Below are 56158 nucleotides of genomic sequence, written 5' to 3'. Positions count from 1 at the left end.
GGACGAGGTGTTCCTGGCACTGACCGGCCACCCCGCGGAGTCCGAGTCCGAGTCCGGCCCCGCATCCGAGAACGACCCCACCGCACTGAAGGAGACCGCATCATGACCTCGACGACGGTGGCGAGCCCCACGGCGGCCGCGGTGGGCGACGTCCTGCAGCTGACCGGTCCACGACCGGCCCGGCCCAGCGCGTTGTCGGCATCGCTGTCCTTCGGCTGGCGGGCGCTGCTCAAGATCAAGCACGTGCCCGAGCAACTGTTCGACGTGACCATGTTCCCGATCATGTTCACGCTGATGTTCACCTACCTGTTCGGCGGCGCCCTGGCCGGTTCCACCGCCGACTACCTGCAGTTCCTGCTGCCCGGGATCCTGGTGCAGACGGTCGTGATGATCACCATGTACACCGGGCTGACCCTGAACAAGGACATCTCGGCGGGTGTCTTCGACCGGTTCCGGTCGCTGCCGATCTGGCGTCCGGCCCCACTGGTCGGCGCGCTCTTCGGGGACGTCGTCCGGTACACGATCGCGTCGACGATCGTGCTGCTGCTCGGCCTCGTCCTCGGCTTCCGGCCCGGGGGCGGCGTGGTCGGGGTGCTCGCGGCCGTGCTCCTGCTGCTGCTGTTCTCGTTCAGCATGTCCTGGATCTGGACGATGATCGCGATGGTGATGCGCAGCGAGCAGTCCGTGATCGGCGTGTCGATGATGATCCTGTTCCCGCTGACCTTCGCCAGCAACATCTTCGTGGACCCGGCGACCATGCCGGGCTGGCTGCAGGCCTTCGTCAACGCCAACCCGATCACCCACCTGGTGTCTGCCATCCGGGGCCTGATGGCGGGCAGCGTCGAGATCGCCGAGATCGCGGTGGTGTTCGGCTGGTGCGCCGGCTTCATGCTGATCTTCGGACCGCTCACCATGCGGCTGTACAACCGGAAGTCGTGACCGTGGAGACGCCGTCGGTGACCGTGCTCGGTCAGGGATCCGCGTCGGCCACGCCGGACCTGATGCGGGTGACCGTCACGGTGGAGGTGCGGCGGCCGGACGTGGCGGGCGCCTTCGCGCGGGCCGGGGTCGCGGCCCGCGCGGTGTCGGCGGCGCTGCGGGACGCGGGCGTCGCGGACGCGGACCTGTCGACCACCGGCCTGGGGGTGCAGGCCGACACCGTCTGGCAGGAGAACCACGGCCAGAAGGTGGTCGGCTACCTCGCGAGCAGCACCCTGTCGGTCACGCTCCGGGACCTGTCGGATCCGGGGCGGGTGATCGCGGACTGCGTCGCCGCAGGCGGGGACGACGTCCGGCTCGGCGGGCTCGACCTGGGCTTCGCCGACCAGTCCGACCTGCTCGCCCGGGCCCGCGAGGCCGCCTACGCGGACGCACGCGCGAAGGCCGAGCAGTACGCGCGGCTGTCCGGGCGCGCCCTCGGCGCGGTGCTCGAGGTGACCGAGACACCCGACGCGCCGGGGCCGCGGCCGATGCTGCGGGCGATGGCCGCCCCCGCCGCCGACGCCTCGATGCCCGTCGAGCGCGGCGAGAGCACGGTCGCCGCCTCGGTCCGGGTGTGCTGGGCGCTGGCCTGACGCCGCAGACCTCTCCGACACGCGGAAGGCCCCGACGCGCCGGCGTCGGGGCCTTCCGTCGGATCTGAGGGGATCTAGACCTTCGCGTACTCCTCGTCCAGCTCGGACGGCTCGAGGTCGATGGTGGTACGCAGCGGCTTGTTCGGCAGGAAGACCACCGCGACCACCGTGATCACCGAGACCGCCGCCGAGACCAGGAAGATCAGCCCGGTGGCGTCGCCGTAGGACATCCGGACGACCTCCTGCACCGGCTCGGGGAGCACCGCCAGGTTCAGGTTGCCGCCGCCCTGACCGTGGGTGTCGATGCCTAGCGTCGCGAGGCCCGTCGCGGTCAGTTCGGAGACGCGGGTGGCCAGGACCGATCCGAGAACCGAGACGCCGATCGCGCCGCCGAAGGTCCGGAAGAACGCCACCACACTGCTGGCCGCGCCGATGTCCTGCACGCTGACGGTGTTCTGCACCGCGAGCACGACGTTCTGCATCAGCATGCCGGTACCCAGACCCAGCACCGCAATCATCGCCCCGATCACCCACATGTGCGTCTCGTGGTCGACGGTGCCCAGCATCAGGAAGCCGACGAGCTGCAGCACCGCGCCGGCCACGACGAAGCTCTTCCACTTGCCGAACTTGGTGATCAGCTGGCCGGAGCCGACGGTGCCCAGGAGCATGCCGAGGACCATCGGGATGGTGAGCAGGCCGGCCTCGGTGGGCGAGTACCCGCGGGCGGTCTGGAAGTACTGACCGAGGAACGTGGTGGCGCCGAAGAGCCCGACGCCGACGGCGACCGAGGAGATGATCGCCAGCGCGGTGGTGCGCTCCATGACGATCTTCAGCGGGATGATCGGCGACTTGGCGCGGCTCTCGACGAGGACCGTCAGCACGAGCAGCACCACGCCGGCGCCGACCATCAGGACCGACTCGGTGGAGATCCAGTCGTAGTAGGCGGCCTTGCCGGCGAAGGAGACCCACACCAGCAGCACGGAAACGCCGGCGGTGAGCAGGGTGGCGCCGAGCCAGTCGATGGACACGCCGTCCTTGCGCACCGTCTCGATGTGCAGGGTCTTGTGCAGCAGGAACAGCGCGATCACGGCGAGCGGGACGCACACGAAGAAGCACCAGCGCCAGCCGAGGCCGTCGGCGATGACGCCGCCCGCGACCGGTCCGCCGGCCATGGCGACGGCCATGACGGCGCCCATGTAGCCGGAGTACCGGCCACGCTCACGCGGCGGGATGATGGTGCCGATGATCGCGACGACGAGCGCGGTCAGGCCACCCATGCCGATTCCCTGGATCACCCGGGCGCCGAGCAGGACCGGCACATTGTGGGACAGGCCCGCGATCACGGAACCGACCACGAAGATCACGATCGCGCTCTGGACCAGCAACTTCTTGTTGTACAGGTCGGCGAGCTTGCCCCAGATCGGAGTCGAGGCGGCGGTCGCCAGCAGCGAGGTGGTGATGACCCAGGCGTACTGGGTCTGGCTGCCGTTGAGGTCGCCGATGATCGTCGGCAGGGCCGTCGAGACGATGGTCGAACTGATCAACGCGGTGAACAGCGCGGCGAGCAGGCCGGCGAGGACCTCGAGGATCTGACGGTGAGTCATCAGCGGCGCGGCGCCCGGCGACGCCGACCGCGCCGCGGTGTTGTCTGTGACTGTCATGGGCGTGTGTCCCCCCGGAAATCGGTTTCGGTGGCGGCCACGGTCTGCCGTGCCGTCGGGTTGACGAAGGTGTCCTTGAGCCGACGCAGCGACGCGAGCGCGGTGTCCGCCTCGTCCTCGCTCCACGAGTCGAGCAGTGCGGTCAGCCGCCGTGTGCGGTCCGCCCGGTTTTCCTCGAGCAGTCGCAGGCCCGACTCCGACGCCTGCACCAGGCAGGCCCGGCCGTCGTCGGGATCGGGACGGCGCTCGACGAAGCCGGCGTCGAAGAGGTCGGCGATCTGCCTGCTCAGCGACGACTGGCTCACGCACAGGCCGGCGGCAAGGTCGCCCTGCCGGCGCGGTCCCCCGGTGGCCAACGAGTGCAGAACCCCCAGCAACGCCGGGGGCAGTCCGGTCTCGTCGTCCGCGAGCAGGACGTTGCGCAGCACCCGGCCGAAGAGGAACACCTCCTCGACGAGGTTCTCCGCGGTGGCGGGGTGTACCGACATTTCAATCCTCAAGGTAAAGAGCCATTAATGATGCTTGCAGTAAGCAACTATATATTGGTTGCATTACCCACACAATTGACTGTGACGGACCAGACACGGCCCCACCGCGCGCGGGACGGGCGGCGAAACGGTGTCGTCGCCGATCGGACGCCGGCAATCGCGCACTAGGCAACGAACCGAGCAGTTGCTAGGTTCGATGACCCGTACAACATTCGGAGGCTCTGTGTTACGTACGTCACGTGCTGTCGTCCTTGCGCTGTCCCTGGTCGCGTTGGTGTTGCCGTTCGGGGCAGCTGGCGCTCAGGCCCAGCCGCTGCCCGAGAACTACAACTTCTTCGCGGGCATCCCGGACGAGCTGACCAACCCCGGCGGGTCGCTGCCCGGATCGAACGACTTCTCGTGCAAGCCGTCGGCGGAGCATCCACGGCCGGTGGTACTGGTGCACGGCACCGGAGGTTCGCAGCAGACCAACTGGGGCGCATACGTCCCGATGCTCAAGAACGCCGGCTTCTGCGTGTTCGCCCTGACCTACGGCGCCATTCCCGGTGCGCCGTGGCCGATCTCGGCGATCGGCGGGATGGGTCCGATCGGTGAGAGCGCCGCCCAGTTCAAGACCTTCGTCGACCGGATCCGCTCGTCGACCGGTGCACAGACGGTGGATGTCGTCGGCCACTCGCAGGGCACGATCATCCCGACCTACTACCTCAAGCAACTGGGCGGCGAGGGGACCATCACCAACTACGTCTCCATCGCTCCCCCGTGGCGCGGCCTCACCACCCTCGGTGCGGACGGACTCCCCGCGCTCGCGAAGCGACTGGGCGTGCCGGAGTCCTCGGTACCCGTGTGCCAGGCGTGCGGCGAGATGACGGCCGAATCCGAGGTGGTCAAGAAGGTCAACGCCGGCGGCACCCCCTACGTCGAGGGCGTGAACTACACCAACATCTCCACCCGCTACGACGAGGCCATCCGGCTCGAACAGGGCCAGGTCCCGGGCCCGCCCGGGTACAACGTGACAAACATCGTGGTGCAGGACACGTGCTCGCAGGACTACTCCGAGCACGCGGCGATCGCGGGATCCAGGCGCGCGGCCTACATGACGCTCAATGCCCTGGACCCGGCGCACCCACGCGAGGTGCCGTGCATGTTCGTGCCCCCGTTCAGCGGCTGACCACAGCGTCCCTCTGAGGAGACGGTGCCGGCCCGCGCCTCCCGGGCCGGCCGGCACCGTACCCGCAACCGGTGCCCTACCTCGTCAACAGCGCCAAGCACTCCACATGATGGGTGAGCGGGAAGGCGTCGAACGCCCGCACCCGCTCGAGCCGGTAGCCCTGCGCCAGGTACAACCCCACGTCGCGGCCGAACGCTGCCGAGTCGCAGCCGATGTGTACCACCCGCTCCGCGCCCGCCGCGGCGACCGCCTCGACCACCTCGCGGCCCGCACCCGCCCGCGGCGGGTCCAGCACCACCGTCCGGACCGGACCGGGCAACTCGCCGACCACGGTTTCGACCCGATCCGCCCGCAACTGCACCTGGCCCAGGTCGCCGAGCGCGCGCCTGCCGTCCTCGACCGCGCCGCGGCCGGACTCCACCGACATCACCAGGCCCCGCTCGCCGACCCGGCTCGCCAGTTCCGCGGCGAACACACCGACCCCGCCGTAAAGGTCCCAGGCGGTGTCCCCGGGGGTCAGACCCGACCACTGCCCCACCGCGTCCGAGTAGGCGGCGGCGGCGCCGCGGTGCGCCTGCCAGAACCCGGTCGCGGACAGCTCCCAGGTCCTCTCCCCCMCCCGCTCCACCGCGCGGCCGGTGCCGAAGGCCACCCGCTCGCGGCGGGGCCGCGCCGAGGCCGCCCGCCGCGCCATGGCGCCGCGGCGGCCGGGACTGCGCCTGCCGGTCTGCGAGATCCGGGCCGGCTCGATCTCCACCACGTGCCGCGTGCCGTCCGCGTCGACGGTGACCTGCAGTTCGCCGCCGGGGCGCCAGCTCTGCTCCGCGAGCCCGTCGAACGCCCCCGCCACCGCCTGCGGGCACGCCAGTTCGGTGACAACCGCGCTGCTGCGGTACCCGTGGAAACCGGCCGCCCCCTGTCCGTCGACGGCCAGCCGGACCCGGGTGCGCCAGCCGGTGCCGTCGCCCGTGCCGGGCAGCTCCTCGACCTCGACGTCCCACTCCAGGCCCGCCAACCGGCGTAGCTGCTCGGCGACCACCGCGGCCTTCATCGACCGACCGGCGGCCGGCGTCGCGTGCGAGTAGTCGCAGCAGCCCGCGCCGCCCGGCCCGGAGATCGGGCACAGCGGCGCCACCCGGTCCGCGGAGGCCTCGAGCACCTCGACGGCGTCGGCCCGGCAGAACGAACCGCCGCGGTCCTCGGTGACCCGGGCCCGGACCAGTTCGCCCGGCAGCCCGTGCCGGACGAACACCACCCGTCCCTCGTGACGGGCGACGCAGAACCCGCCGTGCCCCGGATTGCCCAGGCGCAGATCGAATTCCAGCCCGAACCAGTTCTCGCTCATCTACCTACTTGCCTTCCGGTGCGTCGAAACCCCGACGCGTCGCGCCCGGCGCCGCCGACGGTTCGATCCGTCGGGCGCGTTCGCGGGCCTTCTCCGACGAACTGAGCTGCCAGGGCACGCTGGTGACCATCACGCCGGGCTGGAACAGCAGCCGGCTCTTGAGCCGCAGCGCGCTCTGGTTGTGCAGGATCTGCTCCCACCAGTGTCCGACCACGTACTCGGGGATGAAGACCGTCACCACGTCCCGCGGCGAGTCCCGACGGACCCGCCGGACGTAGTCGAGGATCGGCTTGGTGATCTCCCGGTACGGGGACTCGATCACCTTGAGCGGCACCGTGACGTCGCTGCGCTCCCACTCGCGCACCAGGGCGCGGGTGTCCGGCTCGTCGACGTTGACCGTCACCGCCTCGAGGGTGTCCGGCCGGGTGGCACGGGCGTAGGCCAGCGCGCGCATCGTCGGCATGTGCAGCTTGGAGACCAGGACGATCGAGTGGGTCCGACTGGGCAGCACGCCGTCCCACTCCTGCTCGTCCAGCTCGGCGGCGACGTTGTCGTAGTGCCGCCGGATCGACTTCATCACCAGGAAGATCGCGATCATCGCGACGATCGCGATCCAGGCGCCGGCGGCGAACTTGGTGATCAGCACGATGATCAGCACCGCGCCGGTCATGGCCAGGCCGATCGAGTTGATCACCCGGGAACGATGCATGCGCCGGCGCTGCGCCGGATCGGTCTCGGACTTCAGGTGCCGGGTCCAGTGCCGGATCATGCCGGTCTGGCTGAGCACGAACGAGACGAAGACGCCGACGATGTAGAGCTGGATCAGCTTGGTGACCTCGGCCCCGAACACCACCACGAACGCGATCGCCGCGCCGGAGAGGAACAGGATGCCGTTGCTGAACGCGAGCCGGTCGCCGCGGGTGTGCAGCTGGCGGGGCAGGTAGCGGTCCTGGGCCAGGATGGAGCCGAGCACCGGGAAGCCGTTGAAGGCCGTGTTGGCGGCCAGCACCAGGATCAGCGCGGTGACGATCGCGATGAAGTAGAAGCCGATCGGGAAGCCGGCGAACACCGCCTCCGCCAGCTGCGCGATGAGCGTCTTCTGCTGGTAGCCCTCGGGCGCGCCGGACAGCTGCTCGGCCGGGTTGTGGGCGTACACGATCCCGATCTTCTGGGCCAGGATGATGATGCCCATCAGCAGCACGATCGCGAAGGTGCCGAGCAGCAGCAGGGTGGTCGCGGCGTTGCGGGACTTGGGCTTCTGGAACGCGGGGACGCCGTTGCTGATCGCCTCGACGCCAGTCAGCGCGGCGCAGCCGGAGGAGAAGGCGCGGGCGATCAGGAAGGCGAATGCGATCCCGTACAGGTGCTGGTCCTCCGCGTTCAACGTGAAGCCGGACGAGACCGCGCGCACGTCGTCACCGAGCACGTAGATCCGGAACAGCCCCCACCCGAGCATCACGAACATGCCGACGATGAAGGCGTAGGTCGGGAGCGCGAAGGCGGTGCCGGACTCCCGGATGCCGCGCAGGTTGATCGCGGTGAGCAGCACGATGGCCACGACGGCGAACAGCACCTTGTGGGTCGCGACGAACGGCACCGCCGAACCGATGTTGGACGCCGCCGAGGAGATCGAGACCGCCACGGTGAGCACGTAGTCGACCATCAGGGCGCTGCCGACGGTCAGCCCCGCATTCGGACCGAGGTTGGTCGTCGCCACCTCGTAGTCGCCGCCGCCGGACGGGTACGCGTGCACGTTCTGGCGGTAGCTGGCCACCACCACCGCCATCACGACGCAGACGGCGAGGCCGATCCACGGGGTGTACGCATATGCCGAGATGCCGGCCACCGACAGCACCAGGAAAATTTCCTCGGGTGCGTAGGCGACCGACGACATCGCATCGGATGCGAACACGGGCAGCGCAATCCGCTTCGGCAAGAGGGTGTGCCCCAGCTTGTCGCTTCGGAACGGTCTACCCACCAACAGCCGCTTCGTGGCGGTCGAGAGCTTTGACACTGGCAAAGCGTAAGCCGTCGGAACCGATCCAGTGCCATCGCACGCCAACTCGCGGTCCAATACGGACAACGGCACGGGCCGGCGACGCCGAATACCGACGGCGCGCGGCACCGCCGCGGCGGGGGCGGTAGCGTTCCACCGACCGGTCGCCGCCACCGCGGCGACCCCAACCAGAGCGTCGGGAGCCCGACGAGCGGAGGCCAGCGGTGTATGTAGTCGTGATGGGGTGCGGCCGAGTCGGATCTGCCCTCGCGGCGGGTCTGAGCCGGATCGGCCACGAGGTCGCGATCATCGACCGGGACCCCGAGTCGTTCCGGCGGCTCGACCCCGAGTTCACCGGCAAGCGGGTGGTCGGCATGGGATTCGACCGCGACGTGCTGATCAAGGCCGGCATCGAGCGGGCAGAGGCGTTCGCGGCGGTGTCTTCCGGCGACAACTCGAACATCATCTCCGCCCGGGTGGCCCGGGAGACCTTCGGCGTCAGCCGGGTCGTCGCGCGGATCTACGACGCCAAGCGCGCCGCCGTGTACGAACGCCTGGGCATCCCGACCGTCGCGACCGTGCCGTGGACGACCGACCGGTTCCTGCACCACCTCACCCGGGAGTCCGACACCACCAAGTGGCGCGATCCCACCGGCACCGTGGAGGTGGCCGAACTCGCGTTGCACGAGGACTGGGTGGGGCACTCGGTCGCGGAGCTCGAGGAATTCACCGCCTCGCGGGTGGCCTTCCTGATCCGGTTCGGCACCGGCGTGTTGCCGGACCGCAAGACCGTCATCCAGGCCGACGACCAGGTGTACGTCGCCGCGGTGTCGGGGCGGGCCGCCGAGGCCCTCGCCCTGGCCACGACCCCGCCGCCGGCGGACGCGTGAGCGCCCCCGCCGCGGCAGCGGCAGTGGCATCAGCCGCGGCAGCAGCAGTGGCAGCAGCCGCGTCGGCGGCCGTGACCTGTCCGTCCACCAACCTGATCGGAGGGACCCGATGAGGGTCGCAATCGCTGGAGCCGGTGCCGTCGGGCGGTCGATCGCCCGCGAGCTGATCCGCAGCGAGCACCACGTCATGTTGCTCGAACGCAAGCTCGAGCACGTCGAGCCCGACGTCCTGCCCGAGGCGCTGTGGGTGCACGCCGACGCCTGCGAGCTCGCGCTGCTCGAGGCCGCGAAGCTCGAGTCCTACGACGTGATGATCGCGGCGACCGGCGACGACAAGGCGAACATCGTGGTCAGCCTGCTCGCCAAGACCGAGTTCGCGGTCCGGCGCGTCGTGGCGCGGGTCAACGACCCCCGCAACGAGTGGCTCTTCGACGAGTCCTGGGGCGTCGACGTCGCGGTGTCGACGCCGCGGATGCTGGCCTCGCTGGTCGAGGAGGCCGTCTCCGTGGGTGACCTCGTCCGCCTGATGACCTTCCGGCAGGGCCAGGCGAACCTGGTGGAGATCACCCTGTCCGACGACACCCCGCTGGCCGGCAAGCCGGTGCGAAAGATCCAGCTGCCCCGCGACGCCGCCCTGGTGACCATCCTGCGCGGCGGCCGGGTGATCGTGCCGCAGCCCGACGACCCGATCGAGGGCGGAGACGAGCTGCTGTTCGTGGCGTCCCACGAGGTGGAGGACGAACTGCGCGAGGCGGTCGGTGTCCGGCGCCTGAGCTGACGGCCCCTTTCCGTTCGGCGCAGTCCCCGCCGACCAGTCCCCGCCGACCAGTCCCCAATGTCACATTCGGTGTCCCCTGGATACCGAATGTGACATTGGGGAGCGCGCAGGAGCGGAGCCTGCGGAGCGACCGGCGGCGGTCAGCGGGTGCGGCCGCCCGGCTTCAACGCTCCCGGCGGCAGTGCCGGCGCGGGCAGCTGCGGTCCGTCGTAGGCGTTGACCACCCCGAATCCGGTGCCGTTCGAGTACTCGGTGCGGGCGGCGACGATCTCCTCGTGGCTGCGGGCCACGAAGTTCCACCACATCACGATCTGCTCCTCGAACGGTTCGCCGCCGAGCAGCATGACCCGCGAGTCCACCTCGCCGTGCACGGCGACCTCGGTGCGTCCGCAGCCGAGGTAGAGCATCGACCCGGGCCCGACCTGGACCCCGTCGACGACGACGATGCCCGACATCACGAGCACCGCATGCTCGAAGTCACGCTCGAGGGGCAACCGGGCGGTCACCCCGCTGCCGACGGTGAGGTCGGCGCCGACCAGCGGGCTGAAGGTGGTACCCGGCGAGCGGGCCCCGTCCACCTCGCCCAGGATCACCGTGGTGTGGTGGCCCCGCCCGGAGAGCGCCGGCAGCTCGGCGTGGTGCTCCCAGGACGGCGCGGTGAAGCGGTCCTGGTCCGGCAGTGCCACCCACAGCTGGACGCCGTGCAGGAGCGGGCTGTGCCCTGCGGGGCTGTGCTCGGCGTGGGAGATGGCCCGACCCGACGTCATCAACCCCAGCTCGCCGGGACGGAACCGCTGGTCGCTGCCGATGCTGTCGCGGTGCCGGATCTCCCCCTCCAGCAGCCAACTGACGGTCTGCAGGCCGGTGTGCGGGTGCGGCGGCACCGCCATGCCGGGCTCGGACTCGATGTCGTCGGGACCGTAGTGGTCGACGAAGCACCACGCGCCGACCAGACGTCGGCCCAGGTTCGGCAGTATCCGGCGGACCGGCGTGTTGCCCAACATCACGTCGCGGCCCGCGTACGTCTCCAGAACCGGGGTCGCTGCCGTGTCACCGAGCCCGCCGCAGACGGTCTCGCGGGGCGCGGTTTCCAGGTTGCTCATGCCTCGACGGTACGGGCGTCGTCAAGGTCTGCGAGGGGTGCACCGGGCGAATGGAAATGGACGTTTGTTTCATTAATCGGCGGACCGATTGGAACGTGTAGCAGAAATTGCCGACGATATACCGGGACATCCGACTTTCAATTCACCACGACACGCAATTGTGATGTCGGTCTACCTGTCGCGGGAATTCCCGGTCTCGGTCCCGTCGACGTCGGAGACATCACTTTCGGCCTCCGTAACTGCCGTGTCGGCACTCGCCGCGTCGTCGGCATCGAGGCCGGCCGCGTCCACCACCCGGTCGGCCCGCCGGACCGCCCACACCGTGACGACCATGACCAGGGCCGTCAACGGCCAGCCCATCGCGATCCGGGAGAAGGCCAGCCAGCCGGTGTGGTCGGTGTCGTAGAGCTGCGACTGCACCAGGTACCGGGCGCCGAAGACCAGCGCCCACGCCGCGGTCGCGATGTCGTAGGCCCGCACCGCCGGTCGGGCGCGTCGCCAGCTGTTGCCGTGGCCGTTGAGGAAGCCCCACAGCACACCGACCAGGGGCCAGCGCGCGAGGATCGACACCAGGAACACCCCGGCGTACAGCAGGCTGGTGTAGATCCCGAACAGGAAGTAGCCCTTGGCGTCACCGGTCCGGTGCGCGATGAACGCGCACACACCGACACCGATGAAGCCGGAGATCGCCGGCTGGACGGTCCCCTTCACCGCCAGGCGCCACACGAGGACGACAGCCGCCGCGCCGAGCGCGGCCCAGATCGCGGCGGTCAGCCCCCAGATGCTGTTGACCGGCACGAACAGCAGGATGGGCAGGGTCGAGTAGACCAACCCGCTGATCCCGCCGAGTTGCTCGAGGATGGTCTGCTGATCCCGCTGCGCGTCTGCCACCACACGAGGGTGCCACAGACGGGCGACTGGGTTACGAGTCGCCTTGCAGCTCGTAGTAGGGGTTGTAGATGACCTTCAGTCCGTTGCGGTCGCCGAGGCGCCCTCGGACCAGGATCTTCTTCCCCGATTCGATGCCCGCGATGCGGCGGCGACCGAACCACACCAGGGTCACCGCGTCGGTGCCGTCGAAGAACTCGGCCTCCACGCTGGCGGCCGACGCCTTGGGACAGGCCGCGACCGCGCGCAGCCGCCCGTACATGGTGACCTCTTCACCACAAGCACAGTCACGGGCGCGTTGAGCGCCCGACGCATGTGCCGACTCGGCCATCATCTCCTCGGCATCGAGCTGATCGATGTCCTCGGTGAGTCGATGGGTGAGCCGACGAAAGTAGCCGGTGGCCGCGAGTGCCATAACGCGCTCCTGGAGCATGTGCGGGGCGACGGTCGCTCCGCGTGAAAGGGCTGTATATCCGCAACTGTAGCCCCGATCGCAGACGTCAACCCACACCGCCCGAGTGACCCGCCTCACGCACGAGGCAGTATCGACGTATGCCACACCAGAAGTTGCCGCCCGTCGCGGTGGTCCTGCCCGGAACCGGATCCGACGCCGCCTTCGCCACGAGGGCGTTCACCGACGCGTTGTCGCAGGTGGGAGTGCGGGTGATCGCGGTCGAACCGAATCCGCGGCGGGTGGTCGGCAGCTACCTCGACGCCCTCGACGAGGTGGCCGCGGAGCACGGCACGATCCTCGCCGGCGGCGTCTCCATCGGCGCCGCCGTGGCCCTCGCCTGGGCCGCTGAACACCCGTCCCGCGCGGCGGGCGTGCTGGCGGCGCTGCCGGCCTGGACCGGGTCCCCGGAAGGCGCACCCGCGGCCATGAGCGCCGCCTACACGGCCGGCCGACTCCGGGCCGAAGGCCTCGACGCCGTCACCTCGGCGATGATCGAGACCAGCCCGGCCTGGCTGGGCGGTGAACTCGAACGGTCGTGGCGCTCGCAGTGGCCGCACCTGCCGTCGGCGCTGGACGAGGCGTCCGGCTACCGGGGGCTGACCGAGGCGGAGATGGCACGGATGACGGTTCCCGTCGGCATCTGTGCGGCGACCGACGACCCGGTTCACCCGCACGAGGTGGCCGCGGAGTGGGCGGCGGCGCTGCCTGTCGCCGCCGTCGCGACGACCACCCTGGACGCGATCGGCGCCGATGCCGGGGTGCTGGGACGGGCCTGCCTGACGGCCCTGAGCGACGCCCTGTCCCGGCGGCCCGTGGGCTGACCGGCCCCCGCCCCTACCTGCTGACTCGGCGCCTAATGGCCGAGCTGCTGCATGGCCGATCCCCCGCCGCCCGGACGCTGTTCGGGCGGCTGGACGGCCGGTTCCTCGGGCAGCACGGCGGCCTGCTCGGGTACCGGCGGCTGCTGTTGCGGCTGTTGCGGCTGTTGCTGCTGGACCTGCTGTTGTTGCTGCTGCGCGAGCTCCTGCTCCTGCTGTGCCTGCAACTGCTGCTGCTGCGCCGCGATCAACTGCTCCGCGAGCATCTGCGGCAGCACCACGGGCAACGGGGTGCGCACCGGGTGCGGCTCGTCGCCGCGCTGGACGACGGTGTCGCGCAGCACCTCCCGCGCCGACTCGGCGAGCGGCGAGTCCAGGCCCACGGACCCGGCCGGACCGGCCACGACGCACCGGATCATCCACCGGTAACCGTCCACGCCGATGAAGCGCAGGTCCGCACCGGGGGTGACGGCGTGCAGCTCACGGCCCCAGGGACCGGACTCCACGCTGACCGCGGCGTTGTCGTTGCGCAGCGAGTCGGCCAGGTCCGCGGCGACCTCGCGCCACTGACCGGCGGACTTCGGCGCGGCGTACGCCGCCACCGTGATCCGACCCAGCACGGTCACCAGGTGGACGGCCTGGGGCGTGCCGTCCGGCGCCATCTCCACCTGGATCTGGCCGCCCTCGGGCATCGGCACCAGCACCGACCCGAGGTCGAGCCGGGGGCCGTTCTCGCCCTCGGTCGGCTCCGCGCCGTCGAGGTCCGCCAGGTCGTAGGGACCGCGGTCCTCGACACCCGTCGGCGCGTCCACGTCGACCTCCGCCGCGGCATCGTCGCGCAGGTCCGCGAAACGGTCCGCTGCCGCGTCCTGCGCAGCGTCCTTCTTCTTACGTCCGAACATCAATGCGCCTCTTCCTGGGGCAGTGCCGACACCGCATGCAGGATCGCATGACCGCCGGTGGAGCCGTGACCTGCCACACCGCGACTGGTCTCGTCGAGCGAGTCGACCTCGACGAAGGTGACCAACTCGACGCGCTGGACCAGCAGCTGGGCGATACGGTCGCCGCGCCGGATCTCGACCGCGGTGCGAGTGTCGTGGTTGATCAGGCAGACCTTGATCTCCCCGCGGTAGCCGGCATCGACCGTGCCGGGCGTGTTGACCACCGACAATCCGGACTTTGCGGCCAGGCCGGAACGGGGATGGATCAGCCCGACCGTGCCGACCGGCAGCGCAATGGCGATGCCGGTGCCGACCAGCACGCGTTCGCCTGGCTCGATGGTCACATCGACGGTCGAGCACAGGTCGACGCCGGCGTCCCCCTCGTGCGCCCGTGTCGGGACCGGCATCTGGGGATCGAGGCGCAGCAGCTCGATGGCAGGAAGATCGTTCACGTGCACCGAGACTACTCTGGATGCGTGCCCGAGAACCCGCAACATGCCCCTGCCGCCACCCACGACCCGGCCGCCGCGCCGCGGTACTCCGAACGCCTGTGGGTTCCGATCTGGTGGTGGCTCGCCGGCCTCGGCGTGGCCGGCCTGCTGGCCGCCGAGATCCACATGGGCGCGCCCGGACTGTTCGCCTGGCTGCCCTACGTGCTGCTGTTCCCGTTCCCGGTGTGGGGACTGCTGTGGCTCAGCCGCCTCCGCGTCGAGGTCGTCGACGGGGCGCCCGGCAGCCCGGGTGAACTCCGCGTCGGCCGCGCCAGGCTGCCGCTCGACGTCATCTCCCGGGTCGCGGTGGTTCCCGGCACCGCGAAGTCCGCGGCCCTGGGGCGTCAGCTCGACCCGACCGCCTTCGTCCAGCACCGCACCTGGGTCGCCATGGAGGCCGGGCACCGCTCTCGTGGTTCGGGGCACGCGCGTCGCACCTGGGCTGGATGCGGCCGCACTACGCCACGGCCGGACCGTTCACGGTCCGGCCACGGCACACGGCGCCACTCGCGCCGCGGCACGTCTGCATCGTCGTCAGGCGGCGCAGTCCATGCAGATCAGCACGCCGTCGGCGTCGCTGGCGAGCCTGCTCCGGTGATGCACCAGGAAGCAGCTCGAGCAGGTGAACTCGTCGGCCTGCTTCGGTACGACCCGGACGGACAGTTCTTCGCCGGACAGATCCGCGCCCGGCAGCTCGAAGGACTCCGCCGTATCCGACTCGTCGACGTCGACCACCGCGGACTGTGCCTCGTTGCGCCGAGCCTTCAACTCCTCGAGTGAATCCTCCGATACCTCGTCGGATTCCGAACGCCTCGGTGCGTCGTAGTCGGTTGCCATCTCGTCTTCCCCTCGTCCTCTCTGATGATTCGATCCCGTTCACCGTGTCCCGTGGGACACGTGGCTGCATAACGCGTTGGTTCTCGAAATGGTGCCCAGAAGTTAACGTCAGCAAATATGACTTGTGCCACATTCACAGTCGACTCCCAACTATCGACACCCACGTTCTGTCAGCATGGGGCCGCCAGACAATAGCCGAACTCGGCGCAAATGTCGCAGTCCTATTCGTCGAGGCCCGAAAACCGTCCGACAATCGAGATAAACGCCGACGGGAAGCGAGACATTCCGGGCATCGTGACGGCCTTCACCGCCGCCCGCCGCGACGCGCCGACCCGCGCCGGACGCCAGGCTCACGGCTCTCTAAGCTGTCCTTCTCTACAGTGGGTCGAGCTTTGCGCTGGGACTCGTTCCCGAGCACCATCCAGCGAGTTGCACCCAGCGAGTCGGTCGCCGCCCGCGGTAACCGGCACCCGAACACCGAGAGGTCAGGACGAATCGTGGTTTCACTGATCGCCGATGGGCACAGCAGCGACGAGAACGGCCGGCCGTTCCGACGCCGTCGCGCCCTGCCCGTCGTCGCCCTGCTCGGCGTTCTCGCGGTGCTCGGCTCCGTCCTGTGGTTCCGGATCCTCACCAAGGACGAGGTGCTCTCCGCCACGGTCACCTGCAACCTGCCGCAGACACCCGCGACACTGGACCCGGACGCGCCCGCCCCGCAGCCGCTCGGCGCGAAGGTCAATCCCGACACCATGCTCGACGTCGAACCGGCCGCGCTGTCGGCGACCCGGGTCCGGGTGTTCAACGCGAACGGCGAGCGCGGTCAGGCCGCCCACGTCGCCTCGCAGCTGAGCGACTACGGATTCGCCAGCGCCCCCGACGTGCAGGTCGGCAACGACCCCGTCTACGTCGACCAGAACATGCAGTGCCAGGGCCAGATCCGGTTCGGCCCGAACGGAATGGCGGCGGCCAGCACGCTGTGGCTGATCGAGCCCTGCGCCGAGCTCATCCAGGACGAGCGCGCCGACGACAGCGTGGACCTGGCACTGGGAACCTACTTCCGGGAACTGCAGCCGAACACCGACGCCGAGGAGGTGCTCGCCTCGCTGAAGAACCCCGCGCCCGGCGGAAGCGCCACGGCACCGGTGGACATCGACCTGCTCAAGGCCGCCCGCACCACGCGCTGCTGAGCCGCCCCGGGCGGCGTCGGCCCGGCGAACCTCACGCCGGGATCGGCGCGAACACCCCCAGCTCGTCGAACATCGCGTCCAACTCGACCGCGATGCCGGGTGCGGCGGCGACCGTCACCAGGCCGTCGTCGCTGGTCGAGTCCGGCGCGGGCAGTCGCACCTCCGCTCCCGCCTCCGACGCGATCAGCGCGCCCGCCGCCCAGTCCCAGGGGCTCAGGCCGTGCTCGAAGTGCGCGTCCACCCGGCCGGTCGCGACCATGCACAGGTCCAGCGCCGCGGACCCGATCCGGCGGATGTCACGCACCCGCGGCAGCACCGACGCGATCAACTCGCCCTGCCGGACGCGACGGCTCCGCGCGTACCCGAACCCGGTGGCCAGCAACGCCATTGACACGTCGGTGACCGGGTTGCAGCGCAGCGCGTGCACCTCGCCGGACGCCTCGTGCAGGCTGGCACCGCCACCCCGGGCGGCGGAGTAGACCGCGCCCGCCGCGACGTCGACCACGGCACCGGCCACGGAGACGCCGTCGACCTGCGCCGCGACCGACACCGCGAAAGCCGGGATCCCGTAGAGGAAGTTCACGGTGCCGTCGATGGGGTCGACGATCCACTGCACCCCGTCGACCCGGCCCGCGGCTCCGCCGCCCTCCTCGCCGAGGATCGCGTCCGCCGGGCGCCATCGGGCCAGCAGAGCGCGGACCAGCTCCTCCGTCTCGGTGTCGACGACGGTGACCGGGTCGGTCGGTGTGGACTTCGTCGCCACCGCGTCGTCGGCCTCGGCGGCGCCTCCGCCGACCGCGCCGAACACCTCGGGACGACGGACCCGCACGTGCTGGGCGGCCTCGACGGCGATCCGGACCGCCACGCCGCGCAACACCTCCGGGTCGTCGGATCCGGCCGACAGGTCGGGCGCCGGGAGAGCTCGGACAGCGGGATGGTTCTCGAAAAGTGGCACGCCCCATGGTGCCTCACCTCGATCCGGCCGCGCGAGTTCTTCCCTGGCCGTGCCGGCCGCAGAGTGCGACCACTAGGGTGGCCCCCATGGCTGAATCGGTGAACGACCTGTCCCCCGCCGTCGCGGCGGCCTCGGCGGGCGACGTCTCGGGGCGACGCGGGTTCGGCGTCGACGTCGGCGGCAGCGGCGTCAAGGGGGGCCTGGTCGACCTCGAGACCGGCGAGTTGATCGGTGACCGGATCAAGATCGAGACGCCGCAGCCCGCCACCCCCGACGCCATCGCCGCCACCGTCCGCGAGATCGTCACGCAGGCCGGCTGGGACGGCGAGGTCGGGCTCACGCTGCCCTCGGTCGTCACCGACGGCGTCGCACGGACCGCGGCGAACATCGACAAGTCCTGGATCGGCACCGACGCACGCGCCCTGTTCTCCGCGGCCCTCGGCGGTCGCCCCGTGACCGTCCTCAACGACGCCGACGCGGCGGGCATCGCGGAGGACCGCTACGGCGCCGGCAAGGACGTCGACGGCGTCGTCGTGCTGCTGACCTTCGGCACCGGCATCGGCTCGGCGATCCTGCACCGCGGCGTCCTGCTGCCGAACACCGAGCTCGGACACATGGAGGTGGACGGCAAGGAGGCCGAGCACCGGGCCGCGTCCTCGGTCAAGGAGCAGCAGGACCTGTCCTACAAGGACTGGTCGAAGGAGGTCACGCGGGTGCTGACCCGGTTCGAGGACCTGCTGTGGCCGGACCTGTTCATCGCAGGTGGCGGCATCAGCCGCAAGGGCGAGAAGTGGATTCCGCACCTGACGAACCGGACCCCGGTGGTGGCCGCCACGCTGCGCAACACCGCCGGCATCGTGGGCGCCGCGCTAGCCGCCCACTCCACCCCGGCCCGCTGACCGGGCTGCGCCGCGCCGGCCTCCCGCCCCCGCGGCGCGGCCTCTCGACCCCGGCGGCGTAGCGTCTCGACCCCGGAGCACACGCCCCGATCACCGCGTCGACCAGCATCTGGACATCAACGCCCGAATCGATAGTTACAATGGTGGGGCCCGGCTCGATGCCGGCGAAACTCAACTGACCTCTCCGCCGGAAAATCACTCTGGCGTGACGCCGCACGACACCGTCACGAAAGGGCGTACGTGGCCGCCACCGATACAAGTCAGACCGCCGAACCGAGCACCGAATCGGCGTCCGCCGAGGCGGCCACGGGCACCGCACCTGCGAAGAAGGCTGCAGCGAAGAAGGCCCCCGCGAAGAAGGCGCCGGCCAAGAAGGCCCCCGCCAAGAAGGCCGCCGCGAAGAAGGCCCCCGCCAAGAAGACGGCCGCGAAGAAGGCCCCCGCCAAGAAGGCCGCCGCGAAGGGCGACCCCGAGGGCCACGAGGACAACATCGACATGGCCGACCTCGAGGTCCCCGAGGGTGACCTCACCGACGAGGTGGTGGAGGTCGTCGCCGTCGAGGAGGACGAGGAAGAGACCGCCGAGCCGACCGAGAAGGACAAGGCCTCCGGAGACTTCGTCTGGGACGAGGAAGAGTCCGAGGCACTGCGCCAGGCGCGCAAGGACGCCGAGCTCACCGCGTCGGCCGACTCGGTCCGCGCGTACCTGAAGCAGATCGGCAAGGTCGCCCTCCTCAACGCCGAGGAGGAGGTCGAGCTCGCCAAGCGCATCGAGGCCGGTCTGTTCGCGACGCACAAGATGGGCAAGATGGCGGAGGCCGGCGAGAAGCCGACCCCCACCGATCGTCGCAACCTGAACTGGATCACCCGCGACGGCAACCGCGCCAAGAACCACCTGCTCGAGGCGAACCTTCGCCTGGTCGTCTCACTGGCCAAGCGCTACACCGGTCGCGGCATGGCGTTCCTGGACCTGATCCAGGAAGGCAACCTCGGCCTGATCCGCGCGGTCGAGAAGTTCGACTACACCAAGGGTTACAAGTTCTCCACGTACGCCACGTGGTGGATTCGCCAGGCGATCACCCGCGCGATGGCCGACCAGGCCCGCACCATCCGTATCCCGGTGCACATGGTCGAGGTCATCAACAAGCTCGGCCGCATCCAGCGTGAGCTGCTCCAGGACCTGGGCCGCGAGCCCACGCCCGAGGAGCTCGCCAAGGAAATGGACATCACGCCCGAGAAGGTGCTGGAGATCCAGCAGTACGCGCGTGAGCCCATCTCGCTCGACCAGACGATCGGCGACGAGGGCGACAGCCAGCTCGGCGACTTCATCGAGGACTCCGAGGCCGTGGTCGCGGTGGACGCGGTCTCGTTCACCCTGCTACAGGACCAGCTGGCATCGGTGCTCGAGACGCTCTCCGAGCGCGAGGCCGGCGTCGTGCGCCTGCGCTTCGGTCTCACCGACGGCCAGCCGCGCACTTTAGACGAAATCGGTCAGGTCTACGGCGTCACGCGTGAGCGGATCCGTCAGATCGAGTCGAAGACTATGTCGAAGCTGCGCCACCCGTCGCGGTCGCAGGTGCTCCGGGACTACCTGGACTAGTCGGTCCCGACCAGACGACGAATGCCCCGTCACCGCGAAGGTGGCGGGGCATTCGCGTGTCCGATCGACGCCGGCGCCAGTTCAGTCGCCCGGCGGGCACCGCGGGCCGTGATCCCGAGGGCCACGCTCTCCCGCCACCGACAGTTCACCCGGCGCACGTCGGGCCGTCATCGCATCCCCACTGCGCACGCCCCGCGGTGGTCGACACTTGCCGCCATGAGTGAGCAGCCCCCTCGCGCCCCGATCTCCCCGCGCGGCCCCTCCCGCCGCACGTTCTTGCGCGGCTCCGCCCTCGCCGGCGGCCTCGCGGTCGCCGGTCTCCGGCACGCTTCGTCCGCGACCGCCGCCACGCCGTCCGCCGATCCCGCCCGCCCCGTCGACTACCCCACGTGCTGCCCCGGACCGTTCGCCAACGGCGTCGCCAGCGGCGACCCGTTGCCCGACCGCGTCATCCTCTGGACCCGTCTCATGCCCGAGCGCGTGGCCGACGCCCCCGGCCCCGTGCGGTGGGAGGTGGCCACCGACCCCGGTATGACGGCCCTCGTCCGCTCCGGTGCGCAGACCCCGGTGGCGGAGCACGACTTCACGGTGAAGGTCGACGTCACCGGCCTGGCCCCGGCCGCAACGTACTACTACCGTTTCACGCACTCCGGCGCCCACTCGATCACCGGGCGAACGCGCACCGCGCCGGCCCCGGGTGCCGCCGTCGACCGGGTGCGCATCGCCGCGATGTCGTGCAGCTCGTACTGGTCCTCGTTCTGGAGCGGGTTCGAGCACATCGCCGCCCGGGACGACCTCGATCTCGTGCTGCATGTGGGCGACTACATCTACGACTTCCCCGACAAGGACGAGCTGGTGCGCTCGCGCGTCGGCTTCGCCGACATGGACCACCCGGACAACCGGGACTGGCTCGACCTCGCCGAGGTGCGCCGGCGGTACGCGCTGTGGCGCTCGGACCCCCAGTTCGTCCGGGCCCACCAGCAGCACCCGTGGATGATCGTGTGGGACAACCACGACATCGACGTCGCCTACGGCAACGAGGTGGACGCGCCCGGGATCGACCCGGCGTCGGCGACCACGACCCTCGCCGACACGGTGCGCGCGTTCCACGAGTGGACACCGACCCGGCCCGTGCGCGCCGACGGCAGCGGCGAGTTCGTGCTCCTCGACGACGGCTCCTACCCCGTGCCGGAGGACCCGTTGCTCGTCTACCGGGCGCTGCGTTACGGCGACCTCGTCGACGTTGTCGGGATCGACGCCGAGTTGCACGACGTGCACGGGGTCACCGCCGACTCCTCGCATCTGCCGCCCGGGCAGCCGAGCCTCCTCGGTCGGCGGCAGTACGAGTGGCTCACGGCTACGCTTACCGACTCGTCGCACCGGGGGACCCGGTGGCGGGTCATCGGCAACCAGGCGTGGTTCGCTCCGACCGACATCCCGGAGGTCGTGCAGGGGGTGGAGATGCCGAAGCTCGGCATCGGACGCTGGGGCCGGTACGCCGCCGAGCGCGAGGCGATCGTCGACCACCTCCGGGGCGCACGCGGCGAGCGGATCTGGCGGAACGTCATGGTGACCGGCGACGCGCACGGGAATCTCGCGTCCGACGTCATCTCCACGGCGTACCTCGGCGACGGGTATCTCTCGGGGATCCCCGGCCGCAACACCCGTGACGGTGCCGAACCGCAGAACCGCGGGGCCGGGGCGCTGCGGGTGAGCACCGGCAACGGCGGCCCGGTGCTCGCCGGCGCCGACAACCCCGACGACGTCCGAGGCCTGTCCGTCGGTGTCGAGTTCGCCCCCACATCGATGGGGCGCGGTGGCGCCGACGACATGATCCGCGGCGCCACCGGCCTCGGGCGGGCGGAGTCCACCGAGATCGCGCGCGCCGCCGAGGCTGCGATCCTCACGCTCAACCACAACGCCCAGTTCGTCGAGTGGGTCGACCACGGCTACGGGATCATCGACCTCGACCGCGACCGCGCCGTGTTCGAGTTCTGGTGGCAGGACAAGAACGTGCCGCGCTCGCCGGACGTCCTCGGCCACCAGATGGTGGCGTTCGCCGAGGAGGACCGATCGGCGGTGCCGCCGCGGTTCCGGGATCAGATCGATGCCGTCGAGCTGCACGGGCTGCCAGGCGGGCCGACCTCCGGGGCGCCGCACGGCCCGCTGGCGCCGTGGTTCCCGCCGGAGGCCTGGTCCGACGCCGACCAGACGACGAATGCCCCGTCACCGCGAAGGTGACGGGGCTTCCGTGTGTCCGGACAGACGCGGGTGCGGACTCAGTCGCCGGCGGGCACCGGCGTGACGCCGGGACCGCCGSTCGAGCCCGGCACCAGGCGCAGCACCGCGCGGGCCGTCGGTTCGACCACCCGGGCCGCCACGGGACCGAGCACGGCCATCAGCAGCACGTAGGCGGTCGCGAGGGCCGCCAACTCCCCCTCGACCGCGCCGGCGGAGACCGCGAGCCCGGCGATGACGATCGAGAACTCGCCGCGGGCCACCAGCGCGGCGCCGGCCCGGGCCTGGCCCATCCTGGCGATCCCCTGCCGCCGCGCGGCCCACACCCCCGTCGCCACCTTGGTGACGGTGGTGACCACCGCCAGCACCACCGCCCACCCCAGCACGGGTGGGATGGTGCCGGGATCGGTGTTCAGGCCGAACACCACGAAGAACATCGCCGCGAACAGGTCCCGCAACGGCTCGAGCACCTTGGTGGCGTTGCGCGCGGTCGACCCCGAGATCGCGATGCCGAGCAGGAACGCCCCGACCGCCGCCGACACCTGCATCGCCGACGCGAGGCCCGCGACCAGCAACGCCGCGCCGAGCAGCTTGAGGAGGAAGACCTCCTTGTCCTTGCTGTCGACGATCGCGGACACGACGTGGCCGTACTTGAGCGCGATGACGAGCACCAGCGTGACCACGCACAGCGAGATGCCGACCGCCTTGAGGCCGCCGAGCAGGCTCACCCCGGCCAGCAGGGCGGTGAGGATGGGGAGGTAGACGGCCATCGCCAGGTCCTCGAACACCAGGATGGACAGCACCACCGGCGTCTCCCTGTTGCCGAGGCGGCCCAGGTCCCCGAGCACCTTGGCCACGATCCCCGACGACGAGATGTAGGTGACGCCCGCCATCACCATGGCCCCGACGGGACCCCAGCCGAGCATCAACGCGACCAGTGCTCCGGGTGTCGCATTCAGCACCAGGTCCAGGACGCCGCCCATCCAGGACTTGCGCAGCCCGGTCATCAGCTCCGATGCCGTGTACTCGAGACCGAGCAGCAACAGCAGCAGCACCACACCGATCTCGCTGGCCAGGTGGGAGAACGAGCCGATGTCACCGAGTTCGAGGAAGCCGCCCTCACCGAAGCAGAGCCCGCCGACCAGGTACAGCGGAATCGGCGAGAGCCCGATCCGGCCGGCCAGCCGGCCGAGCACACCCAGGGCGAAGAACACCGCGCCGAGTTGGATCAGGGCCAGCGCGGTGCTGGTCACCGTCCACCCCGCGCAGGACTACCGGTGCGGAAGACCGACCTCATCCGTGATGCAGGATCTTCGTCGCACTGTCGAGGCCGTCGGCGGTGCCGACTGCCACCAGCAGGTCGCCCGCGGTGAGGTTGAAGTCCGGGGTCGGCGACGGGTACGCGTGCCCGGCGCGCATCACCGCGACCACGGACACCCCGGTCCGGGTCCGCAGTGCCGTCTCGCCCAGCGTCCGGCCGTCGAACGGGGAGTCGTCGACGATCGGCAGCTGCCGGGTGTTGATGCCGGCCAGCTCGCGGTGCTCCTCGCGCAGCTGCGCGACCAGCTGCGGGGCGCCCAGCAGATTCGCCAGCACCCCCGCCTCGTCACTGCTCAGCGGGATCGACGCCATGCACGCGTCGGGGTCGTCCCGCTTGGAGATGATGAGGTCGGTCCCGCCGTCGCGATGACTGACGACACCGATGCGCCGCCCGGTGGTGGTCTCGAAGTCCTTGCGGATACCGATACCGGGAAGAGGGGTCACTTCCACGTTCATGCCACCACGGTAACCGTGTGCCGCCACCCGAGGGGAGGGAACCTCCCCGGCCGCCCGCCGGCGCCGCCCGCGACGCCCGGCGACGTCGTGCGGAGGCGCTACGCCGGCGGTCCGAATGCCCCGTCGGCGCCGGGCAGGTACTCGCGCACCTCGGTCACCGCGGCCACCGGGAGGGTCCCGTACAGGTGCGGGAACAGCATGGCGTCCGGGTCCCCGGGCACCCCCGGCTCCCAGCGGACCTCGGCGCCGAACCGGTCCGGGTCCAGGTGGAGCAGGACCAGGTCGGTGCGGCCGGCGAACAACCGGTTCGCGGGCAGGTGCACCTGCCCGGTGGTGGACAGGTGCACGAACCCGTCCGCGGCGTAGGTCTCGGGGACCCGCTGCCCCGCCCGCTGGGCCTGCCGCCACTGCTCGACCGTGCAGATGTGTACCAGGGTGTCCGTCCGATCCGTCACCTGCGAAGGCTATCGCCGAGCGCGATATGACCTGCGTCACCGCGGCCGCGTGTTCCCTGTTAGAGAAACCACAAAGAAACGCTGCCGGGAACAACGACGGCACGCCAAACGTCTGACAGAGTGGATCCACCGCGCCAACCCGACGCGGCGGACCAGGCCCCAGGCGGCCGGCTAGGACCGGAAGCCAGTACGGAGGAGTCATGCCCGGAACACTGACCAGCCCCCCGTTGACCGCAGCCGACCGGTGCGACCGGTGCGGTGCAGGAGCCCGCGTCCGCGCGGTGTTGTCCTCTGGTGGTGAGCTTCTCTTCTGCCAGCACCACGCCAACGAGCCTCTCTGCTGTGTGTCTCCCCGGCGCCGCCCACTTACCCGGCGCGGCGCCGCTACCACTTACGCAGCGTGGCGATCCTCTCGGTCAGCTGCTCGACGGTCGCGATCGCGGTCGGCGGGCCGCCGCAGACCCGGCGCAGCTCCCCGTGGATCCAGCCGTGCGGCTTGCCGGTGCGGTGGTGCTGCATGGCGACCAGCCCGTTGAGTTCCTTGCGGAGCTCCGCCAGCTTCCCCGCCGATGCCACCCGGTCCGCGACCGCGGTCGGCGCGGCGACGGCGGGCGCGGCCTGGCGGGCGGCGACCTTGTCGAGCTGACTGGCCTGGCGTTCGCGCAGCAGCGCCCGCATCTGGTCGGCGTCGAGCAGGCCGGGCAGGCCGAGGTAGTCGGCCTCCTCGTCGCTGCCCGCGAAGGTGGCCGTCCCGAACGAGGAGCCGTCGTAGATCACCTGGTCCAGTTCGGCGTCGGCGCCGAGCGAGGTGAACGCCTTCTCCTCCTCGCCCGGCTCGTCCTTCTGCTTGTTGGCGTCGGCGAGCAGCTCGTCCTCGAGGCCGTCCTTCTCGCGGTGCGGCTTGCCGAGCACGTGGTCGCGCTGCACCTCGAGCTGGCTGGCCAGGTCGAGCAGGACCGGCACCGAGGGGACGAAGACGCTCGCCGTCTCGCCCTTGCGGCGCATCCGCACGAATCGGCCGATGGCCTGGGCGAAGTACAGCGGCGTCGAGGCGCTGGTGGCGTACACACCGACCGCGAGGCGGGGCACGTCGACGCCCTCGGACACCATCCGCACCGCGACCATCCAGGCGTCGGTGCTCGCACTGAACTCGGCGATGCGCTTGGACGCCGTCGGGTCGTCGGAGAGCACCAGGGTCGGCGTCGTCCCGGTGATGGTCTCGAGGATCTTCGCGTAGGCCCGGGCCACGGTCTGGTCGGTCGCGATCACGAGGCCGCCCGCGTCCGGTATACCGCCGGCCCGCAGCTGTCCGAGCCGGGTGTTGGCCGCGGTCAGCACCGCCGGGATCCAGTCACCGGTCGGGTCCAGCGCGGTACGCCAGGCCCGTGCGGTCTGCTCGGCATTGAGGGGCTCGCCGAGCCGGGCGGTGAACTCCTCGCCCGCACTGGTGCGCCAGCGCGCCTCGCCCGAGTACGCCAGGAACACGACGGGCCGCACGACGCCGTCGGCGAGCGCGTCGGAGTATCCGTAGGCGTGGTCCGCCTTGGACCGCAGCAGCCCCTCACGGTCCGGCTCGTACTGGATGAACGGGATGGCGCTGTCGTCGCTGCGGAACGGGGTACCGGTGAGGGCAAGCCGCCGGGTCGCCGGGTCGTAGGCCTCCCGGATCGCCTCACCCCAGCTCTTGGCGTCGCCGCCGTGGTGGATCTCGTCGAGGATCACCAGGGTGCGGCGGTTCTCGGTGCGGACCCGGTGCCGGGTGGGGTGCGCGGCCACCTGCGCATAGGTCACCACCACACCGTGGTAGTCCGATGACGTCTGCCCGGTCGAGTTGGAGAAGTTCGAGTCCAGTGCGATGCCCATGCGCGCCGCCGACTCGGCCCACTGGTGCTTGAGGTGCTCGGTCGGCGCGACCACCGTGACCTCGTCCACTGTGCGGTCGCCGAGCAGTTCGGCCGCCACGCGGAGCGCGAAGGTGGTCTTGCCCGCGCCGGGGGTGGCTACGGCGAGGAAGTCGCGAGGTTTGGTCGCCAGGTACTTCGTGAGGGCACGGCGCTGCCACGCTCGAAGGGTGGCGACGGGTGCGGGTGGCGGAGATTCGGCGTTACCCGTGAGCACTGTCGCTTTCGCTCCTTCTGGTCTGCTGTCGGTCGCGATGGAGCCTAACCCTGACGACCGACCTTCTCCGCATCCCCGACACGCCGCCCGCGGGTCCGCCGCGTGTCGCGGTGGCAGAATTTTCCCGACACGGCCACCGCAATCGGCGGCCCCGACCGGCAGTCAGGAATGCTGGACTCACCATGAGTGAACCGATCCCGGGAGAGCGCGCCGGCACACCGCCGGCCGCGCGGGTCGGCGCACCCGCGGCGACGGAGCCGCCCGAGGGCAGCGCACTGCGCCTGATGTGGATGGTCGTCGCCCGTACCGCCGTCAAGGCGTGGGGGGACTCGATCTTCGGCAAGGCCGCGACCGCCGCGTTCTGGCAGACGCTGTCCCTTCCGCCGCTGCTCCTGGGCCTGCTGGGCACCCTCGGCTACGTCGGCGGCTGGTTCGGCCCGGACACCGTCGACATCATCGAGTCCAAGATCATCACCTTCAGCCACACCGTGTTCAGCGAGAACGTCGTCGACCAGATCATCCGGCCGACCGTCACCGATGTCCTGGGCCGCGGGCGGCCCGAGGTCGTCTCGGCCGGCTTCCTCCTGTCGCTGTGGGCGGGCTCGTCGGCGATCTCCACGTTCGTCGACTCGATCGTGGAGGCGCACGGGCAGAAGGACGCCCGCAACCCGGTGTGGCAGCGGATCTTCGCGCTGCTGCTCTACGTGATGTTTCTCATCGTGTCGATGTTCGTGCTGCCGTTGGTGGCGCTGGGGCCGACGCTCATCGGCCAGGCACTGCCCGAGGCCTGGTACGAGGTCGGCTCACAGACCATCGACACCTTCTACTACCCGGCGGTGGGCCTGCTGCTGATCGCCGGCCTGACCACGCTCTACAAGGTCGCGCTGCCCAAGTCCCTGCCCTGGCACCGGCTGCTCGGCGGGTCGCTGCTGGCCGGGGTGTTCTTCATGGCGGCGAGCGCGTTGCTGCGCCGGTACCTGACCTGGATCACCGGGACGGGTTACACCTACGGCGCGTTGGCCGCGCCGATCGCCTTCCTGCTGTTCACGTTCTTCCTGGGGTTCGCCGTCGTGCTCGGCGCACAGTTCAACGCCACCATCCAGGAGTTCTGGCCCGCACGCGCCACCCGGATCGAGCAGATGCGCGAATGGTTGGCCGCCCAGGCGGCCGCGGCCGCGAGCACGCCGCCCGGCAACTCCACGGGCGCGGTCACCGGCGCGGTGACCAACCTCACCTGGCGGCTGGCGACCGGCCCGATCCGTACCACCGGGACCGACCGCACCACCGGGACCGGTTCGGCGGCCGTCGAACCGGAAGACCCGGTGCCACCGCCGCCTCCGGCCGCGGTGGCGGCGCAGTCGGCTCAGTCGCCCGCGCGCAACCCCTCGTAGATCTCCTTGCAGGCCGGGCACACCGGTGAACCCGGCTTCGCGGACTTGGTCACGGGAAACACCTCGCCGCACAGCGCGACGACATGGGTGCCCATGACCGCGCTCTCCGCGATCTTGTTCTTCTTCACGTAGTGGAAGAACTTGGGCGCGTCGTCGTCGGTCGACTCGTCGGTGGTGGTGTCGGGACGTTCCTTGGTCTGGGTGCTCACCCCACCATGATGACGCATTCGCCCCCTGGTCGGCGAGACCCGGTAGTGCATCGGGGCCGCCGGAGTGGGAGGCTGGAGTAATGGCAGCCAGTTCGGGATTCTTCCGGCCCACCGACAACGGCGACGGTGGCGGCGACGACGCGGCCCGCAATCCGGTCCTCATCACCGACGCGGCCCAGTCCTTCCAGGACCAGCAGCACGCCCGGGTGCGCAAGTACACGATCCTGATGGCCTTCCGCATCCCCGCGCTGGTACTCGCCGCGATCGCCTACGGCGAGTGGCACAACGGCTGGATCAGCCTGCTGATCATCGGCGCCTCGATCCCCCTGCCGTGGATCGCCGTGCTGATCGCCAACGACCGTCCGCCCCGCCGCTCGGACGAGCCGCGCCGCTACGACCACCGCCCCCCGACGTCGCCACAGATCGAGCCCGGAAACCGTCACACCATCGAGGGCTGAGCGCTCCTCCGGTCCGCGCGGGCAGAGGCCGGCCCGGGCCCTGCGAGACTGTGCGGGTGAACCGCGAACTGCTCTCCCTCTGCGGCCCGCTGCGCGAGGCCCTCCGCCGTACCGAGTACACCGCCGACGCGCTGCTCGACGCGCTGGGCCCGCAGGCCCACGACGCACTCGGACGCAACGAACCGGTGCCGGTGCGGCGGGCCACCCGGGACGCCGGCGGCCTCGGCGTCCTGACCAGGCTTTTCCTCCTCGGCGACGACTGCCCGGCCACCGAGGTCGCGGCGGCGCTGGCCCCCGTCGACCTCGGCCACGCGGTCGCGGCAGGACTGCTCGAGCGCGACGGCGACGAGGTCCGCGCGGCGCTCGACCTGCGCCCCCTCGACCTCGGCGCCGGCAACCGCTGGGTGCTCTCCGATCTCGACGGCGCGCTCCGGCCCCGGCAGACCGCCCCGGACCACGTGCTCGGCGTCGGGCACGCGTCGCTCTCGCTGCTGCGCGGCACTCCCACGGCCCCGGCCGGCTCGGTGCTCGACATCGGCACGGGCTGCGGCATCCAGGCGCTGCACGCCACCGGCTACGGCACGTCGGTGACCGCGACGGACGTGAACCTGCGGGCCCTCGACCTCTCGGCGGCGACGTTCGCGCTCAACGAGGTGGACGTCGACCTGCTCGCCGGATCCTGGTACGAGCCGGTGGCGGGACGTCGGTTCGACCGCATCGTCGCCAACCCGCCGTTCGTCGTCGGCCGGGCCCGCGTCGAGCACACCTACCGCGACTCCGGGCTCGACCTGGACGGCGCCAGCGAGCTGATGATCTCGCGGACCCTCGACCACCTCGAGCCGGGCGGCACCGCGTCCATGCTGGCCTCGTGGGTGCACGTCGCCGGCGAGGACTGGCGCTCCCGCGTGGCGTCGTGGCTGCCCGCGCACGGCGTGGACGCGTGGGTGGTGCAACGCGACGTCGCGGATCCCGCCCTCTACGTCGGCACCTGGATGCGCGACGCCGGACTCGACCCGCGCGACCCGGCCACCGCCGCCCAGGCCGACGCCTGGCTGACGCACTTCGAGGAGAACGACGTCGAGGGCATCGGTTTCGGGTTCGTCTACCTGCGCCGCACCGACGAGGTCAGCGACGTGATGGCCGAGGACCTGCGGCACGGCTACACCGACCCGCTCGGCGACGAGGCCTTCGGCTACTTCGACCGGGTGCGGTGGCTGCGGGATCGGGACGTGCTCGAGCACCGGTTCCTGGTCGCCGACTCGACCGCGCTCGAGCGGGTGTACCTGCCCGGCGAGGAGGGCTGGCGTCAGGTGGTCGCGCGGGTGCACCGCGGCGACGGCCCGAACTGGCAGCACGAGGTGGACGACCTGACGGCGGCGTTGCTCGGCGGAATGCAGCCCGGCGGTCTGGCGTTGGAGGAACTGGTCGAGTTGCTCGCGGCCGCGCACGGCGAGGACGCAACCGACCTTGCGGCGGCCGCGGCGCCACTCGTCCACTCCCTGGTGCGGCACGGGCTGGTGCTGCCCGACGGCACCGGCTCCGACCGGTTCCCGGCGAACTAGCGGATCGTCGCCTTCTCAGCAAGTTCTCAGGACTGCCCCCACGTAACACCAGGTCAGAGACATTGTGACGCAGGTCTCGCGGGAACTTTGGGTGGCAAATCGGCGTTGAGCCATATGAGAGACGCCGATGAGGAGGCAGGCCATGACGAGCCCCACCACCACCGAACGAGCGCGGCCCACCGCCGAGGATCTGGACGCCCAGAGCCCGGCCGCAGACCTGGTCCGGGTGTACCTGAACGGAATCGGGCGCACCGCGCTGCTGACCGCGGCGGAAGAGGTCGAGTTGGCCAAGCGCATCGAGGCGGGGTTGTACGCTGCCCACGTCCTCGACACCCGCAAACGACTCACCCCCGCCAAGAAGCGGGACCTTGCCACCGTTGTCCGTCAGGGACAGTCGGCACGAAGCCACCTGCTCGAGGCCAACCTGCGCCTGGTGGTCTCCCTCGCCAAGCGCTACACCGGACGAGGCATGCCGCTGCTGGACCTGATCCAGGAGGGCAACCTGGGACTGATCCGTGCGATGGAGAAGTTCGACTACGCCAAGGGCTTCAAGTTCTCGACCTACGCCACCTGGTGGATCCGGCAGGCCATCACCCGCGGCATGGCCGACCAGTCCCGCACCATCCGGCTCCCCGTGCACCTGGTCGAGCAGGTCAACAAGTTGGCCCGGATCAAGCGGGAACTGCACCAGCAGCTCGGCCGCGAGGCCACCGACGACGAGTTGTCGAGCGAGTCCGGCATCCCGGTCGCGAAGATCGCGGACCTGCTCGACCACAGCCGTGACCCGGTCAGCCTGGACATGCCGGTCGGCAGCGACGAGGAGGCGCCGCTCGGCGACTTCATCGAGGACTCCGAGGCGACGTCCGCGGAGAACGCCGTCATCGCGGGCCTGCTGCACAGCGACATCCGCAGCGTCCTGGGCACCCTCGACGAGCGCGAGCAGCAGGTCATCCGGCTGCGCTACGGGCTCGACGACGGGCAGCCGCGCACCCTCGACCAGATCGGCAAGATCTTCGGCATCCCCTCACGTCGCCGGCCCGCTTTCTGCTCTGTGCCCCCGGGCGGTCTCCGGAGCATGATGGTGGTGCTGGACCGCCGAGCACCGGAGGTGCGCAATGACCGCCAGCCACCGGCACCGTCGACCCACCGGGGTCCCGTCGACCCCGGCCGCGCCGGTCCCCGTGCGGGACTGGCGGGACCGCACCCGCGTCGAGCACCCGCTCGGCCACGGCCCGGTCACCCAGCACCTGGTGGTCGGGCTGGACGACCACGGCCCCAGCCACCGCGCGCTCGCCTACGCGATCGAACTCGCCACGTCGCTGAACGCCCACCTCGACGTGGTGCACGTCGTCGACATCGAGGACATCCCCGTCGACCCCGAGTTGCCGGACTTCGACGAACAGGTCCTGGGGCACCTCGAGCGGGCCCGGGCCGAGACCGAGCGGCTGATGGCCGCGTGCACGCAGCGGTGGACCTACCACTGCGCCCGCGGCGACCCGGCGAACCTGCTGCGCACCGTCGCCCGGGAGAACGACGCAACGATGATCCTCGTCGGCAGTCCCCGCCACCGCATGCTGTCCTGGGTCGAACGGCTTCTCGGCACCTCGGTGTCCGGCAGCCTGGTCCGTCACGGCCACCGGACCGTCGTCGTGGTGCCCGACGCGGCCTGACCCCGCCCGCGACCGGGGGGCGTCTGAGCTATCGGAGCCGGCGCGGCCCCAGGTCCACCCGGCCGCTCGGCTCCGGGCCGATCCGCACCCGCGCGTCGGTGACCACGGCCCCGGACGCGCTGGCCAGCACCGGTTCGCACACCAGCTCGCGCACCTCGGGCAGGTCGTCGCCGAGCGCCGAGATCCGCTGCACCAGTTCCACCAGAGCCGCCTTGTCCACCGTCGGCGCGCTGCGATAACCGGAGAGCAGCGGCGCGGCCTTGGGCGCGTCGATCAGCTCGGCGGCCTCGTCCTCGGTGACCGGGAGCACCCGGTAGGCCCGGTCCCCCAGCAGGTCCGAGATCACCCCGGCCAGCCCGAAGGAGATCAGCGAGCCGAACGACGGGTCGTCCTGGACCGCGACCACGCAGCCGATGCCCTTGGCCGCCATCTTCTGCACGTGCAGCAGCGGCTCCCCCGACGCGGCGGCCAGGTCCCGGTACGCGACGCGGACGGAGTCCGCGGTGGTCAGGTCCAGCCGCACGCCCCCCAGGTCGGGTCGGTGCCGCCACTGCTCGCCGGTGGCCTTGACGGCTACCGGGAAGCCGAGCGCCTCGGCCGCCGCCACCGCCTCGTCCTCGCTTGTCGCGGCGGCGAACTCGACCACCGGCACGCCGTAGCAGGCGAGCAGTTCGGCCGCCTCGAAGTCGCTGAGCCAGCGCCCGTGCCCGTCACCGAGCCAGGTGTCCACCAGCCGGGCGGCGCGGTCGGCGTCGATCCCGCCGGGCCGCACCACCTTCGAGACGGGCCGCGTCTTCCACTGCGCGTAGCGCCAGGCCCGCGCCAACGCGAGTGCCGCCCGCTCGGGGCCGGGATAGGACGGCACCGAGCCGCGCATCGGGCTCCCGTCCGGCCCCCGCACCGCCAGGAGGTCCGGGATGCCCTCGGCGGCAAGGAATGTCGAGACGATCGGCTTGCTGGTGTCGCATGCGGCCTCACGCAACGCCTTCGCGTACGGCTCGGCGTCCATCGCCACCGGCGGCACGAACACCGCGATCACCGAGTCCACGTCCGCGGAGGCGATCGCCGCGGTCACGGCGCCCGCGAACTCCTCGGGGGTCGCCTGGGCACCCAGGTCGACGGGGTCACGCACGTCGAGCCCCTCGCTGCGGGCCGCGTCGGCCGCCAGGACCCCCAGCGCGGTGGAGTTGCCGACCACCGCCAGCCGGGGTCCGGCCGGCAACGGCTGGTAGCCGAAGATCACGGCGCAGTCGAAGAGTTGGGCGATGGACCCGACCTGAACCACGCCGGCCTGCTCGAACAGCGCGGACACGATGGAGTCGTCGATCTCCACCCCGGTGGCGGCCAACGCGGGCGGCACCGCGTGCCGACCGGACTTCACCGCCACAATCGGCTTGTTCCGGGCCACCCGGCGCGCGATCCGGGAGAACTTGCGCGGGTTGCCGAAGCTCTCCAGGTACAGCAGCACCACCTCGGTCTCCGGGTCGGAGTCCCAGTACTGCAGCAGGTCGTTGCCGGACACGTCGGCGCGGTTGCCCGCGGAGACGAACGTGGACAGGCCGAGCCGGCGGCGCGCGGCCTCGTCGAGGATCGCGATGCCGAGGGCACCGGACTGGCAGAAGAAGCCCACCCGGCCGGCCGGCGGCAGCGCCGGCGCCAGGGTCGCGTTCAGCCGCACCGCCGGCCTGGTGTTCGCGACGCCCAGCGCGTTCGGTCCGACCAGTCGCATCCCGTGTGCGCGCGCCGCGTGCACCAGGCGCCGCTCGGACTGACTGCCGTCGGGACCGGTCTCGCTGAATCCCGCGGACACCACCACCAGCGCCTTGACGCCCTTGGCGAGGCAGTCGTCGAGCACCGAGTCGATCGCCTCGGCCGGCACCGCGACGACGGCGAGGTCGACGTCGTCGGGAATGTCCCGCACCGACGGGTACGCGCGCACCCCCCGCACGGAGCGGCGCTCCGCATTGACCGGGTAGACCGGACCGGAGAAGCCGGCGCCGAGGAGGTTGCGCAGCACCGCGTTGCCCACCTTCGCGTCGTCGGTGGACGCGCCGATCACCGCCACCGACTGCGGGCTGAGCAGGTTCCGGACGCTGCGTGCCTCCGCCGACCGTTCCCGGGCGTTGCGCACGTTGACCAGCGCCTCGGTGGGGTCGATGGCGAACTCGAGTCGCAGCACACCGCCGTCGAAGCTGCGGCTCACCTGGTAACCGGCCTCGCGGAACACACTGAGCATGCTGCGGTTCTCGGCCAGCACCTCGGCGACGAACATGGTCAGGCCGTTCTCGGCGGCGGCCGCCGCCAGGTGCTCGAGCAGGATCGAGCCGAGCCCGCGGCCCTGGTGCGCGTCGGCCACCACGAAGGCGACCTCGGCGGAGTTCCCGTCGCCGACCTCGAGCAACCGCTCGTACCGGCCGACGGCGATGATCTCGTCCCCGAGGACCGCGACGAAGGCGACCCGGTTGTGGTGGTCCACGGTGGTGAACCGGACCAGGTCGCGGTTGGACATGGTCGGGTACGGCCCGAAGTAGCGCAGGTACCGCGTCCGCTCGGAAAGCTTGGCGTGGAAGGCGATCAGCCGGTCGGCGTCGTCCGGGGTGATCGGGCGCAGGTGCACCGCGCCGCCGTCGGTCGCGAGCACGTCGACCACCCAGTGCGGCGGGAACTGCGCGTGCGCGGCCGGCGTGGCGTCGGCGGTGTCGTTCAGGTCAGTCACGGGGATCCTCCGGATCGAGTCCGAGCAGTGGGAACGTTGCCCGCCGGGTGGCGATGACGGCCGAGTCCAACCGGACCAGCGCACGGTCGACGCTCTCCACCCCGGTCTCGACGGTGCCGCCGGGACCGTCCCACGGCCGGTAGTCCCCCGAACTCCCGTCGCTCATCGTCTCGGGCGCGGCCACCTCCGGCGCCAGGCCCGCGACCCGGTCGCGCCAGGACCCCGGCACCGCGGTCTGCGGGTCCAGGTCGCGGTCGAGCGCAGTCGCGATCAGGTGCGTCCAGGCGCGCGGTACCACCCGGATCAGCCCGTAACCGCCGCCGCCGAGGGCGAGCCAGCGTCCGTCGGCGTAGCGGTCGGCGAGGTCCCGCATCGCCCGGAAGGCCGCCCGCTGGCCGTCGACGGTCAGCGACAGGTCCGCCAGCGGGTCCTCCCGATGGCTGTCCACGCCGCACTGACTGATCACGATCTGCGGCTTGAACGCGGCCACCGCGGCCGGGACCACCGCGTGAAATCCCCTCAGCCACACCGAGTCCACCGTGCCGGGCAGCACCGGGAGGTTCACCGAGGTGCCCTCGCCCGCACCGGCCCCGACCTCACTCGACCATCCGGTGTTGGGCCACAACGTCGCCGGGTGCTGGTGGAGCGAGATCGTCAGCACCCGAGGGTCGCCGAGGAACGCGTGCTGCACGCCGTCGCCGTGGTGGGCGTCGACGTCGATGTAGGCGATCCGGTCGAATCCGTTCTCCAGCAACCAGGAAATGGCGATCGCCGCGTCGTTGTAGACGCAGAACCCGGAGGCGTAGTCGGGCATCGCGTGGTGCATGCCGCCGCCGATGCTCACCGCCCGGCGGGCCCGGCCGGACGCGATCTCCTTGGCCGCCGCCAGCGACCCGCCCGCCAGGATCGCGCTCGCCTCGTGCATCCGCGGGAAGATCGGGTTGTCCTCGGTGCCGAGCCCGTGTGGCGCCGCGGCGCCGTCGGCCCGGGCGTCGGCCAGCCCCTGCACGGTCCCGTGGCCGGCCGCCTTGACCGCCGCGACGTAGGCCGGCGTGTGGATCCGCATCAGGTCACCGTCCGACGCCGCCGCGGGCCGGACCAGTTCCACGCCCTCGATCAGGCCGAGCCCGCGGGCGAGCCCCATGGTGAGGTCCAGCCGGGTCGGGTTCATCGGGTGGTCTGCGCTCCACCGGTAGTCCAGGTACTCCGGGCTCCACACCACGACGCCGCCGGTCGGCGGCCGATCCGTGGCGGGAGGGTGAGGGGAATTCAGGGCCATGGATCCACGCTACGTGCGCACCCTCGCCGGGCGCGAACGGCGGGTCGGGTGGACCGGGGGCGCCACACCTGGTGGGGTATTCGGCGCGGGGGTGCCCCGACTGTCGGTGCCGAACCGAAAGTGCGGCACAGCCAGGTAGAATCGGCGCAGACGAAGGGGCGTGAGCGTGAAGGATCTTGTCGACACAACGGAGATGTACCTCCGGACGATCTACGACCTCGAGGAGGAAGGCGTAGTTCCGCTGCGGGCGCGTATTGCCGAGCGGCTCGAGCAGAGTGGCCCGACCGTGAGCCAGACGGTGGCGCGCATGGAGCGCGACGGGCTGCTGCGGGTCGCCGGCGACCGCCATCTCGAACTGACCGACCGGGGACGCGACCTCGCGGTCTCCGTGATGCGCAAGCACCGGCTGGCCGAGCGGCTGCTGGTGGACGTGATCGGACTCGAGTGGGACCAGGTGCATGCCGAGGCGTGCCGCTGGGAGCACGTGATGAGCGAGGACGTCGAGCGGCGCCTGGTGAAGGTGCTCAACAACCCCACCACATCGCCGTACGGCAACCCGATTCCCGGCCTGGACCAGCTGGGGCTGGACCGTCCCGTGGACAACGTCGAGACGCTGATCCGGCTCACCGACGTGCCGCAGGGCAAGCCGACCGCCGTGGTGGTCCGCAGGCTCGCCGAGCACGTGCAGTCCGATCCCGACGTGATCGTGCAGCTGCGCGCGGCCGGCGTGGTGCCGGACGCACGCGTCACCGTCGAGCGCACGCCGGGCTCGGTGACGATCACCGTGCCCGGGCACGACGGGGTCGAGCTCCCCGAGGAGATGGCGCACGCAGTCCAGGTCAAGCAGGTCTAGCGGCCAGTGCGACTTCTCGTCACCGGCGGAGCCGGATACGTAGGCAGTGTGTGCGCGACGGTGCTGATCGAGCGCGGTCACGAGGTGGTGGTGGTCGACGACCTGTCGACCGGCAACGCGGACGCGGTCCCCGCGGGCGCACAGTTCGTCGAGGGCGACGTCGGCGAGGTGGCCGCGTCGGTCCTCGGCGACGGTTCGGACGGGCCGCGGTTCGACGGTGTGCTGCACTTCGCGGCGCAGTCCCTGGTCGGCGAGTCGGTGCTCGAGCCCGAGAAGTACTGGCGCGGAAACGTCGTCACCACTCTCGCGCTGCTGGAGGCGATCCGGGTCTCCGGCACGCCGCGGTTGGTGTTCTCGTCCACCGCGGCGACGTACGGCGAACCCGACCGCTCCCCGATCACCGAGTCGGACCCGACCCGCCCGACCAACCCGTACGGGGCGACCAAGCTGGCGATCGACCACGCGATCACCTCCTACTGCCAGGCCTACGGCCTGGCCGCGACCAGCCTGCGGTACTTCAACGTCGCGGGGGCCTACCGCGGAGCGGGCGAAAACCGAGTTGTGGAAACACATCTCATCCCGTTGGTGCTGCAGGTGGCGCTCGGGCAGCGGGACAAGATCTCGGTGTTCGGCACGGACTGGCCGACACCGGACGGCACCGCGGTCCGGGACTACATCCACGTCCTCGACCTGGCCGAGGCGCACCTGCTCGCGCTGGAGAAGGCGAACGCCGGCACGCACGGCATCTACAACCTCGGCAGCGGCGCCGGTTTCAGTGTCCGCGAGGTGATCTCGGCATGCCGGCGGGTGACCGGGCTGCCGATCGCGGCGGAGGACGCGCCGCGCCGCGCGGGCGACCCGGCGGTGCTCGTGGCGTCGAGCGAGCGCGCGATGGCCGAGCTCGGGTGGCGGCCGGAGCGAACCGACCTCGACGAGATCGTCTCCGATGCATGGACTTTCCTGCAGGAGCTCGGAGACCGTTCGCACTCGGCCCGCCGCGGCTGAGCGCACCCGTTCGCAGAAAGGACCTCGGGGGTCGGCGCTGCATGCCATGCTGCCGACCATGGCGCTGACCCCCGAGCTCCGCGGCCGACGAGTGGCCCGCAGACACACCCTGATGCCGCTCGTCGCGGCCACCTTCCTCGCCGCGGCGTCCCTGCTGGTCAGCGCCCCCACCGCGGTCGCCGTGCCGGCCGGGTCCGCCGGGACGTCGACCCTGTCGGCGGGGCCCGACAGCGGACTCGACACCGCCCACGACCCGGACTGGATGGCCGGGCTGCCCGACTCCGCGAGCCTCGCCACCCTCTCGGTTCCCGGCACCCACGACACCATGACCACGGGCGCATCGGTTCTCGCGCAAACCCAGGATCGCTCGTTGCCGGTGCAGCTCGAGGCCGGGGTCCGCGCCCTGGACATCCGCACCCGGCACTTCCGGGACGCCTTTCCGATTCACCACGGCCTCGAGTACCTCGACGCCAACTTCACCGACGTGGTCCGACAGGCCACCGACTTCCTCCGCTCCCACCCCACGGAGACGGTGCTGATGCGGATGAAGAGCGAGCACACGGAGGCCGAGAACACCCGCACCTACGAGGACACCCTCGACTGGTACATCCACGACAACCCGGACACCCGGGACCTGCTCGACACTCACCTGTGGACCCCTCCCGCCGGGTACGACGGCGCCCTCCCCACCCTGGGCGAGACCCGCGGCAAGCTTGTCATCTTGCAGAACTTCACTGCCACAAAGCCTTTCGGCCCCCAGTGGGACGGTCCGCGCATGGACATCCAGGACGACTACACGCTCGGCAACCTCGCCGACCTCCCGCAGAAATGGGACGCGGCCCGCGTCCAGTTCGAGCGCGCCGATGTCGGCGCACCGGACACCCTGTTCGTCAACCACCTCAGTGCCACCGGCGTCCCCGACCCGGTTGCGATGGCGTCCGGCGCAGTGCCCGTCACGATTGCCGCCGGCGCGCCCGGGCACCCCGGGATGAATTCGCGCGCCACGGAGTACCTGCGAGCGGGGTCCACCGGCCGCACCGGCATCGTGATGGCCGACTTCCCCACCGCCGCACTGGTCGAGGCCGTCATCGCCCACAACTTCAGCTGACCGGCGGCAACGTCACACCGAGCCGGCCGGCCACCTCGAGACCGGTCCGGGCAAGGTCCGTCACCGCTTCCGGCCGCACCCCGCGCTGCATGGCCTCGTCCAGCAGACGCGCCAGCCGGTGCCCCGGGTGCGCGCCGAGCGCCTCCCCCAACGCGATGCCCGCCAGCGGGCCGTCGCCGCGCGCGTAGGCACTGAACCCGAACATCGTCGCCGCCTCCGCGCAGTCCGGCGGCGGCAACGCCCGCGCCAGCCGCAGCCACATCCGCACCCCGCGGCCGCMCCCGGCCGCGGGGTCGGCTCCGAATCCGCGCGGGCCCGGGCGAGCAGCAGCGCCAACCGCCGCCGACCGTCCCCGCCGTCCGGGCGCAGCACGTCCGCCAGGTCCTCGCGGGTGGGGTGGATGACACGGCCCTCGAACACGAGGGTCGCGGCCAGTTGGGACGCCCCGGGATCCGGCAGCACACCGCCGCCGCCGGCGTCGCCGCCGCGTCGTCCGCACCACGGCGCGCCCGCCTCCAGCACCGCCAGCTCGAAGGACTCCCGCAACGGGACGCCACGCTCGGCGAGGAAGTCCCACAGCACCTCGAGCAGGTACGCGTGCATCCGGCGGGCGCCGGCCGAGTCGTCCTCGTCGATCACCACCGCCACGGCGAAGTCGAAGTCCTCGCGCCCGCACACCCCGGCGATCCGGTACAGGGGTTCGAGGTCGGGCGGGTCGATCCCGCCGTCGGGCAGGTCGTGACGCATCACGGCCCGCACGGCGCAGCGGCCGCGGTCGCCCACCGCGGCGAAGCCGATCACCACCAGCGAGCGTTCCGGGCAGAATCCGAGCATCGCCGGGATTGCCGCGATCAGGTCGCCGGGGTCCGTGATCCGGACCGAGCCGGGCATCTCGGGGAGCGGGTTCGGGTGCATGGTTGCCATGCCCCGGACCCTGCCCCGGCCGCCGGCTCCGACCTGGGCCGCGACCTGGGCTTTCAGTTGCCCTGTGGATGAACGGGCAGCCATCCACAGGCGGGTGGATCAGGAGGGGCCCGCCGTCAGGCCTCGGCGTTGACCCGCGCCACGGCCTCGGTGAACACCTGGTCCAGGGTCGCGGAGTCGGGCACCCCGGCACCGAACGACATGAACGTCGCCGACACCCGCACGTCCCTGACCTGCGCGATCAGCGAGAGCGTCGACTGTGTGACCGTCTCGGCCCCGGCGCCGGAGGTCACCGTCTGCCGCAGCGCCAACGTGTCGTCGGCGTTCAGCGGAGGCGCGGGCACGATCGCGGTCTTCACCGTCGCGGTGGCCCCGTTCTTGGTGGTGGTCACCTCGAGACAGTTGCCGATCTCCTTCTCTCGAACGGAGAGCGGGGTCGCGGTCCGCATCAGCTCGACGGAAATGGTGGCCCGGTTCGCGTTGTCGGTGCCCACGATCATCGCGGTGCCGTCCGCGCTGTAGTCCTGGTTCGGCGGCTTGCACCCCGCCGGGTCCACCTTCGCGCCGGCCGGGATGCCACTGAGGTCGGCCGCGGCCTGCGCCACCGCCTGCGACGGCAGCACGATGGCCTCGTACGGGGCCGGGAAGTCGGTCGGCGTCAACAACATCGAACCGAGCGAGGCGTCGATAGTGGCCGAGTCGCCCGTCTCCGGGGCCGGCGCGGCGACGCCCGCCACGGTCGACGAACACCCGGCGAGGGCCAGGGAGGCGGCGGCGAGACCGGCGACCAGGATGCGGCGAGTCAACTTCGATCCTCCAGGATGCAGTGGCACAGCGGTACGAGACACCGATTACGAGGTGAACAGCGGTTCGGGCGTTGGCCGGCGCCGTCAGGAGCCGACACCGACCACTCTGCCACCCCGGCCCCGGCAAGTCGCACAGGCCGGTCCCGCGTCGCGGCCGCGCCACTCCCGAAACCACCCGTTTCGCTGTGAGCGCAATCCGCTTTCGCCCGGGAATGAACGCGCTGCCTGGATGCTTTCCACCGACAGACGGGTGTGAGCACATCGGCGCCTCGTGAGGGACACTGATAGGGAACGAAGAAGCGAAGGGGTCACGATGGACGATCAGTCGAGAATGTACGAGCTCGAATTCCCGGCGCCTCAGGTCATGCCCGGGGACGGGCGCGGCCCGGTGCTGGTCCACGGCCTCGAGGGCTTTTCCGATGCCGGGCACGCGGTGAAGATCGCGACCACCCACCTGCGCGAGAGCCTCGAGTCGGAACTGGTCGCCTCGTTCGCGGTGGACGAGCTGATCGACTACCGGTCGCGTCGGCCCACCATGACGTTCAAGGCGGACCACTTCTCCGACTACGACGAGCCGCAGCTGAACCTCTACGCGCTCAAGGACACCGCCGGCACGCCGTTCCTGCTGCTTGCGGGCCTGGAGCCGGACCTGAAGTGGGAGCGGTTCACCACCGCCGTCCGGCTCCTCGCCGAGCAGCTCGGGGTGCGGCGGACCATCGGCCTCGGCGCGATCCCGATGGCGATCCCGCACACCCGGCCCCTCGGCGTGACCGCCCACTCCACCAACAAGGACCTGATCGGCGAGAACCAGAGCTGGGCCGGCGAGCTGCAGATCCCCGGCAGTGCCTCCTCGCTGCTCGAACTGCGGATGGCGCAGCACGGCCACGAGTCGCTGGGCTACTCGGTGCACGTGCCGCACTACCTCGCCCAGACCGACTATCCGGCCGCCGCCGAGACGCTGCTCGAGAACCTCTGCGAGACCGGCGACCTGGAGCTCCCGCTGGCCGCGCTGGGCGAGGCCGCGGCGCGGGTCCGCGAGCAGGTCGACGCGCAGATCACCGGCAACGAGGAGGTCCAGTCCGTGGTCCACGCACTGGAGCGCCAGTACGACACCTACGTGGCCGCACAGGAGCAGCAGTCCAGCCTCCTGGCCACGGACGGCGACCTGCCGAGCGGCGACGAACTCGGCGCCGAGTTCGAGCGATTCCTCGCCGAGCAGGCCGGACTCGGCGACAACCCCGACTCGGACGAGCCGAAAATGTAACGCGTTTCACTGTTCGGGGGGCGCGTCGGGGGCGCCAACCGTACGATCGTCCAGGTATTCGGGGGCCGACCGGGGACAGCCGGATCGGCCGGCGACAGGAGACGAGAATGAGTGCACGCCGAGACCGCGCCCTGCGCACCGTGCCGGATACCGAACCCCGCCTGGTGTTCCGGACCATCCACGGGTACCGGCGCGCATTCCGGATCGCCGGTTCCGGCCCGGCGCTGCTGCTGATCCACGGGATCGGGGACAACTCGTCCACCTGGAACGAGGTGATTCCGCACCTGGCGAAGAACTTCACCGTCATCGCCCCGGACCTGCTCGGTCACGGCCGCTCCGACAAGCCGCGCGCCGACTACTCGATCGCGGCCTACGCCAACGGCATGCGGGACCTGCTCACCGTGCTGGGCATCGAGCGGGCCACGGTGATCGGGCACTCGCTGGGCGGCGGCGTCGCCCTGCAGTTCGCCTACCAGTTCCCGCAGATGGTCGAGCGACTCGTGGTGGTCGCGCCGGGCGGCGTCACCAAGGACGTCAACCCCGCCCTGCGGTTCGCGTCCGTGCCGGTGGCGGGCGCGGCCCTGAGTCTGCTGCAGGTGCCCGGCTGCATGACCGCGCTGAGCGTGCTCGGCAAGGTCGCCGACCAGCTCTACCGGGGACCGTTCAAGTCCGTGACCGTCTTCCACGACGCGCCCGACCTCGTCCGCGTCCTCAGTGACCTGCCCGACCCCACCGCCCGCGAGGCGTTCCTGCGGACCCTGCGCGCCGTGGTGGACTGGCGCGGCCAGGTGGTCACGATGCTCGACCGGTGTTACCTCACGGGGCAGCTCCCGGTGCAGATCATCTGGGGCGACGTCGACTCCGTCATCCCGGTCACCCATGCGTACCTGGCGCACTCGGCGCTGCCGGAGTCGCGACTGGAGATCTTCGCCGGCAGCGGGCACTTCCCCTTCCACGACGACCCGATTCGCTTCCTGCGGGTGATCGAGGAGTTCGTCGAGTCCACCCGGCCGCACGAGTTCGACGTCGAGGCGTGGCGGCAGACGCTGATCGCGGGCGTCGGCGAGGCCCACATCACCGGGTCGACGTCCACCCGCGAGGCGGTGCTCGGCGCCATGGGGGCGGACGAGCGCAACGCCACCTGAGCGCGACCGCATAGCCTGTATCGGTGCTCCTCACCGACCTCGTCCCCGCCAGCCCCGACGCCGACTCCCTCTTCGACGCCTTCTCCGAGTGGGCGACGGGCCAGGGCCTGACCCTCTACCCCGCGCAGGAGGAGTCGCTGATCGAGGTGGTCTCCGGCGCCAACGTCATCCTGTCCACCCCCACCGGGTCCGGGAAGTCGATGGTCGCGATCGGCGCGCACTTCGCCGCCCTCGCCGCGGGACGTCGCACCTTCTACACCGCGCCGATCAAGGCGCTGGTCAGCGAGAAGTTCTTCGCCCTCTGCGAGGTGTTCGGCGCCGAGAACGTCGGCATGATGACCGGTGACGCGGCGGTGAACTCGTCGGCACCGATCATCTGCGCGACCGCGGAGATCGTCGCGAACCTGGCGCTACGCCAGGGCGCCGGTGCCGACATCGGCCAGGTCGTGATGGACGAGTTCCACTACTACTCCGAGCCGGACCGCGGCTGGGCCTGGCAGGTTCCGCTGATCGAGCTGCCGAACGCGCAGTTCCTGCTGATGTCCGCGACCCTCGGCGACGTCTCGTTCTTCCAGGAGGACCTCACCCGCCGGACGGGTCGGCCCACCACCGTGGTCGGCGGCACCGAACGTCCCGTGCCGCTGACCTTCTCGTACGCGCGCACCCCCGTCGGCGAGACCATCGAGGAGCTCGCCACCACCAACCAGGCGCCGGTGTACGTGGTGCACTTCACCCAGGCCGCGGCGCTCGAGCGCGCGCAGGCGCTGACCAGCGTGAACTTCAGCTCCCGCGCCGAGAAGGACGCCATCGCTGAGGCCATCGGCTCCTTCCGGTTCACCACCGGCTTCGGTAAGACGTTGTCCCGCTTGGTCCGTCACGGTATCGGCGTCCACCACGCGGGCATGCTGCCGAAGTACCGGCGGCTGGTCGAGAAGCTCGCACAGGACGGGCTGCTCAAGGTCATCTGCGGCACCGACACCCTCGGCGTCGGCATCAACGTGCCGATCCGCACGGTGCTGCTGACCGGGCTCACCAAGTACGACGGCACCCGCACCCGCCACCTGCGGGCCCGTGAGTTCCACCAGATCGCCGGCCGGGCCGGCCGCGCCGGGTACGACACCATGGGCACCGTGGTCGTGCAGGCACCCGAGCACGACATCGAGAACTACCGGATGGTCGCCAAGGCCGGCGACGACCCGAAGAAGCTGAAGAAGATCCAGCGCAAGAAGGCACCGGAGGGCTTCGTCTCCTGGGGCGAGCCGACCTTCGAGCGGCTCGTGTCGGCGTCGCCGGAACAGCTGACGTCGCGCTTCCAGGTGTCGAACTCGATGCTGCTCAACGTGATCGCACGCCCCGGCAACTGTTTCGACGCGATGCGGCACCTGCTCGAGGACAGCCACGAGACGCGCGCGCAGCAGCGCAAACACATCCTGCGGGCCATCGCGCTGTACCGGGGGCTGCTGCAGGCCGGCATCGTCGAGCAGCTCGACGAACCGGACGCGGACGGCTCGATGGCCCGGCTGACGGTGGACCTACAGCGCGACTTCGCGCTCAACCAGCCGCTCTCGCCCTTCGCGCTGGCGGCGATCGAGTTGCTGGACGTGGAGGCGCCGACCTACGCCCTCGACGTGGTCTCGGTGATCGAGTCGACGCTCGACGACCCGCGCCAGATCCTGATGGGCCAGCAGCACCAGGCCCGGGGCGAGGCGGTCGCGCAGATGAAGGCCGACGGCATCGAGTACGACGAGCGGATGGAGCTGCTCGAGGAGGTCACCTGGCCGAAGCCGCTGGCGGACCTGCTCTTCCCCGCGTTCGAGATGTACCGCGGCGGACACCCCTGGGTCTCGGAGTTCGCCCTCTCCCCCAAGTCCGTGGTCCGGGACATGGTGGAGAAGTCGATGACGTTCGCCGAACTGGTGAGCCACTACGGCCTGACCCGATCCGAGGGGCTGGTGCTGCGGTACCTGGCCGACGCGTACCGGGCCCTGCGGCAGACCGTGCCGGACTCGGCGCGGACCGAGGAGATCGAGGACATCACGGAGTGGCTCGGCGAGCTGATCCGTCAGGTGGACTCGTCGCTGCTCGACGAGTGGGAGCAGCTGACCAACCCGGGCGTCGAGGCCGACGATCAGCAGATCGCGTTCGGCGCGGACATCCCGCGGCCGGTCTCGGCGAACACCCGCGCGTTCAAGGTGATGATCCGCAACGCGATGTTCAAGCGGGTCTCGCTGGCCGCACGCAAGCGCTGGGACCTGCTCGCCGAGCTGGGCGACGGGCTCGAGGCCGAGGACTGGTCGGACCTGATGGAGCTGTACTTCGAGGAGTACGACGAGATCGGCACCGGCCCGGACGCGCGCGGACCGCAGCTGTTCACCGTCTCCGTCGAGCCGGAACTGTGGCGGGTGCGTCAGACGCTGGCCGACCCGGCCGGCGACCACGGCTGGGCGCTGGTCGGCGAGGTGAACCTCGCGGAGTCGGACGCCGCGGGCGAGGTCGCAGGACGGGGCCGCGGGGCGCCTGGCCGGCTACTTCGTGTCGGGGCAGTCCTTGACCCACTTCACGTTGCCGTCGAAGTTGCAGCTACCCGCATGCGTCCCGGCGAAGGCCGGTCCCACGGCGAGTCCGAGGGGCAGCACGGCGAGCGCACCGGTCAGCGCGACCTTGGCGACGAAGCGGCGGGTGGATGACTTGGCGGAGGTCGTCACAGTGGGTCGATCCTTACGTTCACGGCAGCCCTGAACGCGTGGCACCAGCGCTCTTGACCGGCACCTTCCGGCTGCCTTGCGGGAGTCCGCACCTGATTGCGCCGATTCGCGCACTGGAACGGTGCAGCCATGGTATAGGGATTTCCAGCCCAAGGGTAGGGGTCTTTTCACCCTGGGGTGGGGTGCCCGTCAATCGCCGGAGGTGTAGGGGCACCCCGTTGGCCGCCCGGAGCGGGAATCGTGCCCAGACGACAAACAGCGGCCGGGCACCATGCCCGGCCGCTGCCTTCGTCTCTGCTTGTCCGGCTGCCGCGCCTACTTGTCGGCCGGGTGCATGATCGGCTTGGCGTGCCGCTCGCGGCGGTTGGACTGCTCGCGACGGGCCGCCTGCTGCTCCTTGATCCGCTTCTCGTCCTTGCGGACCTCCACCAGCGAGGCGCGTTCGGCCTGCAGCCAGTCCGGCTGATCCGCGAGCAGGGCATCGATCTGCTCGGTGGTCAGCGCCTCCTCGACGCCTCCGCGGGACAGGCCCGCGATGGAGACACCGAGCTTGGCCGCGACGACGGGCCGCGGGTGCGGGCCGGCGGCACGCAGTTCGACGAGCCACGCCGGGGGGTCGGCCTGCAGTGCGGCGAGTTCGTCGCGCGTGACCGGACCCGCCTGGAACTCGGCGGGGGTGGCCTCGAGGTACACGCCCAGCTTCTTTGCCGCGGTTGCGGGCTTCATGTTCTGGGCGCTCTTGTGCGACGTCATGGGTCAAGGGTAACGAGCGGCCGCGACGACGGCCCCCTCGGTGCGCCGGTCGTGGGSCGCGGCGCGCCCCGGTAGCCTGACCCAATGACCGATCCGGCGCCGTCGCCCTCCTTCCGGCTGGCGTACGTCGCCGGTGTCACCCCCACCAAGTGGATGCGAATCTGGGCCGAACGCCTTCCCGACGTCCGACTCGAACTGGTGAGCCTGCCCGCGCTCGAGGTGGCCGGCGCGCTGCGGGACGGCACCGTCGACGCCGCACTGGTGCGCCTGCCCGTCGACCGCGAGGGCCCGCGGCCGCTGAGCGTCATCCGGCTCTACGCCGAGACGCCGGTGGTCGTGATACCGAAGGACCACGTCATCTCCGCGGTCGACCAGATCGGCGTCGAGGACCTGGCCGGGGAGATAGTGCTGCACCCGCTCGACGACCTGCTCGAGTGGGACGCACTGCCTGGCGAGCGGGCCGCCCAGCGTCCCGAGACCACCGAAGATGCCGTCGAACTGGTGGCCGCCGGGATCGGCGTGGTGGTGGTGCCCCAGTCGCTGGCCCGACTGCACCACCGCAAGGACCTGACGTACCGCCCGGTGACCGGGGCACCCGAGTCGCCGATCGCGTTGGCCTGGCCGGAGGACGCCACCACGGACCTGGTCGAGGAGTTCATCGGCATCGTGCGGGGGCGCACCGCGAACAGCTCCCGTGGCCGCGCCGCCGCCGAGACCGGTCCCGCGCCGAAGCGGAAGGCGTCGGAGAAGACTGCGGACAAGGCGGCGGCGAAGGCCGCCGCGGGAAAGTTGCCGTCCGGCAAGGCTTCGCCCAAGGGATCGGCCAAGGGGTCGGCCGGCAAGTCGGGTGCCAAGAGCGCGCCGGCCAAGGGCACGGCGGGCAAGGGCACGGCGGGCAAGGGCACGGCGGGCAAGGCCGCGGCGAGCAAGCGCAGCGGCAAGGGGTCGGGCGGCCGCGGCCGCCGCTGACACACAACGCCGACGAACCGGCGGGTGACCCGCCCGGTAACCCCCGGTTCGCGAGCGGAAGCCGGGCTCGCTACCGAGTTCCCTTGGGCGCCACCGAGGTCACCAGCTCCGCCAAGGCCCGGTAGGCGTCGGCGCGACCGCTCGACGCCCGGAAGACCAGCCCGATCGCCCGGCCCGGCGCCGGTGCCGCGAACCGCGCGGTGGCCAGGTCGCCGCGGCCGGTCTCGACCGCGACCGCCGAGTCCGGAACCAGTGTCACGCCGAGACCGCCTGCGACACACTGCACCACGGTGGTCAGCGAGGTGGCGCGGGTGTCGCCGGAGACCGGCCGCGCGTCCACCGAGCGGCACAGGTCCAGGGTCTGGTCGCGCAGGCAGTGCCCCTCGTCGAGGAGCAGCAGCGGCAGCTCGTCGAGCACGTCGATCGGCAGGTCCGTTCGCCCGGCCAGCGCATGCCCCGCCGGCACGACCATCACGAAATCCTCTCGGTAGACCGGGATCTCGACCATCCCCGGCGCCTCGGACGGCAGGGCCAGCACCGCCACGTCGAGCACCCCGACGCGCAGCGAGTCGAGCAGCCGGGCGGTCTGGTCCTCGACCACGAACGGCCGCACCGAGGGCAACTGATCACGCAGCGCCGGCAGCAGCACGGGCAGCACGTACGGCGCGACCGTCGGGATCAGCCCGATCCGCAGCGGCCCGGTCAGCGCCTCCCCCACACCCGCGGCCGCCGCGACGAATCCGTCGGCCGCCTCCAGGATCACCTTCGCCTGCGCGAGCAGCTGGGAGCCGGCCGGCGTCACCAGCACGCGCCGGGTGCTGCGCTCGATCAACTGCACGCCGAGGCCGTTCTCCAGCGCCGCCAGCGCCTGCGAGAGTGTGGGTTGACTCACACCCAAACGCGCTGCGGCGGTACCGAAGTGGCGATACTCGGCGACCGCGACGAAGGCACGCAGCTGCGACAGTGTGGGTTGATAAGTCTGATCAGCCATGCCTATCAGTGTAGTGACACCTATCGCCTTTACCTTTTGCATAGCTTCGGGCACTATGGAGTCATACCGAGTTGAGCGCAGAACACCGCGGCTCACTCGGGTGAAACCACCAGTACACCGACCGCACCAGTGCGCCGACCCCGGCGCAGCCAGGTGTACTGCCGCATGCCCGAGATGAAGTCACGGCGCCGACCGCGCCGTGGACCCGCACAAGTAGGAGGACCACACATGGCTCTGCTGACCATCGGCGACCAGTTCCCGGCTTACAACCTCAAGGCCGTCATCGGCGGTGACCTGTCCAAGGTCGACGCGCAGCAGCCCGACGACTACTTCACCCAGGTGACCAGCGACGACTACGCCGGCAAGTGGCGCATCGTGTTCTTCTGGCCCAAGGACTTCACCTTCGTCTGCCCCACCGAGATCGCCGCCTTCGGCAAGCTCAACGAGGAGTTCGCGGACCGCGACGCGCAGGTGCTCGGCGCCTCCGTCGACAACGAGTTCGTGCACTTCCAGTGGCGTGCGCAGCACGACGAGCTCAAGACCCTGCCCTTCCCGATGCTCTCGGACCTCAAGCGTGAGCTGGCCGAGGCCACCGGCGTCCTGAACGCCGACGGCGTCGCGGACCGCGCCACCTTCATCGTCGACCCGAACAACGAGATCCAGTTCGTGTCCGTCACCGCCGGCTCCGTGGGCCGCAACGTCGACGAGGTGCTGCGCGTGCTCGACGCACTGCAGTCCGACGAGCTGTGCGCCTGCAACTGGAAGAAGGGCGACCCGACCATCAACGTCGGCGAGCTGCTCTCCGAGAGCGTCTGACCATGAGCGTCGAGAACCTCAAGAACTCGCTGCCCGAGTACGCGAAGGACCTCAAGCTCAACCTCGGCTCCCTCGCGCGCTCGACCGAGCTCACCGAGCAGCAGCTCTGGGGCACCTTCCTCGCGTGCGCGGCCGCCAGCAAGTCGGCGACCGTGCTGCGTGAGATCGCGGAGGAGGCTGCCGACAACCTGTCGGCAGAGGCCTACAACGCCGCACTCGGCGCCGCTTCGATCATGGGCATGAACAACGTCGCCTACCGGGCCAAGAGCTTCCTCGGCGACGAGTTCGCCCAGGTGCGAATGGGTCTGCGGATGAACATCATCGGCAACCCCGGCGTGGAGAAGGTCGACTTCGAGCTGTGGTCGCTCGCCGTCTCGACCATCAACGGCTGCCACGACTGCACCGCCGCCCACGACGCGGTGGTCCGCAAGGAGGGCATGACCAAGGAGCAGGTCTGGGAGGCCGTCAAGGTCGCCGCGACCGTCCAGGGCGTCGCCCAGGCCATCGTGGCCAGCGAGACGCTCGCCTGATCTTCGGTTCCGCTCGACTGTGCGCGGTCTCCACCCCGACGGGGAGGAGGCCGCGCACAGTTGCATTCCGGGCCGGACGTTGCGTTTGGCGGTATCGTTTAGCGATGGGTATCGAGGTTGAGGTAGTCAGGGTTTTCACCGACGCCGATGGCCGCCACGGCAATCCGCTCGGCATCGTGGACGCGGCACTCGTCGCTCCCCCGGGCCGACAGGCGCTGGCCGCCGAACTGGGCTTCAGCGAGACCGTCTTCGTCGAACTGCCCACGCCGGGAGCCGATTCCGTGCAGGCACAGATCTACACACCCGCCGTCGAACTGCCCTTCGCGGGACACCCCACGGTCGGGCTGTCGTGGTGGTTGCGCGAGCGCGGGCACGACATCGCGACGCTCGAGGTGCCTGCCGGGCCGGTCACCACCCGCTTCGCGGACGGGTTGACCTGGATCCGAGCCAAGGCGGACTGGGCGCCGGAGTTCGTGCTGCACCCTGCGCCCGACTCCGAGGCCGTGCGCACGGCCCGGGCGGCCGCCTACGACAGCGGGCACCACTACGTGTGGGCCTGGGCCGGCGAGGGCGCGATCCGGAGTCGGATGTTCGCCCCGGGCATGGGCGTTCCCGAGGACGAGGCCACCGGCGCCGCCGCGGTCCGGATCACCGACCACCTGCGCCGCAGCCTGCACATCACCCAGGGCCGCGGGTCGCAGATCTTCACCGTCTACTCCCCCGACGGCTGGATCGAGGTCGGCGGCCGGGTGTACCCCGACCGCMCCCTCGTCCGCGAGGTCAGACCGGCACTGAGGTCAGACCGACAGGGTCTGGCCCGGGAAGATCAGGTCGACGTTCTGGACCTGGCCGGCCAGCGACTCCACCGAGACGCCGTGCGCGGCCGCGATGCCCGAGAGGGTGTCGCCCGAGACGACCACGTAGGTGCCACCCGCGGGTGCCGGCGCGGACGCGGCGGGTGCGGACGCGACGGGGGCCGATGCCAGGACCGGCTCGGCGACGTCGGAGACGGTGGTCTCGTAGCCGGCGGCGGTGGTGCCGGCGGTCAGGTACTGGCCGCACACGGGCCACGCGCCGGCGCCCTGGCCCGCGAGCACGTTCTCCGCCACGCGGACCTGCTCGGCCTGGCTGGCGTCCGCCGGGTTGCCGGTGCCGCCGTAGGCCGCCCAGGTGCTGGGGGTGAACTGCAGGCCACCGGAGAAGCCGTTACCGGTGTTGGTGTTCCAGTTGCCGCCGCTCTCGCACTGCGCGACGCCGGACCAGTCGTGGCCCTGCGCGGAGGCGGTTCCGGTGGCCAGCGCCATCGGGACCGCAACGAGGGCGCCGGTGGCGACGACGGCGCCGAGGGCGCGCTTGATGGTGAAATCGGTCATGAACGTGGATCCTCTCCGCTCCCGCCGGCGAGGCGGACCACCGGCGACAACTGCGTCGTCGCCCTGGTGCTGCGTCCGTCTCGCTCCCGCCCCTGAAGGGATTTCGGCGATTCCGGTCCGCGGGGCGAGATCGAGCGGTGGCGGACCGGCGTTTGCCCGGCTGTTTCGGGCTGGTTCCGACCGTAGGGGATGGTCACGGACAGATCACGACACACATTTCTGGCACAGCCGTACCGCTCCCGAACTCCCGGTTCGAGGTTCCCGCAGGCCCGGTCGGCGATCCCCGAAAGTCACATCGCGGTAGTTACACGGCCGTAAGGTGACGACCGACACAGCAGAATTGTGGCGCCGGTCACACCATTCCGGCATGCCGCCTACCGGTCGACGTCCCCGCCCGGCCGAGCCGCCTCGATCGCGGATCGCATGTCGCCCAGGAACTTGACGACCGTCGCCCTCTCCGCGTCGCTGTAACCGTCGAGGGCCGCGGACGCGTTCGCGATCACCGGCCCGAAGAACGACCAGCCGAGCTCCATGGCCGCGGGCGTGACGGCCAGCAGGACCCGCCTGCGGTCGCGCGGGTCGCGCTCGCGCCGGACGTGCCCCGCCTTCTCCATCCGGTCGACGAGCGCGGTCACCGACGCCGAGTTCAGGTGGAGCTCCTGCGCCAACCACCCCGGTGTCGCCGTCCGACCGCCGCGGTCCGCGTCGAGGAGGCAGATCAACGCCCGGACGTCGGTCGGGTGCAGTCCGTGCACGCGCGCGAACTCCGCGCCCAGCAGGTGCAGCTCGACCGTCAGCGCCCGCAGACGATGCACGGTGGCAAGGGAATCCCCGGCCGGTTCGCCTCCGACACCCATCACGGCCTCCTGCTCGACAACATCACCCGGCCAATCTACTATCTCGACACACCAATTATCTCGATCGATCGAACTAAATTGAGACGAGGAGACCCGGATGCCCCCGTTGTCGACGGCAGCCTTCGCAGCCACCCCCGCAGGATCCGCCTTCTACCGCGCCTACGACCGCGTGCTGGCGAAGTGGCCGGTCGAGGTCACCGGCGTCGACCTCGAGTCGGCGCACGGGACCACCCGGGTCAACGTGTGCGGGCCGACCGACGCCCCGCCGGTGGTGCTGCTGCCGGGCGGCGGGGCCACCTCGACGGCGTGGTTCGAGAACGTCGCCGCGCTCGCCGAGCGGCACCGGGTGTTCGCGGTCGACCTGATGGGCGACCCCGGCCGGAGCGCCGCCGGGGCCACGCCGCCGCGGACCGCCGCGGACCTCACGTCCTGGCTCGACGCCGTCGCGACGGCGGCGGGCCTGGACGAGTTCGGTCTCGTCGGCCACTCCTACGGGGCGATGATCGCGCTCGCCTACGCGCTGCGTGAGCCGGGCCGCGTGAGAAACCTCGTACTGCTGGACCCCAGTTCGTGCTTCGCCGGCATGCGCGCGCAGTACCTCGCCCGCGCGGTCCCCCTGCTGGTGCGGCCCACCGAGAAGCGCCAACGCGACTTCATCCGATGGGAGACCGACGGCCGGGGTCTGGACGAGGACTGGCTGGAGCTGACAGCCCTTGGCGCAGCACATTTCCCGAAGTCGAGAACCGTCGTGCCCAAGCGCCCGAGCCGCGACGTTCTCGCCACCCTGACACCCGCCACCACGGTGCTCCTCGCGGCCGGCAGCAAGGTGCACCACAGCAGGAAACTGAAAGCCACCATCGCGCAGTCGAACCCACGGCTGCGTACCGTCGTAGTCGACGACGCCACGCACCACACCATGCCGATGATCCCCGCCGCCGAACTGAACCGCGCCCTGCTCGGAGCCCTCAGCGATGCGGGTCCGGTGTCCGACCCGCCGCCAGGTCATCGTCGCTGAGCAGGACGGCGATCTCCCGGCCCAGCTCGACGCCCGGGGCCAGCGGCAGTCGGTCACCGCTCCAGAACCGTCCCGGGTCGTACCAGTTCGTCTTCTTCCGCTCGGTGAGCAGACCCATCGACTCGTAGGTCTGCGCGACCACCTCGGCGCAGTACGCACTCTCGAGTCCGGCGGCCGTCTCCTCCCGGGATCGCCTGCGCAACGCCGGAAGTCGGCCGCCGAACCAGCGCGAGGCCAGCTTCGCCGTCGACGGGAACGGGGTGCCGTCGAGCCGGGCAATGGTGCGCAGGAGCTCGTCCTCCTGCTCCCGGGTGACGGGCCGGTCCAGCTGACGCAGCCATCCGCGCTGACCGTACCGAGCGCCCCAGACCTGCACGGCCTGACGCAGGTCGTGCAGCTGGACGCCGCGCTGGAATCGCCCGGTCCACATGTCCTGCAACGAATGTCCGAGCTCGGCATGCCACATCAGCGGCGGCATGTCGTCGAGCACCACCGACATCCCGACGTGATTGACGGGGCTGTTGGTCAGTGTCTGGATTGCCCGGTCCGCGCCGGAATGTCCACGGAAGATCCAGATGTCGCCGGTCCGGGTGGCCTCGACCGCCACGTCCAGGCTCACCTGTGATTCGTGCATCCGCCTGCTCATCCACCTAGCCTAGAGCGATGGGAATCGAAGGCAGGCACCTGTGGAAGTTCGTCGGCCTCGCCGGCGTGGTCGGCGTCGCCGCCACCGGGGCGTTGACGGTCCGCGCCGAGCGCAAGCGCCGCGCCTACTCCCCCGACGAGGTGCGCTCCCAACTGCACGCCCGCTTCGCCCAGGCCACCACGGCCGCCGCGTCCGAACGGCCGACGGTGGATCTCACACCCGTCAGGCCCAGCCTCCGGCAACGCCTCACGCGCCTCCGGCGCCGGTGAGCGACCCTCGGCACAAATGCCGCTGATGCACTCGATAGAAATTGAATTGAATCGATACTCAACCAAATTGGGAAACCTTGACTATTAATCGCCCAGACCATTGGGCATGGACACGGTTCGGAGTGTCGCGGACTTCGATCGCCGTAATCGATCGCTAGACCATTCAGGGTCGATCGAATGAATGAACTCTGAATGAACGCACCGAGGCAGGCGCTGCCTGTCGCCGGCCGCTCGGGTCCCCCGGCCCCGTGACGGAAACTCGTCGTGACCACGTGATTACGACATGAGTCCAGTTCAGACGTCGGATCTCAGGCTGTCACCCCCGATTCCGGATCGCCGGGCCGACCGGGTCTCCCGCAACCCGGAACCCGAACCCGGGCGCCGCACCAGTCTCCCCGTTCGGGTTGGTGGTCGCTCACAAATCATGTAGAACAGATCACTACTGATCCAGGTTCGTGATCTTGATTCAATGGCGATGTTTTGGTGGGAAACACGCACAGGACGCGGCCTGTATCGAGGTCCCCCGGGGGGCCGGACCGCAGGGTCCGGGCACGGGCTAAAAGAGAACAGGCGAAATCATGCTATTACCGATGTCACCGGCCGATTCGATGTTCCTGCTCGGCGAGTCGCGCGAGCATCCGATGCACGTCGGAGGGCTTGCGCTCTTCGCCCCACCGGAAGGCGGCGATGCCGACGATGTGCGGGCCATGCTCGACTCCGCACTGGCCGGCGGGGCGGTGTCGCCGGTGCTGCGCAAGCGCCCGCGGCGATCGCTGACCTCGCTCGGGCAGTGGGGCTGGGAAGAGGACGTCGACGTCGACCTCAGCCACCACATTCGTCACAACGCCCTGCCGCAGCCGGGCGGCGTCAAGGAACTCCTCGAGTTGGTCTCACGGCTGCACGCGCACCTGCTCGACCGCAACCGGCCGCTGTGGGAGATGCACCTGATCGAGGGCCTCGCGGACGGGCGTTTCGCCGTGTACATGAAGATCCACCACGCGGTGACCGACGGCGTCTCCGCGATGAAGCTGTTGCGCAGCACGCTCAGCGAGGACTCGGGTGAGCGCGGGATGCCGGCGCCGTGGGAGCCGCTGGCGCGGGATCGTCCGGCGACGGTCCAGGCCGCGGCGCCCGACGGCCTCAGCCTGCTCGACCTGCCCGGCGTGGCCGTGGGCGCGGTTCGCGGCGCATTCGGCCTGCTGCCGGTGCTCGCGACCACCGTCGACCGCGCGCGCAACAACCGCGGCGGCTCGCTCTCGCTCGCCGCCCCGAAGAGCATTCTCAACGTGCCGATCGGCGGGGCCCGCCGGTTCGCGGCCAGGTCCTGGCCGATCGAGCGGCTCCGCCTGGTCGCGAAGGCGGGTGACGCCACCATCAACGACGTGGTGCTCGCGATGTGCTCCGGTGCGCTGCGCAGCTACCTGGACGAGCTCGACGTCCTCCCCGCCGACCCCCTCGTCGCACTGGTGCCGGTCTCACTGCGGCGGGAAGGAGTGGAGAGCAAGTCCGGCAACGACTTCGGGCTTCTCTCGTGCAATCTGGCCACCCATCTCGAGGAGCCCACGGAGCGGTTCGAGGCGGTCCGCAAGACGATGGGTGAGGGCAAGGAGGAGATGAGCACCAGGAGTTCGGGCGAGATCCTGGCGATGAGCGCGCTCGGCGCCGTCCCGCTGGTGCTCGGGGTCCTCTTCGGCGAGCGGGCGCCCATCCGGCCCCCGAACGTGATGATCTCCAACGTGCCGGGGCCGGGCATGCCGCTGTACTGGAACGGCGCGCGACTGACCGCGCTGTACCCCCTGTCGATCGCCGTCGACGGGCAGGCCCTGAACATCACCATCACCAGCACCGACGACGAGATCGCGTTCGGCATCACCGGATGCCGTCGCAGCGTGCCGCCACTGGCTCCGCTGCTGGGATGCCTCGACGACGAACTCGACGCCCTCGAGGCTGCGGTCGGGTTGTAGCGACTCCGGCGCCCGTGAGCCTTTTGGTGCCTGGAGCGACCAAAAGGCTCACGGGCAGCGCAGCTGCCTAGCTGTACTGCCCAGGCAGGTTGGTCGAAGGATTGCAACGACACACTGTGACCGGTCGTTGAACAGCGAAGGTCTCCTGTCGTGAAGTGGAGCTACTACGACAACCACTCACCGACAGGAGACCTTCGTGGTCCACGCTAACGCACCCCTGA

50 protein-coding genes and 7 pseudogenes (1 of these 57 cut by a window edge) are annotated in these 56158 nt (G+C 70.7%); 31 read left to right on the top strand and 26 right to left on the bottom strand.

All coding sequences use genetic code 11. The features are described from left to right. The 3 genes in view from AC1DWC_RS10205 to AC1DWC_RS10195 are tightly spaced (each overlapping or abutting the next) and all read left to right on the top strand, a layout consistent with a single transcriptional unit that may run on beyond the window. Nucleotides 1–106, top strand: partial view of an ATP-binding cassette domain-containing protein gene (locus AC1DWC_RS10205; RefSeq protein ID WP_477907684.1) — the 3' end only. It extends 908 nt beyond the left edge of the window; the window shows 106 of its 1014 coding nt (coding positions 909–1014); the start codon falls outside the window, past its left edge; its stop codon occupies nt 104–106. Next, nucleotides 103–939, top strand: a complete 837-nt coding sequence (locus AC1DWC_RS10200; protein WP_477907682.1) for an ABC transporter permease — start codon at nt 103–105, stop codon at nt 937–939. Before AC1DWC_RS10205 ends, AC1DWC_RS10200 begins: the two co-directional genes overlap by 4 nt. Further along, the gene (locus tag AC1DWC_RS10195; RefSeq protein WP_477907680.1) at nt 936–1574 is read left to right on the top strand and encodes an SIMPL domain-containing protein; all 639 of its coding nucleotides are present in this window, start codon (nt 936–938) and stop codon (nt 1572–1574) included. Before AC1DWC_RS10200 ends, AC1DWC_RS10195 begins: the two co-directional genes overlap by 4 nt. A 74-nt stretch (nt 1575–1648) precedes the next feature. Here the strand turns inward: AC1DWC_RS10195 and AC1DWC_RS10190 are convergent, their stop codons facing one another. Together AC1DWC_RS10190 and AC1DWC_RS10185 are read right to left on the bottom strand one after the other, a co-directional pair. Beyond that, entirely contained in the window at nt 1649–3178 is a 1530-nt protein-coding gene (locus tag AC1DWC_RS10190; RefSeq protein ID WP_477907890.1) for an MDR family MFS transporter, read from the bottom strand. A 53-nt stretch (nt 3179–3231) separates the two neighbouring features. Next, nucleotides 3232–3723, bottom strand: coding sequence for a MarR family winged helix-turn-helix transcriptional regulator (locus tag AC1DWC_RS10185; protein ID WP_477907678.1), 492 nt, complete (start codon nt 3721–3723; stop codon nt 3232–3234). A gap of 196 nt (nt 3724–3919) precedes the next feature. Here AC1DWC_RS10185 and AC1DWC_RS10180 point away from each other — a divergent pair, with 196 nt between their 5' ends. Then, nucleotides 3920–4891 (top strand): esterase/lipase family protein, encoded by a 972-nt coding sequence (locus tag AC1DWC_RS10180; protein ID WP_477907676.1) that lies wholly within the window; start codon nt 3920–3922, stop codon nt 4889–4891. A 76-nt stretch (nt 4892–4967) separates the two neighbouring features. On the opposite strand, the gene AC1DWC_RS10175 is transcribed toward AC1DWC_RS10180, so the two are convergent. Both AC1DWC_RS10175 and AC1DWC_RS10170 read right to left on the bottom strand, forming a co-directional pair. Next, nucleotides 4968–6236, bottom strand: a complete 1269-nt coding sequence (locus AC1DWC_RS10175; protein ID WP_477907674.1) for a class I SAM-dependent RNA methyltransferase — start codon at nt 6234–6236, stop codon at nt 4968–4970. Between the two features lie 4 nt (nt 6237–6240). After that, a complete protein-coding gene (locus AC1DWC_RS10170; protein ID WP_477907672.1) occupies nt 6241–8250 on the bottom strand; it encodes an APC family permease in 2010 nt (669 codons plus the stop codon). A 206-nt stretch (nt 8251–8456) separates the two neighbouring features. Between AC1DWC_RS10170 and AC1DWC_RS10165 the strand changes: the two genes are divergently transcribed. Then, the gene (locus AC1DWC_RS10165; RefSeq protein ID WP_477907670.1) at nt 8457–9122 is read left to right on the top strand and encodes a potassium channel family protein; all 666 of its coding nucleotides are present in this window, start codon (nt 8457–8459) and stop codon (nt 9120–9122) included. 109 nt (nt 9123–9231) lie between these two features. Further along, entirely contained in the window at nt 9232–9900 is a 669-nt protein-coding gene (locus AC1DWC_RS10160; protein ID WP_072843977.1) for a potassium channel family protein, read from the top strand. Between the two features lie 140 nt (nt 9901–10040). On the opposite strand, the gene AC1DWC_RS10155 is transcribed toward AC1DWC_RS10160, so the two are convergent. The 3 genes from AC1DWC_RS10155 to AC1DWC_RS10145 all read right to left on the bottom strand — a co-directional run bounded on the left by AC1DWC_RS10155 (nt 10041) and on the right by AC1DWC_RS10145 (nt 12306). After that, complete coding sequence (locus tag AC1DWC_RS10155; protein ID WP_477907668.1) at nt 10041–11003, bottom strand: pirin family protein; 963 nt, start codon at nt 11001–11003, stop codon at nt 10041–10043. Between the two features lie 171 nt (nt 11004–11174). Continuing rightward, entirely contained in the window at nt 11175–11894 is a 720-nt protein-coding gene (locus AC1DWC_RS10150; RefSeq protein WP_477907666.1) for a DUF3159 domain-containing protein, read from the bottom strand. Nucleotides 11895–11925: 31 nt separating this feature from the next. Next, nucleotides 11926–12306, bottom strand: coding sequence for an OB-fold nucleic acid binding domain-containing protein (locus AC1DWC_RS10145; protein WP_072843982.1), 381 nt, complete (start codon nt 12304–12306; stop codon nt 11926–11928). Nucleotides 12307–12443: 137 nt separating this feature from the next. Here AC1DWC_RS10145 and AC1DWC_RS10140 point away from each other — a divergent pair, with 137 nt between their 5' ends. Continuing rightward, entirely contained in the window at nt 12444–13166 is a 723-nt protein-coding gene (locus AC1DWC_RS10140) for an alpha/beta hydrolase (protein WP_477907664.1), read from the top strand. 32 nt (nt 13167–13198) lie between these two features. Here AC1DWC_RS10140 and AC1DWC_RS10135 read toward each other — a convergent pair whose 3' ends face one another. Then, nucleotides 13199–14065 (bottom strand): DUF3710 domain-containing protein, encoded by an 867-nt coding sequence (locus tag AC1DWC_RS10135; protein ID WP_477907662.1) that lies wholly within the window; start codon nt 14063–14065, stop codon nt 13199–13201. After that, a complete protein-coding gene (gene dut, locus AC1DWC_RS10130; protein ID WP_477907660.1) occupies nt 14065–14601 on the bottom strand; it encodes a dUTP diphosphatase in 537 nt (178 codons plus the stop codon). Before dut ends, AC1DWC_RS10135 begins: the two co-directional genes overlap by 1 nt. Between dut and AC1DWC_RS10125 the strand changes: the two are divergent. Next, nucleotides 14581–14982: pseudogene (locus AC1DWC_RS10125) on the top strand (DUF3093 domain-containing protein); the annotation flags it as partial. The gene dut and the pseudogene AC1DWC_RS10125 sit on opposite strands and share 21 nt — an antisense overlap. A gap of 147 nt (nt 14983–15129) precedes the next feature. On the opposite strand, the gene AC1DWC_RS10120 reads toward AC1DWC_RS10125, so the two are convergent. Then, on the bottom strand, nt 15130–15432 hold the full coding sequence (locus AC1DWC_RS10120; protein WP_072843989.1) for a DUF4193 domain-containing protein: 303 nt from the start codon (nt 15430–15432) through the stop codon (nt 15130–15132). Between the two features lie 497 nt (nt 15433–15929). On the opposite strand from AC1DWC_RS10120, the gene cei reads away from it, so the two are divergent. Continuing rightward, nucleotides 15930–16619 (top strand): envelope integrity protein Cei, encoded by a 690-nt coding sequence (gene cei / locus AC1DWC_RS10115; RefSeq protein WP_072843990.1) that lies wholly within the window; start codon nt 15930–15932, stop codon nt 16617–16619. Between the two features lie 31 nt (nt 16620–16650). On the opposite strand, the gene AC1DWC_RS10110 is transcribed toward cei, so the two are convergent. Continuing rightward, entirely contained in the window at nt 16651–17523 is an 873-nt protein-coding gene (locus AC1DWC_RS10110; protein ID WP_477907888.1) for an inositol monophosphatase family protein, read from the bottom strand. Between the two features lie 137 nt (nt 17524–17660). On the opposite strand from AC1DWC_RS10110, the gene ppgK reads away from it, so the two are divergent. The 3 genes and pseudogenes from ppgK (at nt 17661) to AC1DWC_RS10095 (ending at nt 22313) form a co-directional block, all read left to right on the top strand. Then, entirely contained in the window at nt 17661–18473 is an 813-nt protein-coding gene (ppgK, locus tag AC1DWC_RS10105; RefSeq protein WP_477907658.1) for a polyphosphate--glucose phosphotransferase, read from the top strand. 195 nt (nt 18474–18668) lie between these two features. Beyond that, a pseudogene (locus AC1DWC_RS10100) lies at nt 18669–20072 on the top strand (RNA polymerase sigma factor); the annotation flags it as partial. A 216-nt stretch (nt 20073–20288) separates the two neighbouring features. Continuing rightward, nucleotides 20289–22313, top strand: coding sequence for an alkaline phosphatase D family protein (locus AC1DWC_RS10095; RefSeq protein WP_477907656.1), 2025 nt, complete (start codon nt 20289–20291; stop codon nt 22311–22313). A gap of 38 nt (nt 22314–22351) precedes the next feature. Here AC1DWC_RS10095 and AC1DWC_RS10090 read toward each other — a convergent pair whose 3' ends face one another. The 3 genes from AC1DWC_RS10090 to AC1DWC_RS10080 all read right to left on the bottom strand — a co-directional run bounded on the left by AC1DWC_RS10090 (nt 22352) and on the right by AC1DWC_RS10080 (nt 24541). Continuing rightward, nucleotides 22352–23563 (bottom strand): cation:proton antiporter, encoded by a 1212-nt coding sequence (locus AC1DWC_RS10090; RefSeq protein WP_477907654.1) that lies wholly within the window; start codon nt 23561–23563, stop codon nt 22352–22354. A 40-nt stretch (nt 23564–23603) separates the two neighbouring features. Further along, nucleotides 23604–24086: a cation:proton antiporter regulatory subunit gene (locus tag AC1DWC_RS10085; RefSeq protein WP_072843994.1), complete on the bottom strand. Its 483-nt coding sequence runs from the start codon at nt 24084–24086 to the stop codon at nt 23604–23606. A gap of 98 nt (nt 24087–24184) precedes the next feature. Next, nucleotides 24185–24541, bottom strand: coding sequence for a DUF952 domain-containing protein (locus tag AC1DWC_RS10080; protein WP_477907652.1), 357 nt, complete (start codon nt 24539–24541; stop codon nt 24185–24187). 200 nt (nt 24542–24741) lie between these two features. Between AC1DWC_RS10080 and AC1DWC_RS10075 the strand changes: the two are divergent. Then, nucleotides 24742–24873, top strand: a pseudogene (locus tag AC1DWC_RS10075) (DUF7455 domain-containing protein); the annotation flags it as partial. A 52-nt stretch (nt 24874–24925) separates the two neighbouring features. Here AC1DWC_RS10075 and AC1DWC_RS10070 read toward each other — a convergent pair. Further along, complete coding sequence (locus tag AC1DWC_RS10070; RefSeq protein WP_477907650.1) at nt 24926–26659, bottom strand: DEAD/DEAH box helicase; 1734 nt, start codon at nt 26657–26659, stop codon at nt 24926–24928. A gap of 284 nt (nt 26660–26943) precedes the next feature. Here AC1DWC_RS10070 and AC1DWC_RS10065 point away from each other — a divergent pair, with 284 nt between their 5' ends. Next, complete coding sequence (locus AC1DWC_RS10065; RefSeq protein WP_477907886.1) at nt 26944–28050, top strand: YihY/virulence factor BrkB family protein; 1107 nt, start codon at nt 26944–26946, stop codon at nt 28048–28050. Here AC1DWC_RS10065 and AC1DWC_RS10060 read toward each other — a convergent pair. Further along, on the bottom strand, nt 28023–28259 hold the full coding sequence (locus tag AC1DWC_RS10060; protein ID WP_072844000.1) for a DUF3039 domain-containing protein: 237 nt from the start codon (nt 28257–28259) through the stop codon (nt 28023–28025). The genes AC1DWC_RS10065 and AC1DWC_RS10060 overlap by 28 nt on opposite strands. A gap of 80 nt (nt 28260–28339) precedes the next feature. Between AC1DWC_RS10060 and AC1DWC_RS10055 the strand changes: the two genes are divergently transcribed. From AC1DWC_RS10055 to AC1DWC_RS10040, 4 genes and pseudogenes are all read left to right on the top strand, one after another. After that, complete coding sequence (locus tag AC1DWC_RS10055) at nt 28340–28717, top strand: DUF3099 domain-containing protein (protein WP_477907648.1); 378 nt, start codon at nt 28340–28342, stop codon at nt 28715–28717. A gap of 56 nt (nt 28718–28773) precedes the next feature. Next, nucleotides 28774–30279, top strand: a complete 1506-nt coding sequence (locus AC1DWC_RS10050; protein ID WP_477907646.1) for a DUF7782 domain-containing protein — start codon at nt 28774–28776, stop codon at nt 30277–30279. Nucleotides 30280–30421: 142 nt separating this feature from the next. Beyond that, nucleotides 30422–31312 (top strand): annotated as a pseudogene (locus AC1DWC_RS10045) (sigma-70 family RNA polymerase sigma factor); the annotation flags it as partial. A gap of 82 nt (nt 31313–31394) precedes the next feature. Further along, a complete protein-coding gene (locus tag AC1DWC_RS10040; RefSeq protein ID WP_477907644.1) occupies nt 31395–31949 on the top strand; it encodes a universal stress protein in 555 nt (184 codons plus the stop codon). 28 nt (nt 31950–31977) lie between these two features. On the opposite strand, the gene AC1DWC_RS10035 is transcribed toward AC1DWC_RS10040, so the two are convergent. Together AC1DWC_RS10035 and AC1DWC_RS10030 are read right to left on the bottom strand one after the other, a co-directional pair. After that, nucleotides 31978–34665, bottom strand: coding sequence for a bifunctional acetate--CoA ligase family protein/GNAT family N-acetyltransferase (locus AC1DWC_RS10035; RefSeq protein ID WP_477907642.1), 2688 nt, complete (start codon nt 34663–34665; stop codon nt 31978–31980). Next, nucleotides 34658–35944: an acetoin utilization protein AcuC gene (locus AC1DWC_RS10030; protein ID WP_477907640.1), complete on the bottom strand. Its 1287-nt coding sequence runs from the start codon at nt 35942–35944 to the stop codon at nt 34658–34660. Before AC1DWC_RS10030 ends, AC1DWC_RS10035 begins: the two co-directional genes overlap by 8 nt. 166 nt (nt 35945–36110) lie before the next feature. On the opposite strand from AC1DWC_RS10030, the gene AC1DWC_RS10025 reads away from it, so the two are divergent. Genes AC1DWC_RS10025 through AC1DWC_RS10015 form a run of 3 tightly spaced genes read left to right on the top strand, consistent with a single transcriptional unit; the run spans nt 36111 to nt 38910 of the window. Then, nucleotides 36111–36797 carry an iron-dependent transcriptional repressor DtxR gene (locus AC1DWC_RS10025; RefSeq protein WP_072844246.1) on the top strand — a complete coding sequence of 229 codons (687 nt, stop codon included), beginning with the start codon at nt 36111–36113 and terminating at the stop codon, nt 36795–36797. Nucleotides 36798–36803: 6 nt separating this feature from the next. Next, a complete protein-coding gene (gene galE / locus AC1DWC_RS10020; protein ID WP_477907638.1) occupies nt 36804–37802 on the top strand; it encodes a UDP-glucose 4-epimerase GalE in 999 nt (332 codons plus the stop codon). A 58-nt stretch (nt 37803–37860) separates the two neighbouring features. Continuing rightward, on the top strand, nt 37861–38910 hold the full coding sequence (locus AC1DWC_RS10015; protein WP_477907636.1) for a phosphatidylinositol-specific phospholipase C: 1050 nt from the start codon (nt 37861–37863) through the stop codon (nt 38908–38910). On the opposite strand, the gene AC1DWC_RS10010 is transcribed toward AC1DWC_RS10015, so the two are convergent. From AC1DWC_RS10010 to AC1DWC_RS10000, 3 genes and pseudogenes are all read right to left on the bottom strand, one after another. Further along, a complete protein-coding gene (locus AC1DWC_RS10010) occupies nt 38903–39172 on the bottom strand; it encodes a DUF4192 family protein (RefSeq protein ID WP_477907634.1) in 270 nt (89 codons plus the stop codon). The two genes, AC1DWC_RS10015 and AC1DWC_RS10010, sit on opposite strands and share 8 nt — an antisense overlap. Nucleotides 39173–39238: 66 nt before the next feature. Then, nucleotides 39239–39744, bottom strand: a pseudogene (locus tag AC1DWC_RS10005) (DUF4192 family protein); the annotation flags it as partial. Between the two features lie 206 nt (nt 39745–39950). Further along, entirely contained in the window at nt 39951–40640 is a 690-nt protein-coding gene (locus AC1DWC_RS10000; protein ID WP_477907632.1) for a sensor domain-containing protein, read from the bottom strand. A gap of 313 nt (nt 40641–40953) precedes the next feature. Between AC1DWC_RS10000 and AC1DWC_RS09995 the strand changes: the two genes are divergently transcribed. The 3 genes and pseudogenes from AC1DWC_RS09995 to AC1DWC_RS09985 all read left to right on the top strand — a co-directional run. Beyond that, nucleotides 40954–41904, top strand: coding sequence for a proteasome assembly chaperone family protein (locus AC1DWC_RS09995; RefSeq protein ID WP_072844013.1), 951 nt, complete (start codon nt 40954–40956; stop codon nt 41902–41904). A gap of 107 nt (nt 41905–42011) precedes the next feature. After that, nucleotides 42012–43049, top strand: a complete 1038-nt coding sequence (locus AC1DWC_RS09990) for an alpha/beta fold hydrolase (RefSeq protein ID WP_477907630.1) — start codon at nt 42012–42014, stop codon at nt 43047–43049. Between the two features lie 23 nt (nt 43050–43072). Continuing rightward, nucleotides 43073–45544, top strand: a pseudogene (locus tag AC1DWC_RS09985) (DEAD/DEAH box helicase); the annotation flags it as partial. A gap of 525 nt (nt 45545–46069) precedes the next feature. Here the strand turns inward: AC1DWC_RS09985 and AC1DWC_RS09980 are convergent. Further along, complete coding sequence (locus tag AC1DWC_RS09980) at nt 46070–46507, bottom strand: DUF5997 family protein (protein WP_477907629.1); 438 nt, start codon at nt 46505–46507, stop codon at nt 46070–46072. 84 nt (nt 46508–46591) lie between these two features. On the opposite strand from AC1DWC_RS09980, the gene AC1DWC_RS09975 reads away from it, so the two are divergent. After that, a complete protein-coding gene (locus AC1DWC_RS09975) occupies nt 46592–47476 on the top strand; it encodes a LysR substrate-binding domain-containing protein (RefSeq protein ID WP_477907627.1) in 885 nt (294 codons plus the stop codon). Nucleotides 47477–47546: 70 nt separating this feature from the next. Here AC1DWC_RS09975 and AC1DWC_RS09970 read toward each other — a convergent pair whose 3' ends face one another. Continuing rightward, nucleotides 47547–48467: a LysR substrate-binding domain-containing protein gene (locus tag AC1DWC_RS09970; RefSeq protein ID WP_477907625.1), complete on the bottom strand. Its 921-nt coding sequence runs from the start codon at nt 48465–48467 to the stop codon at nt 47547–47549. A gap of 228 nt (nt 48468–48695) precedes the next feature. Between AC1DWC_RS09970 and AC1DWC_RS09965 the strand changes: the two genes are divergently transcribed. From AC1DWC_RS09965 to AC1DWC_RS09955, 3 genes and pseudogenes are all read left to right on the top strand, one after another. Beyond that, nucleotides 48696–49283 carry a peroxiredoxin gene (locus AC1DWC_RS09965; RefSeq protein WP_072844027.1) on the top strand — a complete coding sequence of 196 codons (588 nt, stop codon included), beginning with the start codon at nt 48696–48698 and terminating at the stop codon, nt 49281–49283. A 2-nt stretch (nt 49284–49285) separates the two neighbouring features. Then, nucleotides 49286–49813 (top strand): alkylhydroperoxidase, AhpD family, encoded by a 528-nt coding sequence (gene ahpD / locus AC1DWC_RS09960; RefSeq protein ID WP_072844028.1) that lies wholly within the window; start codon nt 49286–49288, stop codon nt 49811–49813. Nucleotides 49814–49917: 104 nt separating this feature from the next. Next, nucleotides 49918–50577 (top strand): annotated as a pseudogene (locus AC1DWC_RS09955) (PhzF family phenazine biosynthesis protein); the annotation flags it as partial. Between the two features lie 33 nt (nt 50578–50610). Here AC1DWC_RS09955 and AC1DWC_RS09950 read toward each other — a convergent pair. Further along, nucleotides 50611–51186, bottom strand: coding sequence for a LysM peptidoglycan-binding domain-containing protein (locus tag AC1DWC_RS09950; RefSeq protein ID WP_477907623.1), 576 nt, complete (start codon nt 51184–51186; stop codon nt 50611–50613). A gap of 374 nt (nt 51187–51560) precedes the next feature. Further along, nucleotides 51561–52043 carry a MarR family winged helix-turn-helix transcriptional regulator gene (locus tag AC1DWC_RS09945; protein ID WP_477907621.1) on the bottom strand — a complete coding sequence of 161 codons (483 nt, stop codon included), beginning with the start codon at nt 52041–52043 and terminating at the stop codon, nt 51561–51563. Between the two features lie 97 nt (nt 52044–52140). Between AC1DWC_RS09945 and AC1DWC_RS09940 the strand changes: the two genes are divergently transcribed. Further along, the gene (locus AC1DWC_RS09940; RefSeq protein ID WP_477907619.1) at nt 52141–53058 is read left to right on the top strand and encodes an alpha/beta fold hydrolase; all 918 of its coding nucleotides are present in this window, start codon (nt 52141–52143) and stop codon (nt 53056–53058) included. On the opposite strand, the gene AC1DWC_RS09935 is transcribed toward AC1DWC_RS09940, so the two are convergent. Then, nucleotides 53009–53704 (bottom strand): hypothetical protein, encoded by a 696-nt coding sequence (locus tag AC1DWC_RS09935; RefSeq protein ID WP_477907617.1) that lies wholly within the window; start codon nt 53702–53704, stop codon nt 53009–53011. The genes AC1DWC_RS09940 and AC1DWC_RS09935 overlap by 50 nt on opposite strands. Before the next feature lie 17 nt (nt 53705–53721). Between AC1DWC_RS09935 and AC1DWC_RS09930 the strand changes: the two genes are divergently transcribed. Together AC1DWC_RS09930 and AC1DWC_RS09925 are read left to right on the top strand one after the other, a co-directional pair. Next, nucleotides 53722–53973: a hypothetical protein gene (locus AC1DWC_RS09930; protein WP_477907615.1), complete on the top strand. Its 252-nt coding sequence runs from the start codon at nt 53722–53724 to the stop codon at nt 53971–53973. A 578-nt stretch (nt 53974–54551) separates the two neighbouring features. Next, the gene (locus AC1DWC_RS09925) at nt 54552–55937 is read left to right on the top strand and encodes a WS/DGAT/MGAT family O-acyltransferase (protein ID WP_477907613.1); all 1386 of its coding nucleotides are present in this window, start codon (nt 54552–54554) and stop codon (nt 55935–55937) included. Nucleotides 55938–56158 lie beyond the last annotated feature (221 nt).

This window comes from Rhodococcus sp. P4_C10 (assembly GCF_056402135.1).
Note: the sequence above shows the minus strand (reverse complement) of the source record. Positions and strands in the feature narration are given on the sequence as shown.

What these genes read in the sequence shown, in the direction of transcription:
- AC1DWC_RS10140 (WP_477907664.1), top strand. Translation starts at nt 12,444, where the DNA reads ATGCCACACCAGAAGTTGCCGCCCGTCGCGGTGGTCCTGCCCGGAACC.
- AC1DWC_RS10200 (WP_477907682.1), top strand. Translation starts at nt 103, where the DNA reads ATGACCTCGACGACGGTGGCGAGCCCCACGGCGGCCGCGGTGGGCGAC.
- AC1DWC_RS09930 (WP_477907615.1), top strand. Translation starts at nt 53,722, where the DNA reads ATGGGAATCGAAGGCAGGCACCTGTGGAAGTTCGTCGGCCTCGCCGGC.
- AC1DWC_RS09980 (WP_477907629.1), bottom strand. Translation starts at nt 46,507, where the DNA reads ATGACGTCGCACAAGAGCGCCCAGAACATGAAGCCCGCAACCGCGGCA.
- AC1DWC_RS09945 (WP_477907621.1), bottom strand. Translation starts at nt 52,043, where the DNA reads ATGGGTGTCGGAGGCGAACCGGCCGGGGATTCCCTTGCCACCGTGCAT.
- AC1DWC_RS10030 (WP_477907640.1), bottom strand. Translation starts at nt 35,944, where the DNA reads ATGGCCCTGAATTCCCCTCACCCTCCCGCCACGGATCGGCCGCCGACC.
- AC1DWC_RS10160 (WP_072843977.1), top strand. Translation starts at nt 9,232, where the DNA reads ATGAGGGTCGCAATCGCTGGAGCCGGTGCCGTCGGGCGGTCGATCGCC.
- AC1DWC_RS09950 (WP_477907623.1), bottom strand. Translation starts at nt 51,186, where the DNA reads ATGACCGATTTCACCATCAAGCGCGCCCTCGGCGCCGTCGTCGCCACC.
- AC1DWC_RS09995 (WP_072844013.1), top strand. Translation starts at nt 40,954, where the DNA reads ATGGACGATCAGTCGAGAATGTACGAGCTCGAATTCCCGGCGCCTCAG.
- AC1DWC_RS10145 (WP_072843982.1), bottom strand. Translation starts at nt 12,306, where the DNA reads ATGGCACTCGCGGCCACCGGCTACTTTCGTCGGCTCACCCATCGACTC.
- AC1DWC_RS09940 (WP_477907619.1), top strand. Translation starts at nt 52,141, where the DNA reads ATGCCCCCGTTGTCGACGGCAGCCTTCGCAGCCACCCCCGCAGGATCC.
- dut (WP_477907660.1), bottom strand. Translation starts at nt 14,601, where the DNA reads ATGTTGCGGGTTCTCGGGCACGCATCCAGAGTAGTCTCGGTGCACGTG.
- AC1DWC_RS10015 (WP_477907636.1), top strand. Translation starts at nt 37,861, where the DNA reads ATGGCGCTGACCCCCGAGCTCCGCGGCCGACGAGTGGCCCGCAGACAC.
- AC1DWC_RS10190 (WP_477907890.1), bottom strand. Translation starts at nt 3,178, where the DNA reads ATGACTCACCGTCAGATCCTCGAGGTCCTCGCCGGCCTGCTCGCCGCG.
- AC1DWC_RS10085 (WP_072843994.1), bottom strand. Translation starts at nt 24,086, where the DNA reads ATGAACGTGGAAGTGACCCCTCTTCCCGGTATCGGTATCCGCAAGGAC.
- ahpD (WP_072844028.1), top strand. Translation starts at nt 49,286, where the DNA reads ATGAGCGTCGAGAACCTCAAGAACTCGCTGCCCGAGTACGCGAAGGAC.
- AC1DWC_RS10135 (WP_477907662.1), bottom strand. Translation starts at nt 14,065, where the DNA reads ATGTTCGGACGTAAGAAGAAGGACGCTGCGCAGGACGCGGCAGCGGAC.
- AC1DWC_RS09925 (WP_477907613.1), top strand. Translation starts at nt 54,552, where the DNA reads ATGCTATTACCGATGTCACCGGCCGATTCGATGTTCCTGCTCGGCGAG.
- AC1DWC_RS09965 (WP_072844027.1), top strand. Translation starts at nt 48,696, where the DNA reads ATGGCTCTGCTGACCATCGGCGACCAGTTCCCGGCTTACAACCTCAAG.
- AC1DWC_RS10065 (WP_477907886.1), top strand. Translation starts at nt 26,944, where the DNA reads ATGTGGATGGTCGTCGCCCGTACCGCCGTCAAGGCGTGGGGGGACTCG.
- AC1DWC_RS10095 (WP_477907656.1), top strand. Translation starts at nt 20,289, where the DNA reads ATGAGTGAGCAGCCCCCTCGCGCCCCGATCTCCCCGCGCGGCCCCTCC.
- AC1DWC_RS10010 (WP_477907634.1), bottom strand. Translation starts at nt 39,172, where the DNA reads ATGTGGCTGCGGCTGGCGCGGGCGTTGCCGCCGCCGGACTGCGCGGAG.
- AC1DWC_RS09970 (WP_477907625.1), bottom strand. Translation starts at nt 48,467, where the DNA reads ATGGCTGATCAGACTTATCAACCCACACTGTCGCAGCTGCGTGCCTTC.
- AC1DWC_RS10055 (WP_477907648.1), top strand. Translation starts at nt 28,340, where the DNA reads ATGGCAGCCAGTTCGGGATTCTTCCGGCCCACCGACAACGGCGACGGT.
- AC1DWC_RS09935 (WP_477907617.1), bottom strand. Translation starts at nt 53,704, where the DNA reads ATGAGCAGGCGGATGCACGAATCACAGGTGAGCCTGGACGTGGCGGTC.
- AC1DWC_RS09990 (WP_477907630.1), top strand. Translation starts at nt 42,012, where the DNA reads ATGAGTGCACGCCGAGACCGCGCCCTGCGCACCGTGCCGGATACCGAA.
- AC1DWC_RS10040 (WP_477907644.1), top strand. Translation starts at nt 31,395, where the DNA reads ATGACCGCCAGCCACCGGCACCGTCGACCCACCGGGGTCCCGTCGACC.
- AC1DWC_RS10120 (WP_072843989.1), bottom strand. Translation starts at nt 15,432, where the DNA reads ATGGCAACCGACTACGACGCACCGAGGCGTTCGGAATCCGACGAGGTA.
- AC1DWC_RS10185 (WP_477907678.1), bottom strand. Translation starts at nt 3,723, where the DNA reads ATGTCGGTACACCCCGCCACCGCGGAGAACCTCGTCGAGGAGGTGTTC.
- ppgK (WP_477907658.1), top strand. Translation starts at nt 17,661, where the DNA reads ATGGCTGAATCGGTGAACGACCTGTCCCCCGCCGTCGCGGCGGCCTCG.
- AC1DWC_RS10180 (WP_477907676.1), top strand. Translation starts at nt 3,920, where the DNA reads ATGACCCGTACAACATTCGGAGGCTCTGTGTTACGTACGTCACGTGCT.
- AC1DWC_RS10155 (WP_477907668.1), bottom strand. Translation starts at nt 11,003, where the DNA reads ATGAGCAACCTGGAAACCGCGCCCCGCGAGACCGTCTGCGGCGGGCTC.
- AC1DWC_RS09975 (WP_477907627.1), top strand. Translation starts at nt 46,592, where the DNA reads ATGACCGATCCGGCGCCGTCGCCCTCCTTCCGGCTGGCGTACGTCGCC.